56 protein-coding genes and 1 tRNA gene (1 of these 57 only partly in view) are annotated in these 57,671 nt (G+C 39.4%); 11 read left to right on the top strand and 46 right to left on the bottom strand.

The genetic code is table 11. The features are described from left to right. From PX700_RS08525 to PX700_RS08410, 24 genes are all read right to left on the bottom strand, one after another. Positions 1-1,741, bottom strand: the 5' portion of a protein-coding gene (locus PX700_RS08525; RefSeq protein WP_479520481.1) for a chemotaxis protein CheA. It extends 440 nt beyond the left edge of the window; 1,741 of the gene's 2,181 nt are visible here — the first part of the coding sequence; the start codon lies at positions 1,739-1,741; its stop codon lies beyond the left edge, outside the window. A 15-nt stretch (positions 1,742-1,756) separates the two neighbouring features. Next, entirely contained in the window at positions 1,757-2,524 is a 768-nt protein-coding gene (locus PX700_RS08520; protein WP_415638140.1) for a protein phosphatase CheZ, read from the bottom strand. Positions 2,525-2,542: 18 nt separating this feature from the next. Continuing rightward, a complete protein-coding gene (cheY, locus tag PX700_RS08515; protein WP_008132609.1) occupies positions 2,543-2,926 on the bottom strand; it encodes a chemotaxis response regulator CheY in 384 nt (127 codons plus the stop codon). Between the two features lie 40 nt (positions 2,927-2,966). Further along, the gene (locus tag PX700_RS08510) at positions 2,967-3,677 is read right to left on the bottom strand and encodes an RNA polymerase sigma factor FliA (protein ID WP_415638197.1); all 711 of its coding nucleotides are present in this window, start codon (positions 3,675-3,677) and stop codon (positions 2,967-2,969) included. A 26-nt stretch (positions 3,678-3,703) separates the two neighbouring features. Further along, a complete protein-coding gene (locus PX700_RS08505) occupies positions 3,704-4,564 on the bottom strand; it encodes a MinD/ParA family ATP-binding protein (RefSeq protein ID WP_415638138.1) in 861 nt (286 codons plus the stop codon). Further along, positions 4,557-6,038 carry a flagellar biosynthesis protein FlhF gene (flhF, locus tag PX700_RS08500; protein ID WP_479520480.1) on the bottom strand — a complete coding sequence of 494 codons (1,482 nt, stop codon included), beginning with the start codon at positions 6,036-6,038 and terminating at the stop codon, positions 4,557-4,559. Before flhF ends, PX700_RS08505 begins: the two co-directional genes overlap by 8 nt. 21 nt (positions 6,039-6,059) lie before the next feature. Continuing rightward, complete coding sequence (gene flhA, locus PX700_RS08495) at positions 6,060-8,171, bottom strand: flagellar biosynthesis protein FlhA (protein ID WP_415638136.1); 2,112 nt, start codon at positions 8,169-8,171, stop codon at positions 6,060-6,062. 73 nt (positions 8,172-8,244) lie between these two features. Continuing rightward, positions 8,245-9,375: a flagellar biosynthesis protein FlhB gene (gene flhB / locus PX700_RS08490; protein WP_415638135.1), complete on the bottom strand. Its 1,131-nt coding sequence runs from the start codon at positions 9,373-9,375 to the stop codon at positions 8,245-8,247. A 9-nt stretch (positions 9,376-9,384) separates the two neighbouring features. Then, complete coding sequence (gene fliR / locus PX700_RS08485) at positions 9,385-10,164, bottom strand: flagellar biosynthetic protein FliR (RefSeq protein ID WP_415638134.1); 780 nt, start codon at positions 10,162-10,164, stop codon at positions 9,385-9,387. Between the two features lie 2 nt (positions 10,165-10,166). After that, complete coding sequence (locus tag PX700_RS08480; protein WP_415638133.1) at positions 10,167-10,436, bottom strand: flagellar biosynthetic protein FliQ; 270 nt, start codon at positions 10,434-10,436, stop codon at positions 10,167-10,169. 40 nt (positions 10,437-10,476) lie between these two features. Next, the gene (gene fliP / locus PX700_RS08475) at positions 10,477-11,217 is read right to left on the bottom strand and encodes a flagellar type III secretion system pore protein FliP (protein WP_415638132.1); all 741 of its coding nucleotides are present in this window, start codon (positions 11,215-11,217) and stop codon (positions 10,477-10,479) included. 4 nt (positions 11,218-11,221) lie between these two features. Then, complete coding sequence (gene fliO, locus PX700_RS08470; RefSeq protein WP_415638131.1) at positions 11,222-11,605, bottom strand: flagellar biosynthetic protein FliO; 384 nt, start codon at positions 11,603-11,605, stop codon at positions 11,222-11,224. Next, positions 11,602-12,000, bottom strand: a complete 399-nt coding sequence (gene fliN / locus PX700_RS08465) for a flagellar motor switch protein FliN (RefSeq protein ID WP_166376917.1) — start codon at positions 11,998-12,000, stop codon at positions 11,602-11,604. The genes fliO and fliN overlap by 4 nt, the downstream gene beginning before the upstream one ends. A gap of 20 nt (positions 12,001-12,020) precedes the next feature. Next, on the bottom strand, positions 12,021-13,109 hold the full coding sequence (fliM, locus tag PX700_RS08460; protein ID WP_415638130.1) for a flagellar motor switch protein FliM: 1,089 nt from the start codon (positions 13,107-13,109) through the stop codon (positions 12,021-12,023). Between the two features lie 9 nt (positions 13,110-13,118). Next, a complete protein-coding gene (gene fliL, locus PX700_RS08455) occupies positions 13,119-13,640 on the bottom strand; it encodes a flagellar basal body-associated protein FliL (protein WP_415638129.1) in 522 nt (173 codons plus the stop codon). Between the two features lie 57 nt (positions 13,641-13,697). Next, positions 13,698-15,476 (bottom strand): flagellar hook-length control protein FliK, encoded by a 1,779-nt coding sequence (locus PX700_RS08450; protein WP_479520479.1) that lies wholly within the window; start codon positions 15,474-15,476, stop codon positions 13,698-13,700. A 90-nt stretch (positions 15,477-15,566) separates the two neighbouring features. Then, entirely contained in the window at positions 15,567-16,013 is a 447-nt protein-coding gene (gene fliJ / locus PX700_RS08445) for a flagellar export protein FliJ (RefSeq protein WP_415638127.1), read from the bottom strand. Further along, a complete protein-coding gene (gene fliI, locus PX700_RS08440; protein WP_415638126.1) occupies positions 16,013-17,347 on the bottom strand; it encodes a flagellar protein export ATPase FliI in 1,335 nt (444 codons plus the stop codon). Before fliI ends, fliJ begins: the two co-directional genes overlap by 1 nt. Positions 17,348-17,365: 18 nt before the next feature. Beyond that, positions 17,366-18,172, bottom strand: coding sequence for a flagellar assembly protein FliH (fliH, locus tag PX700_RS08435; protein ID WP_415638125.1), 807 nt, complete (start codon positions 18,170-18,172; stop codon positions 17,366-17,368). 3 nt (positions 18,173-18,175) lie between these two features. Further along, a complete protein-coding gene (gene fliG / locus PX700_RS08430) occupies positions 18,176-19,216 on the bottom strand; it encodes a flagellar motor switch protein FliG (RefSeq protein WP_415638124.1) in 1,041 nt (346 codons plus the stop codon). Next, positions 19,209-20,924 (bottom strand): flagellar basal-body MS-ring/collar protein FliF, encoded by a 1,716-nt coding sequence (gene fliF, locus PX700_RS08425; protein WP_415638123.1) that lies wholly within the window; start codon positions 20,922-20,924, stop codon positions 19,209-19,211. The genes fliG and fliF overlap by 8 nt, the downstream gene beginning before the upstream one ends. Before the next feature lie 20 nt (positions 20,925-20,944). Then, positions 20,945-21,277: a flagellar hook-basal body complex protein FliE gene (fliE, locus tag PX700_RS08420; RefSeq protein ID WP_415638122.1), complete on the bottom strand. Its 333-nt coding sequence runs from the start codon at positions 21,275-21,277 to the stop codon at positions 20,945-20,947. Between the two features lie 156 nt (positions 21,278-21,433). Further along, complete coding sequence (locus tag PX700_RS08415) at positions 21,434-22,900, bottom strand: sigma-54-dependent transcriptional regulator (protein WP_415638121.1); 1,467 nt, start codon at positions 22,898-22,900, stop codon at positions 21,434-21,436. Beyond that, positions 22,897-24,009 (bottom strand): sensor histidine kinase, encoded by a 1,113-nt coding sequence (locus PX700_RS08410; protein ID WP_415638120.1) that lies wholly within the window; start codon positions 24,007-24,009, stop codon positions 22,897-22,899. Before PX700_RS08410 ends, PX700_RS08415 begins: the two co-directional genes overlap by 4 nt. Positions 24,010-24,141: 132 nt before the next feature. Between PX700_RS08410 and PX700_RS08405 the strand changes: the two genes are divergently transcribed. Further along, entirely contained in the window at positions 24,142-24,735 is a 594-nt protein-coding gene (locus PX700_RS08405) for a DNA-3-methyladenine glycosylase I (protein ID WP_415638119.1), read from the top strand. Between the two features lie 1,079 nt (positions 24,736-25,814). On the opposite strand, the gene PX700_RS08400 is transcribed toward PX700_RS08405, so the two are convergent. Then, positions 25,815-27,251: a sigma-54 dependent transcriptional regulator gene (locus PX700_RS08400; RefSeq protein WP_415638118.1), complete on the bottom strand. Its 1,437-nt coding sequence runs from the start codon at positions 27,249-27,251 to the stop codon at positions 25,815-25,817. A gap of 441 nt (positions 27,252-27,692) precedes the next feature. Between PX700_RS08400 and fliS the strand changes: the two genes are divergently transcribed. Together fliS and PX700_RS08390 are read left to right on the top strand one after the other, a co-directional pair. After that, entirely contained in the window at positions 27,693-28,082 is a 390-nt protein-coding gene (gene fliS / locus PX700_RS08395) for a flagellar export chaperone FliS (RefSeq protein ID WP_415638117.1), read from the top strand. A 5-nt stretch (positions 28,083-28,087) separates the two neighbouring features. Beyond that, a complete protein-coding gene (locus tag PX700_RS08390; protein ID WP_415638116.1) occupies positions 28,088-28,399 on the top strand; it encodes a hypothetical protein in 312 nt (103 codons plus the stop codon). Positions 28,400-29,058: 659 nt separating this feature from the next. Here the strand turns inward: PX700_RS08390 and fliD are convergent. The 17 genes from fliD to PX700_RS08305 all read right to left on the bottom strand — a co-directional run bounded on the left by fliD (position 29,059) and on the right by PX700_RS08305 (position 47,395). Then, positions 29,059-30,483 (bottom strand): flagellar filament capping protein FliD, encoded by a 1,425-nt coding sequence (gene fliD, locus PX700_RS08385; RefSeq protein ID WP_479520478.1) that lies wholly within the window; start codon positions 30,481-30,483, stop codon positions 29,059-29,061. A gap of 25 nt (positions 30,484-30,508) precedes the next feature. Continuing rightward, positions 30,509-30,892 (bottom strand): flagellar protein FlaG, encoded by a 384-nt coding sequence (locus PX700_RS08380; protein ID WP_479520477.1) that lies wholly within the window; start codon positions 30,890-30,892, stop codon positions 30,509-30,511. A gap of 96 nt (positions 30,893-30,988) precedes the next feature. Further along, a complete protein-coding gene (locus PX700_RS08375; protein WP_479520476.1) occupies positions 30,989-32,389 on the bottom strand; it encodes a flagellin in 1,401 nt (466 codons plus the stop codon). A 237-nt stretch (positions 32,390-32,626) separates the two neighbouring features. Then, a complete protein-coding gene (locus PX700_RS08370; protein WP_479520475.1) occupies positions 32,627-34,033 on the bottom strand; it encodes a flagellin in 1,407 nt (468 codons plus the stop codon). 280 nt (positions 34,034-34,313) lie between these two features. After that, positions 34,314-35,573 (bottom strand): flagellar hook-associated protein FlgL, encoded by a 1,260-nt coding sequence (gene flgL / locus PX700_RS08365; protein WP_166376897.1) that lies wholly within the window; start codon positions 35,571-35,573, stop codon positions 34,314-34,316. Between the two features lie 2 nt (positions 35,574-35,575). After that, on the bottom strand, positions 35,576-37,582 hold the full coding sequence (flgK, locus tag PX700_RS08360) for a flagellar hook-associated protein FlgK (RefSeq protein WP_479520474.1): 2,007 nt from the start codon (positions 37,580-37,582) through the stop codon (positions 35,576-35,578). A gap of 1 nt (position 37,583) precedes the next feature. Beyond that, entirely contained in the window at positions 37,584-38,579 is a 996-nt protein-coding gene (flgJ, locus tag PX700_RS08355) for a flagellar assembly peptidoglycan hydrolase FlgJ (protein ID WP_479520473.1), read from the bottom strand. 169 nt (positions 38,580-38,748) lie between these two features. Further along, positions 38,749-39,843 carry a flagellar basal body P-ring protein FlgI gene (locus tag PX700_RS08350; protein ID WP_479520472.1) on the bottom strand — a complete coding sequence of 365 codons (1,095 nt, stop codon included), beginning with the start codon at positions 39,841-39,843 and terminating at the stop codon, positions 38,749-38,751. A gap of 11 nt (positions 39,844-39,854) precedes the next feature. After that, on the bottom strand, positions 39,855-40,538 hold the full coding sequence (gene flgH / locus PX700_RS08345; RefSeq protein WP_479520471.1) for a flagellar basal body L-ring protein FlgH: 684 nt from the start codon (positions 40,536-40,538) through the stop codon (positions 39,855-39,857). A gap of 16 nt (positions 40,539-40,554) precedes the next feature. Beyond that, the gene (flgG, locus tag PX700_RS08340) at positions 40,555-41,343 is read right to left on the bottom strand and encodes a flagellar basal-body rod protein FlgG (RefSeq protein WP_479520470.1); all 789 of its coding nucleotides are present in this window, start codon (positions 41,341-41,343) and stop codon (positions 40,555-40,557) included. Positions 41,344-41,364: 21 nt separating this feature from the next. Beyond that, entirely contained in the window at positions 41,365-42,108 is a 744-nt protein-coding gene (locus PX700_RS08335; protein ID WP_166376891.1) for a flagellar basal body rod protein FlgF, read from the bottom strand. 212 nt (positions 42,109-42,320) lie between these two features. Next, complete coding sequence (gene flgE, locus PX700_RS08330; RefSeq protein WP_479520469.1) at positions 42,321-43,685, bottom strand: flagellar hook protein FlgE; 1,365 nt, start codon at positions 43,683-43,685, stop codon at positions 42,321-42,323. 62 nt (positions 43,686-43,747) lie between these two features. Beyond that, a complete protein-coding gene (locus PX700_RS08325; protein ID WP_479520468.1) occupies positions 43,748-44,428 on the bottom strand; it encodes a flagellar hook assembly protein FlgD in 681 nt (226 codons plus the stop codon). Positions 44,429-44,441: 13 nt separating this feature from the next. Beyond that, positions 44,442-44,873 (bottom strand): flagellar basal body rod protein FlgC, encoded by a 432-nt coding sequence (flgC, locus tag PX700_RS08320; RefSeq protein WP_166376888.1) that lies wholly within the window; start codon positions 44,871-44,873, stop codon positions 44,442-44,444. A 5-nt stretch (positions 44,874-44,878) separates the two neighbouring features. Then, the gene (gene flgB / locus PX700_RS08315; protein ID WP_415638103.1) at positions 44,879-45,286 is read right to left on the bottom strand and encodes a flagellar basal body rod protein FlgB; all 408 of its coding nucleotides are present in this window, start codon (positions 45,284-45,286) and stop codon (positions 44,879-44,881) included. 325 nt (positions 45,287-45,611) lie between these two features. Then, positions 45,612-46,442 (bottom strand): CheR family methyltransferase, encoded by an 831-nt coding sequence (locus tag PX700_RS08310; RefSeq protein ID WP_479520467.1) that lies wholly within the window; start codon positions 46,440-46,442, stop codon positions 45,612-45,614. Positions 46,443-46,462: 20 nt separating this feature from the next. After that, on the bottom strand, positions 46,463-47,395 hold the full coding sequence (locus PX700_RS08305) for a chemotaxis protein CheV (protein WP_479520466.1): 933 nt from the start codon (positions 47,393-47,395) through the stop codon (positions 46,463-46,465). Positions 47,396-47,529: 134 nt separating this feature from the next. Here PX700_RS08305 and flgA point away from each other — a divergent pair, with 134 nt between their 5' ends. The 3 genes from flgA to flgN all read left to right on the top strand — a co-directional run bounded on the left by flgA (position 47,530) and on the right by flgN (position 49,058). Next, positions 47,530-48,237 carry a flagellar basal body P-ring formation chaperone FlgA gene (flgA, locus tag PX700_RS08300; RefSeq protein WP_479520465.1) on the top strand — a complete coding sequence of 236 codons (708 nt, stop codon included), beginning with the start codon at positions 47,530-47,532 and terminating at the stop codon, positions 48,235-48,237. A 76-nt stretch (positions 48,238-48,313) separates the two neighbouring features. Further along, positions 48,314-48,634: a flagellar biosynthesis anti-sigma factor FlgM gene (flgM, locus tag PX700_RS08295; protein ID WP_479520464.1), complete on the top strand. Its 321-nt coding sequence runs from the start codon at positions 48,314-48,316 to the stop codon at positions 48,632-48,634. Continuing rightward, positions 48,627-49,058, top strand: coding sequence for a flagellar export chaperone FlgN (flgN, locus tag PX700_RS08290; RefSeq protein ID WP_479520463.1), 432 nt, complete (start codon positions 48,627-48,629; stop codon positions 49,056-49,058). Before flgM ends, flgN begins: the two co-directional genes overlap by 8 nt. A gap of 125 nt (positions 49,059-49,183) precedes the next feature. On the opposite strand, the gene PX700_RS08285 is transcribed toward flgN, so the two are convergent. Together PX700_RS08285 and PX700_RS08280 are read right to left on the bottom strand one after the other, a co-directional pair. Further along, positions 49,184-50,392, bottom strand: coding sequence for an IS256 family transposase (locus tag PX700_RS08285; protein ID WP_479520462.1), 1,209 nt, complete (start codon positions 50,390-50,392; stop codon positions 49,184-49,186). Between the two features lie 222 nt (positions 50,393-50,614). After that, complete coding sequence (locus PX700_RS08280; RefSeq protein ID WP_008168853.1) at positions 50,615-51,073, bottom strand: LPP20 family lipoprotein; 459 nt, start codon at positions 51,071-51,073, stop codon at positions 50,615-50,617. A gap of 140 nt (positions 51,074-51,213) precedes the next feature. Here PX700_RS08280 and PX700_RS08275 point away from each other — a divergent pair, with 140 nt between their 5' ends. Beyond that, on the top strand, positions 51,214-52,407 hold the full coding sequence (locus tag PX700_RS08275) for a flagellar assembly protein FlgT (protein ID WP_479520461.1): 1,194 nt from the start codon (positions 51,214-51,216) through the stop codon (positions 52,405-52,407). Here PX700_RS08275 and PX700_RS08270 read toward each other — a convergent pair. Next, a complete protein-coding gene (locus tag PX700_RS08270) occupies positions 52,404-53,303 on the bottom strand; it encodes a LysR substrate-binding domain-containing protein (protein WP_010553232.1) in 900 nt (299 codons plus the stop codon). The genes PX700_RS08275 and PX700_RS08270 overlap by 4 nt on opposite strands. 112 nt (positions 53,304-53,415) lie before the next feature. Here PX700_RS08270 and PX700_RS08265 point away from each other — a divergent pair, with 112 nt between their 5' ends. The 4 genes from PX700_RS08265 (at position 53,416) to PX700_RS08250 (ending at position 57,465) form a co-directional block, all read left to right on the top strand. Further along, complete coding sequence (locus PX700_RS08265; RefSeq protein WP_479520460.1) at positions 53,416-54,144, top strand: glutathione peroxidase; 729 nt, start codon at positions 53,416-53,418, stop codon at positions 54,142-54,144. An 82-nt stretch (positions 54,145-54,226) separates the two neighbouring features. After that, entirely contained in the window at positions 54,227-55,675 is a 1,449-nt protein-coding gene (locus PX700_RS08260) for a dihydrolipoyl dehydrogenase (RefSeq protein ID WP_479520459.1), read from the top strand. 143 nt (positions 55,676-55,818) lie between these two features. Then, complete coding sequence (locus tag PX700_RS08255) at positions 55,819-56,751, top strand: DHH family phosphoesterase (protein WP_024609032.1); 933 nt, start codon at positions 55,819-55,821, stop codon at positions 56,749-56,751. 120 nt (positions 56,752-56,871) lie between these two features. Next, on the top strand, positions 56,872-57,465 hold the full coding sequence (locus PX700_RS08250; protein ID WP_479520458.1) for a DUF4303 domain-containing protein: 594 nt from the start codon (positions 56,872-56,874) through the stop codon (positions 57,463-57,465). A gap of 77 nt (positions 57,466-57,542) precedes the next feature. Here the strand turns inward: PX700_RS08250 and PX700_RS08245 are convergent. Further along, positions 57,543-57,617 (bottom strand) — tRNA-Arg (locus tag PX700_RS08245). Between the last annotated feature and the right edge of the window lie 54 nt (positions 57,618-57,671).

Here is a 57,671-nt window from a genome sequence, read left to right as displayed (position 1 = left end):
AAATAGTACCTACGCCTAACTCAGATTGAATACTTACTGAACCGTTCAGTTGGGTGATTTTAGTTTTCACCACGTCCATTCCTACACCACGACCTGAAATATCAGATATCTCTTCTTTTGTAGAAAAGCCGGGTGCAAAAATCAAGTTATACGCTTCGCTGTCAGAAAGTCGACTTGCTTGGTCGTGATCGAGCACGCCTTTACTAATTGCTATTTTTTTCAGCTTTTCAGCATCCATACCAGCGCCATCATCTTTAATGGTTAGCAAAATATGATCGCCTTCTTGGGACGCTGATAGAGTAACATTACCTGTTCTAGGCTTACCTGCGGCCTCACGAACAGCGGGCATTTCAATACCATGGTCAACAGAATTTCGAACTAAATGCACAAGTGGATCAGCAAGTGCTTCCACCAAATTTTTATCTAAATCAGTTTCTTCACCTACAAGCTTTAAGTCAATATCTTTGTTTAAGCTGCGCGCTAAATCACGTACCACGCGAGGGAAACGACCAAATACCTTCTTAATTGGTTGCATTCGCGTTTGCATAACTGCGCCTTGAATATCCGCAGTCACTACATCTAAGTTAGAGATTGCTTTACCCATCGCTTCACTGTCTGAGTTAGTCGCTAAACTAACCAAGCGGTTTCGCACAAGGACTAACTCACCAACCATATTCATAATTTGGTCAAGTCGTTTTGTATCTACACGAACGGTAGTTTCTGCTGCTGGCGGCGCTGATTTTTTTGCCGCTGCGGGTGCTGCTTTCACAACAGGCTTTTCTACCGGTTTAGAAACAGGTGCTTTCGCAGACTCTGGTTTTTTTACAGGCTCACTAGCTTTAGCAACTGGTGTTGCAGGAATATTGGGCTGATTCACAGCTGGCGTGCTTTCTATTGATTTAGGTGCAGTGCCTTTACCATGAAGTTCATCAAGGAGTGCTTCAAACTCGTCATCACTAATTTCATCATCTGATGAATTAACCGGGCTTGAGTCTGGTTTTGCTGGTTCTATAGGTGCTTTACTAGCAACATCACCAAAACTGCCGACTCCATGTAACTCATCTAATAAGCTGTCAAATTCATCATCCGTAATGTCACCATTAAAGTCATTACTGCTTGCTACTGGCTTCTCAATTACAGGACCTTGTCCTTTACCGTGTAGTTCATCCAGTAAGTTTTCAAATTCGTCTTCAGTTATTTCATCAATTTCAGCATCGCTAACCGAAGGCGTTCCGCTAAATAGTTCATCAAATGCAAACGGATCTTCGTCATCAACTATGGGCGTATCAACTACTTCGTTTTGAGGTTGTTCAACTTCATTGTTCGAAGATACACCGTTAAGCTCATCTTCTGTTGGAGGTAGACCTAAAATGTGAAGGGTATGAAGTAATTCAGGATCTGCAGGTTCTGGCTTATCCCTATTTTGGATAGTCGCGAACATTTCATTAATGGTGTCGAGCGCTTGTAAAATAACATCCATTAACTCTGAATTGACCGTCCGCACGCCTTGACGTAATAAATCAAATACGTTTTCAGCACCATGACAAGCATCAACAAGTTCTGTCATAGCTAAAAAGCCTGCCCCACCTTTTACAGTGTGAAAGCCTCTAAATATAGCGTTTAGTAACTCTGTATCTTCTGGATTATTTTCCAGTTCAACCAACTGTTCAGATAAAAGCTCTAGGATTTCTCCTGCCTCTACGAGAAAGTCTTGTAAAATATCTTCATCGACTTCAAACATGCAGTAACTCTCCTCTTAGAAGCCCAAACTTGATAAAAGATCATCGACTTCATCTTGATCAGATACAACATCATTACGCGACTCTTTATCAATAATAGGGCCTTCTGGACCTGCTAAAGTTTGTGTAACAACTGGTTCTTCTATTTTTTGTTGCTCTGTTATCTCTACTGGGCTGTCATCTTGAGCAGCAAATGCTGTTAAAAGATGAAGTAAGCTTTCTTCTACTTCTCTAACAAGATCAATAACCCGACGGATAACTTGCCCCGTTAAATCTTGATAGTCTTGAGCCATTAATACATTAGTCATTAAGCTCTGAAGCTCATCCGTTTTATGATGAGAGTTATTCATAAATTTATCAATACTATGGCACAACGATTTAAACTCACCCAACTGAATTTCGCGGCTCATTAAACGATCCCATGTCGGTTTGATATGGGATATTTCATCTGCTAATTGTTGGGCTATAGGAAGGCTCGCTTCCACTGCATCCATTGTTTTATTAGCGGCATTTTCTGTCATTTCTATAACATAATTAAGTCGCTTTTTAGCATCTGGAATGGCATCTGTAGTTAAATTAGCCAAACGAGTATCAAGCTCAAATCCTTTTAGTGAGTCATGCAATTGACGAGTCAATTTCCCAACTTCAGCAAATAATTCGGAGTGCTCTTTGGAAGCGCTCTCTAAAATTAACTGATTGGCTTTATCTTGTTCATTATTCTCTAAAAAAACAACGAGTTGACGAGCTTGTTCTAACGTTATTTGAGGCGCAGCAGGTGCTGGCATAAGCCTCTCCCTTATCATTTAGCCTAAACGTTCAAATACTTTTTCTAATTTAGTTTTTAATGTTCCAGCCGTAAATGGCTTAACAATATAACCATTAACACCAGCTTGCGCTGCTGCTATTATTTGTTCTTTTTTAGCTTCTGCTGTTACCATCAATACGGGAATGTGTTTTAACTTATCATCCGCACGAATTGCTCTTAGAAGATCAATGCCTTGCATTCCTGGCATATTCCAATCAGTAACCACAAAATCGAATACCTGATTTTGTAGCATAGGCAAAGCTGTAGAACCATCATCAGCTTCTTGAACGTTAGTGAAACCTAAATCACGTAACAAATTTTTTATAATTCTTCTCATTGTTGAAAAATCATCAACTACAAGAATTTTCATGTTTTTATCCAAAACATCCTCCAGTGAGGTCTTAACCTGTGTTTACTTACTACTAATTTATCCAGTCATTGATTTTAGCCTTGAGCTTAATCATCGCCTGACCATGTATCTGACTTACACGCGATTCACTTACATCGAGTATATGTCCTATTTCTTTTAAATTCATTTCATCGTTGTAGTACAAAGAGAGCACCATTGCATCACGCTCCGGTAGTGACTTAATTGCACTTAGTAAAGATGCATTAAACCGATCTTTTTTTACATTATTAAAAGGTCTATCTAGTGCAAAATCCTGGTCAATGGGAGTAATAACATCCTCATCTATCCCAAGGTCTTCAATACCTAATACTTTACTAGAATTTACATCACTTAAAATATGATGGTATTCATTAAGCGAAATTTCAAGTTTTTCAGCAACTTCTGTATTCGTTGGTTCACGATTGAGACTACTTTCAAGCTCAGTAATTGCCTCTGCAACTTGCCGGCTTTTGCGATGTACTGAACGAGGAGCCCAATCACCACGGCGCATTTCATCAAGCATAGCTCCGCGAATACGAATACCAGCAAAAGTTTCAAAGCTTGCGCCTTTTGTTGCATCAAAGTTTTTTGAAGCTTCTATTAAACCTATCATTCCTGATTGAATTAAATCATCAAGTTGAACGCTAGGGGGTAATCGAGCAATTAGATGACACGCCACCTTTTTGACAAGTGATGCATGCTTCTCAACAATCACATTTAAATTTTGTGTTGATTGATATCCCATAGCTCTATTCACCAATGTTGTCATAATTAGCCGTTTACTAGCTTCTCAATGAAAAACTCTAAATGACCAGATGGTTGGTTTGGTATTGGCCATTTAACTGCTTTGGTTGCCAACGCTTTAAAAGCAAGAGCGGCTGGCGAATTTGGAAAAAGTTCTACAATCACTTTTTGACGACGCGTTGCTTTGCGCATATTTTCGTCATAAGGAACCGTTGCTACTAGTTCCATCGACACATCTAAAAAGCGATCGGTTACTTTAGATAGCTTTGCAAACAATTCAGTGCCTTCACGCATACTACGGACCATATTGGCAACAATTTTGAACTTATAAACACCATGTTCACGGCTTAATACTTTAATAAGTGCATAAGCATCTGTGATTGATGTTGGTTCATCGCACACTACAACCATTACATCTTGTGCTGCGCGCGAAAAGCTCAGCACCATGTCTGAAATACCAGCGGCTGTATCTACTATCAAAATATCAAATTCGGTATTCAATTCGCTAAATGCACGAATTAGCCCTGCATGCTCAGGTGGCGATAGTTCAACCATACTTTGCGAACCTGAGGTAGCAGGTACAATTTTAATACCTGCTGGGCCTTCAACTAAAATTTCGTCAAGCTCGCATTCACCAGACAAAACGTGTGATAAATTGCGCTCAACACGCAAACCAAGCATAACATCACAGTTTGCTAAACCTAAGTCGGCATCCAGTACTAACACTCTATTACCTTGCTGCCCTAATGCTATAGCAGTATTTAGAGAAACATTTGTTTTCCCTACTCCGCCTTTACCACCGGTAACAGCAATAACTTTTACGCCATTGTTATTGTTCTGACTCATTTTTCGCAGGCCGCTTGCTTGATCTAATACTGTGTTAATCATACATCCCTACTGAACTTGACGCCACTGATTGATGCCTTGAATCTTGTGCTTTTATTCTTTTTAAATACAATTGTTCAGCCTTTTTCACTAGTTTCTCAGCATTTGCAACACGAATATCTTCTGGTACTCGTTGACCATTAGTAAGATACCCTATTGGAAGACGATTTTGAATCGCAATACTAATAATTTCACCTAAACTTAATGACTCATCTAACTTAGTGAAAATACAGCCACTTAACTGTACTTTTTTAAAGTGGCGTACAGTTTCTTGTAGTACATTAATTTGTGCTGTGGCACTAAGTACTAGGTAGTTGCGAATATCTACACGTTGGTTACGCATTAACGTGTTTAACTGCTCGGTTAAGCGCAAATCTCGTTGACTCATACCTGCGGTATCAATTAATACTAGTCGTTTATTACGCAGATGATATAAAACTTCAGCTAGTTCATTAGCATCTTTAACTTGTTTTACACCACAACCAATAATACGGCCGTAAGTTGCAAGCTGCTCATAAGCACCAATCCTGTACGTATCCGTGGTTATTAGAGCCACTTTATCAGCACCATACTTTTGTGCACCTAACGCTGCAAGCTTAGCAACTGTCGTGGTTTTGCCCACACCTGTTGGACCCACTAACGCATATACACCACCTTGGCGAAGTATTTCGTTATTGGTTGTTTGCATTTGATCTTCAACCATTGTTAGCAATGCTTTCCAACCTTGTTGACGAGATACGTCATCAGGTACGAAACATGCCATTTGTTGCGCGACTTCTTTATCAATACCCATGCCGACCAAACGGTCAACCATACAAGCACGAGTTGGGTCGCGACGTGCCATGTCTTGCTGCATTAAACCCGATACTTGATGTTCTAATAATTGACGAATTGCGTTCATTTCTTCACGCATATTTGTCATTTCTTCGCTTTCATTATTTTTATTTTGTGGGCGAGCAGTTACCGGGCTATCTAAATCATCAAAGTCACGGTCTAAATCATCAAAGCCTAAGCTATCTGCTTGAGTTTGTGGACGTGCCTGAGCTTCATCATCACGTGCAAACATATTTTTAGTACGCGGCTGCGCAGCAGGTTCTTGATAGTTATCAGTAGTATCAATACCCGATTGTGAAAACATAGATGCTAGTTCAGGAGAACGTGGACGCGGTGATTGACGCTCTAATAATGCTTGTAAGCTGTCAGCCACTTTTGCTTGAGGCTCAGGTTTGGCACGCTGAGGCTCTGGCTTTATAAAATTATGCATACTTTGCTGTGACGCTTGAGCACGAGGCTCAGCAGTACGTTGTGGTTGCGCTGCTACTTTAGGGGCTGCTTTGTCATAATCAACTGCCGCTACAATTTCTACACCGTTAGCCAGCTTCTTATTTGACATAATAACCGCATCAACACCTAACTCATCTTTAACTTCTTTAAGTGCTGTGCGCATATCTTTAGCAAAAAAACGTTTAATCTTCATGGTTTAACCCCTGTTAAAATCTTATTGTTGGCCTACAGAGCTAACAATCTTGATCTGTCTTTCATCTGGTACCTCTTGATAAGACATCACTCTCAATCCTGGAATGGTGTACTTAACAAAACGAGATAATACAGTGCGTAACATTCCTGACGTTAGTAATATAGAAGGTTCACCGGCCATTTCTTGATTTTGATGCGCTTGTGTCAATGACACTTGAAGCCGCTCTGCAAGTCCTGGCTCAATACCGGCACCTTCATCACCTGCATTTTGTAATGACTGATGCAACATCTGTTCCAACTCAGGCGCCAAGGTTATGACAGGGATTTCTGATGACATACCCACTGCATCTTGAACAATTAATCTACGCAGGGAAATACGCACCGCAGCCGTTAATACATCAGGGTCTTGGCTACGCGGACCATATTCAACAAGGGTTTGAACAATTGAGCGCATGTCGCGAATAGCCACCCCTTCATTCAATAAATTTTGCAGTACTTTTACAATTACAGTTAATGGCAATACATCGGGTACTAGTCCTTCCACTAAACGAGGATGGCTTTTAGCAAGCATATCAAGCAAGTTTTGAACTTCTTCATGGCCAAGTAATAACGCTGCACTGTTGGTTAATAACTGGCTAATATGGGTTGCAACTACCGTGGCAGAATCGACAACGGTATAACCGAGTGATTGCGCTTCATCTTTTTGATCTGGCTTAATCCATACTGCATCAAGACCAAAAGCAGGGTCTTTAGTGTCAACGCCTTTAATTGGACCAAATACTTGCCCTGGGTTAATAGCTAGCTCGTCGCCATGTTTAAGCTCGCTCTCACCCGTTGAAACACCCATTAGTGTTATTCTGTATGCATTAGGGTCAAGCTCTAAATTATCGCGAATATGTACAGGTGGCACCAAAAAGCCAAGTTCTTGAGAAAGCTTTTTACGTACACCTTTAATACGATTAAGTAACTCACCACCCTGTGATTGGTCAACTAAAGGAATTAATCTGTAACCTACCTCTAATCCAATTACATCAACCTGTTGAACGTCATCCCAACCAAGTTCTTTTTGTTCTTGTTTATTTGCAACACCCGTTGCAGCGCTTCCACCATTAGCTGCTTCCTCAGCCTCTGCAGCGGCGGCTTTTAATTTACTTTGCTGTGTGTAGTAAGCTAAATAGCCTAGTAACGCACCTAAACTTAAAAAAGCAAAATGCGGCATGCCAGGCACTAACCCCATGATGATCAAAATACCTGAAGCAATAAAGAGCGATTTTTCGTTACCAAGTTGTTTCTTGAATTGATCCCCCATATTGAGCGATTCATTTTGGCGTGTTACAACAATCGCTGTACCAATTGAAAGCAATAAAGAAGGGAGCTGAGCAACTAAGCCATCACCAATGGTAAGTAATGTATATACTTCCATAGCATCACCAAAGCTCAAATTATGCTGAATCATACCTACAAACAAACCACCAACAATATTGATGATCAATATAACAATACCTGCAATGGCATCGCCTTTAACAAATTTACTCGCACCATCCATTGAGCCATAAAAGTCGGCTTCTCGGGTTACTTCCTCGCGGCGGTCACGCGCTTGCTCAGCACTTATAAAACCAGCATTTAAATCGGCGTCAATTGCCATTTGTTTACCCGGCATTGCATCAAGGGTGAAACGTGCAGATACCTCAGATATACGCCCAGCACCTTTAGTAATTACTACAAAGTTAATAATGATCAGAATTAAAAATACAACCAAACCAACAGCGTAGTTACCACCAATAACAACTGAGCCAAACGCTTCAATTACTTTACCAGCAGAATCACCACCATTATGACCTTCAAGTAATACAACTCGAGTACTGGCAACATTGAGCGCTAAGCGCATAATCGTAGCGATTAGTAATACAGAGGGGAATATACCAAACTCAACCGGCTTCATCGTGTAAACAGTCACGAGTAAAACCACTAATGCGAGGGCAATATTAAACGAGAAAAGAATATCGAGTAAAAATGGCGGTAACGGTAAAATCACCATTCCTAAGGCAGCAAGCACCAGCAAAGGAGTACCTACCCCTTTGGCATAGTCTTTTTTATCTCTGTTAAGTTGTTGTAATACTGCTTTAAAACTCATAATTCTACAATTTCAAAAAATTGACACTGTATTGAATTAGCAATAACTATTCCAAGTTACTATGTTAACGGTTTTAATATTTATAGGCATCTGGGATGGGTAGCTTGTTATTAAGCTTCGTTGGCCGTTTTCCGCGCCCTTTATTAAAGCGCTTAAGCTGAAATACATAGGCTAAGACTTGCGCTACAGCAGTGAATAACTGATCCGGTATTTGTTCGCCAACTTCAGCGGTATGGTAAAGTGCTCGGGTCAACATGGGGGATTCTAAAATAGGTACTTCATTCCCTATTGCTACTTTACGAATTTGCATCGCCATTTCATCAATACCTTTCGCAATTACAATAGGCGCTCCTGCGCGCTCTGTATCGTATTTTAATGCCACTGAGTAATGAGTTGGATTGGTAACAATAACATCTGCATCTGGGACGTCTTGCATCATGCGGTTTTGCGACATTTGCCGTTGTGTTTGCCTAATACGCGCTTTTATTTGTGGATCACCTTCAGAGTTTTTATACTCATCTTTAACCTCTTGCATTGTCATTTTAAGTTGTTTGTTATGATTATAACTTTGAAATGGAGCATCAATTGCCGCAATAATAATTAAAGTGCACGAAAGGCCTAAGAACATCCAAGCTAAAATTTCTAATGCATGAATAATATTACCCGGTGCACTTTCTAAACTTAAGTGCAGTATTTCATCGAAAAAGGTATTAATTAGAAATATAGCGAAACTTGCAACTAAGCCAAACTTTAATAGTGACTTTATAAGCTCAACAGCAGCTTGCGGGCCAAACATGCGCTTAAAGCCTTTCATTGGCGACATTTTACTTGCTTTAGGGGCGGCGGCTTCCCAGCTAAAGTTAAAACCACCTAGCAAGGTATTACCGATAAATGCAGCCAAAACAATAATTAATACGAACATGGCCATAGGAAATATTAAAGCGTCTGCAACTTCTCCCCATACAGCAAACATTTTAGTCGTATCATAGGCTTCGTTACGATTTAAGCTAAGGGTACGGCCCATTACGTTGTACAACCCTTTGCCAATTTCGGGTCCATACATTAAAAGCGATATGGCCGAAAAAATAAGTACAAACATGGTACCAAGCTCTTTTGAACGCGCAATTTGGCCTTTCTTTTTAGATTCATCAAGCTTTTTGGATGTGGGTTCTTCTGTTTTTTCTTGTCCTGAGTCTTCAGACATACCTTTCTCCTAAGGTGAACAACCAACTAGAGTACACATTAGCTCGACCATTTTTAACCATTGAAACTCAAACTGAGTAACAAAGTTACCTAGCGTCGCCCAAATAATAATGAGCCCAGCTACCAAGGTAAATGGAAAACCGATAGAGAAAATATTTAATTGAGGAGCTGCACGCGTCATAATACCAAACGACATATTAATAACGAGCATGGCCGTAAGCGGGGCCAGTGATAGTACTAGTGCAGTAGTAAACATCCAGCCGCCCCATGTCACTATATCCCAATAATGGTCGACAGCCCACCAATTGCCATCAATGGGTAATACATCAAAACTATGCACTACCATTTGAATCATCATCAAATGACCATTGAACACAAAAAATAGCAACGTCGCTAAAATAAGGAAAAACTGACCAACTGCTGGGACGCTTGCTCCATTGGAGGGGTCAATAACAGAAGCAAAACCTAAACCGGTTTGCATAGCTAATATTTGTCCCGCTAAAACGAAAGTATTTAATAAAAGTAGCGATGCAAAACCAATGGCAGTACCAATTAGTATTTGTTGGATAACCACTAAAATCATCTCAAACGAAAACAAATTAGTAAATGTAGCAGGTGGTAAAACAGGCACAACAACAAAAGTTACAACAACCGACAAGCCCATTTTTATTCTTGCTGGAACATTTTTAGCGCCCAAGCCAGCCATAATCATAATCATTGAGCTTATCCGTACTAAGGGCAGCAAAAAGTCGCTCAACCATTGAATGATTACTGAAAATGGATACTCCACATTTAACCTGCAATTTCTGGTATAAGTAATACGAGTCCAGTAAAGAAGTCCATTAATTCTTGGGTAAGCCAATGCCCACCAACAATGAGCGCGCTAATGGTAATTAATAGACGAGGCAAGAAACTTAGTGTTTGTTCATTAATAGACGTTGCAGCCTGAAATACAGCAACCACTAAACCAATAATTAAACCAGGTATTACAATTGCAGACACTAACTTGATGACTAAAAATAAAGCGCCACTTAGAATATCAACAAATATTTCAGGTTCCATGTTGTCCCCTTATTGTTGATTCACATTGATGCTAAGCATATTAAGTCCCCAAACCAAAGCTTTTTGCTAAGGTACCCATCACCAAGCTCCAACCGTCTACAAGAACAAATAGCATAATTTTAAATGGCAAAGACACTATCATTGGAGAAAGCATCATCATACCCATCGCCATCAGCACCGAGGCGACAACTAAATCAACGATTAAGAATGGGATAAAAAACATAAAGCCAATTATGAACGCGGTTTGCAATTCGCTAGTTACAAATGCAGGGATCAATACTATTAATGGCGTGTCTTTTGGCGAGTCGAGCTGATCGTAACCAGCAATTTTAGCAAATGTTTCTAAATCTTTAAGGCGAACTTGGGAAAGCATAAATGCTTTCATCGGCTCTTTGGCGAGTTCTAAAGCTTGTATAGAAGTAACTTGTTCATTTAAATAAGGTTCTATAGCCCGCTCATTAATTTGCTCGTAAATAGGCGCCATTATAAAAATACTTAAAAAAAGTGACATACCTAGCAACACTTGATTCGACGGTGTTTGCTGTAAGCCAATTGCTTGGCGCAAAATAGCAAGGACTACAATGATTCGTGTAAAAGAAGTCATCATTATTATAGCAGCAGGTATAAAGCTCAGTGCTGTCATAATAGCGAGAACTTGTAACGTTACTGAATAATCCTGTGTGCCGTCTGTATTTGTTGTAATTGTTAGCGCATCAATTCCTTCTGCACTTACGCTTGGCACAAACACCATGGCAAAAATAATAAGTAGCCACTTTGTCATAGGTTTAATTCTTTTTATTTTGGTTTGATTGCGGGTTTAAAAGTTTCCCAAAACGCTTAGCTAGCTCTGGTAACTCTTTTTCAGTTAAAGGTGTCTCTAATTTATGTAAATAATTAATACTGTGCGGTGTTACTCCTAATAAGTGCTGGGCGTTATCTATTTCAATAACCAATAAACGCTCCCGAGAACCTAAAGGTAGGCTACGAACAACCTTAAACTCATCGCTATTAACTAAATTTGGGTTTAATTTTTTTACAAAATAAGCCAATACAAGTATGAGTACCAGTACAACAGCTAATGAAAGCACCATAGAGATTATATCACCTGATGGAGCTGCTGATTCTGCTACTGGAAAAACTGAATTTGCTAATACACTTAAACTACTCATCGTAACTTCTTAATCCGTTCAACTTGACTAACAACGTCCGTTAACCTGATCCCAAATTTATCATTAACCACTACTACTTCACCATGAGCAATCAACGTACCGTTGACAAGTACGTCGAGTGGTTCACCTGCAACTCTATCAAGCTCAACGACTGAACCTTGATTAAGTTGCAGTAAATTACGTATATTAATTTTAGAACGCCCTACTTCCATTGAAATAGTTACTGGGATATCTAAAATCGTATCTAATTTACGCTTTTCATCGCCACTCATTTCATGTCGTTCATCACTTAACTCATCAAGCTCTGCAACCTGTGCTTCGCTCCCCTCTTCCGGAGTTTCTGCCTCAGCTAATGCTGCAGCCCACTCATCCATAGTATCTTGGTCATCACTCATACTTTTCGCCTTTTAATCAATTACCAGTCTAAGTCTACACCGTTAGAGAGATGTAAATCATCTTCTAGCTCTGCTAATTCTGCATCTGAGTCAATCTTCTTGCCGCCTTTGGTAAATACATGCAGCTCAGATTTAACTGAATCAGGTCGTTTAATTTTTTCACTAATTTGAAGCGCAACATTGTCGCGTGAACGACCCATTTTAGCTCTAAATGTAGGTAATTCTTCAACAAATACGGTTATATGTTCAGGCATTTCAACCGGAATGATATCACCCGCTTTGAGTTCCATAATTTGTCTTAGGGTTAAATCAACTTCAAGCAATTGAGTCGACATATCAACCTCTACATCCATGATTTCGTCGCGAAGCGCTTTACTCCATCGGAAGTCAGTATCTTCAGTGTCAGACTGAACACCTGCATCTAACAGCTCCCGAATTGGCTCAAGCATAGAATAAGGTAAAGCAATGTGAAAATCACCACCGCCACCATCAAGTTCAATATGAAAAGAGCTAACAACAACGACTTCTGTTGGACTTACAATATTAGCCATGGCAGGATTCACTTCAGAATCGAGATATTCAAATGATACATCCATGACGGGAGCCCATGCTTCTTTATAATCTTCAAAGATTATCTTAAGAAGCATTTGCACAATTCGACGCTCTGTGGGTGTAAATTCTCGACCTTCTATTTTTGCATGATAACGTCCGTCACCACCAAAAAAGTTATCTACCAAAATAAACACAAGCCGTGCTTCCATGGTGATAAGACCCGTCCCTTTTAATGGCCTAAAACGAACCATATTTAAGCTGGTTGGGACAAAAAGAGTATGGACATACTCGCCGAACTTAATCATTTGTACGCCGTTAATTGACACTTCTGCAGTGCGGCGCATCATATTAAATAAGCTAATTCGCATATGGCGAGCAAAACGCTCATTAACAATTTCCAGTGTCGGCATGCGACCGCGCACGATGCGATCTTGCGAAGAAAAATCATACTGAAACGTATCTCCGCTGTCCTCACCTTCGTTTATATCCTCCTCATCAACGTCATCAATACCATGTAATAATGCATCAATTTCGTCTTGGGATAATAAATCGCTCACACTAGCCCCTTATTGCATCACAAAGCCGGTAAATAATACCCGCTCAATTACTTTACTGCCTTCAACATTCATTAAAGCGGCTTGCACTCTCTCAAGGGCAGAAAAACGCAGTGTCTCTTTGCCTGCACTCGTACCTAACTCATCTGCTGTTGTAGTAGAAAAAACGCTTAATAATGTGCCTTCAATAAGTGGAATATGCTTTTTGGTTATTTCTTCATTTATACTATCACGTACTAACAGCTGTACTTTAATTTGTACAATTCTATCGCGACTCGAACCCGGTACATTAAATATGAACGGTCGTGGCATAGCAACATATAAAGCATTCCCTATTTTAGCTAATGAACCTGACTCTCCTAAAGATGTATCTGCAGTTTCTTTATCTAAGTTATCAACCGACGCACCCGAGCCCGATATATAGAAATAACCAGCAATAACAACAATAATAAGCAGTACTGCCGCTATGATCATTATTAGTTTCTTTTTACTTTTATCGGTTTCTTCTATTTTTAAACTTTTGTCTTCGGCCATCATGATTCCTTTAATCGCAAAGGTACTTGCTTGTTTTAGTTATTATAATAGCAGTACTTAGGCATAGTAATCTATTGATGATGAAGTTTGTTTTCGAGAACTTTGCGCAGTATTAGCAGTCAGCTCCTGAACGCTATCATTAATTGCTTCTTTATTAACCAAGTTACCTTGAGTTCTATTCTCGCCTTGCTCAGACGACTCACCACCCGATTGCCCATACGAAATTGTACTTTCACCAAGCTCTAACCCTTGCTGCGCTAACATTTCACGCAAGCGTGGCATAGATTGTTCAAGTGCTTCTTTAGCTTGTTGATTTTGTACTACAAAGTTTATATGTGCTTGTTCTGCATCGCTTCTGATACGAATTTGCATGCTACCCATCTCTGGTGGATCAAGACGAATTTCAGCTTCTTTGTTACTAATACTCAACATAGAGCTAACACGTTCTTGCAGTAACTTAGCCGCATCACTTTTAACTATATTAATTGCCTGCATAACACCAGGGTCAATACCTACCTGCTTTACTTGCGATGTATTTTGTAGTTGTTGAGTTTGTATTATTTGAGTATCAAGTAAGCTCTGATCGAAGCCTAATGAGTCGTCTTGCCTTAATTTACTCGTTTGCTGAATATTGAAAGCAGCTGTAATTTGCGTAAATACTTGCGCTACACGAGCCGGTGCTTGCTCTGCGCTTATATTTTTCAATCCATCTTTTTGCATTTGCTCAGATAACTTTACTGCGCTTTCATCTTTTATAGAAGCGGTAGCAACCTTACTTGGTTCAGCATTTTCACTTATCGATATTTTTGAGCTGACTTTTTGCGAGTCATTTACAACGCTCTGAGTAACTGGCGCTACAAATATTTTTGAGTCTGATTTCGCTGTATCAGCCAAACCTATTTCAATTGAAGCTTTCAACTCAGTAACTGTTTGCTTGAGTGCTTCCAACCTCTCGCCTTTAGGCTGCTCAGCTTTAATATAATCATTTAATTGCGTTAATAAGCTTTGTTTTTCAGTCGTATTAAGCGTATCAATCTCAGAACTGAAAGACTGCTTAGTTACGCTACTCTGCGCTTCTTCATTATCAGTAATAAACTGTGCGAGCAGCTGCTTTAAAGCTGCTACGTTATTAACGTTACTAGGCTTATCTAATGCTTGAGTTTGCACACTTAGCTGTAACCTTTGCTCTGGCGTTAAACTGGCAAGTATTTTATCTGCTTTAATTAAATCAGTATCTTTAGTGATTAATGTATCTACAGCAGTACTTTTATCTCTTTCGGTTATTTGTGTAATTGCTGTTGTGGATGCAGCAACTGATGAATCAATGCTAGGTGAGTCAATATTGGGAATATTTTTGCTCTCAGAAACAAGTTTACTTATGGGCTTCTCAATAGCAATATCAGCTTTAGAACTATCTGTAGTTAATGCCTTCTTAGAATCAACTTCGCCAGTTACTCCATTAGTCTCGCCAGCTGGTCCGTCAACCTTTTCTGTTGGTTTTGAAACAGAGGTATTAATGGCCTGTGCCGAACTTATTTGAGCCAGCATACTATCACCAGAGACGGCTATGACTTCACCTATTGGGTTTCCATCCAAGGTTTTAGGTGTCTCTGTATCCTCACTAGACTCACCATTATTGAGACTGGCAATCGAATTTTCGGCATCGGGACTTTTGTTGCCTTTTTGCAGAGGTTCAATAAAGCTGTGCGCTGCGTTTAGTTGACTTAAAAAATTCGCACCTAAGTCTTCTTCATTATTTTCTAAGCTGTTGTCTTTAAAAGCTAATAATGCATCTTTTTCTGAAGAAGCTAAAATAGAAATGTTATTTATCGCCATAAATCACCTAATACCAATACGGCAATGTGCCACCGCATATCGCCAAAAAGTTAAATTCCACAAAGTAACACAGCAATTAACGTGCCTGAATTATAAAACTTTACGGCGCTGAAAAAATTGGTTAGCAGAAAACTCATCCAACATTTTCTGCTCATTTTTAGCCATTAATGCATTTGCTTTGAGCTTTTGGTTTTCGATTAACTTAGCGACTGCTTTAGCTTTAATTTGCTGCTTGAGCCATAACGCCTTACGTTGCGTAACAACCTGTTTTGCGGTATTTACGGTACTTGCTTGTTGGCGAATCGCTTCTTCAATTTTAGCTATAAAAGTATGGTATTGCCCAAACCCTGCACTGGATAAACCCGACTTACCTTTGAGGTGTAATTGCTGAGAATATTCAAGTCTAAAGTCATTTAGGCCCTGTAACTTTTGTTGATTAGCTTGCAAGTTTTGATTTGCTTGTAAGTAATTCATACGCAAGTTTTCTTCTTTATCATTTTCAATTTTAAGCAATAAATCGAGTTTATTTTTAGCCATTATGCCTGTCCTAGCAATTGGGCAAGGCCTTGCAGGCCATCATCGTAACTAATGACATCTCGCATACCTTGTTGTAAAAATGCATTTACTCTTGGCATCATGTTTATGGCTTGGTCAAGCATTTGATCCGTACCCTTTTGATAAGCACCTAAAGTGATCATATCTTTGTTTTGTTGATACATTGAGTACACTTGCTTTAGCACTCGGGCTTGCTGCATATGTGGCTCAGAAACAACTTGAGGCATAACGCGCGAAATCGACTTTTCGATATCTATTGCAGGATAATGTCCGCTATCGGCTAAATCACGCGACAGTACAATATGTCCATCTAAAATAGCTCGCGCTGCATCGGCAATAGGGTCTTGCATATCATCGCCTTCACTCAATACCGTAAAAAAGGCAGTAATTGAACCTTGCCCTTCACCGCCATTACCAGCACGCTCCACCAGCGCAGGTAACTTAGCAAACACCGAAGGCGGATAACCCTTTGTAGCCGGCGGCTCGCCTACAGCAAGTGCAATTTCACGTTGTGCCATTGCGTAACGCGTTACCGAGTCGAGTAACAATAATACGTTTAAACCTTGATCTCTAAAGTACTCAGCAATGGTAACTGCGCTCTCACAACCTTTTAAACGCATAAGCGGGGATGAATCAGCGGGCGCTGCGACAACAACTGAGCGTTTGCGCCCTTCTACACCGAGTATTTCTTCAATAAATTCTTTTACTTCCCTGCCACGCTCCCCCACCAAGCCGACAACAATGACATCAGCTTCGCTACCACGGGTCATCATACCTAGTAATACAGATTTACCCACACCAGAGCCTGCAAACAAGCCCATACGCTGGCCTTGCCCTACTGTGATTACAGAATTAATAGCGCGCACACCTACATCCATAGGCTTAGTGATTGGTCTTCTTGAAAGCGGGTTTATCGTATTTTGTGCAAATTTTAAATGATGCTCAGCATTAATTTTACCAAGGCCATCTAGTGGCCGACCTAAGCCATCAACCACACGCCCTAATAAACTCATACCTACAGGTAAACCTAAATTATTAACCTGAGGAATAACACGTGCACCAGGTAATACACCAGAGATATGATCGTTAGGCATTAAGTATAAAGTTTGATCGTTAAAACCGACTATTTCGGCGTCTACAAAGCCGTTCATGGTTTCTATTTTACATTGACTCCCAACAGGCGCACGTAGGCCTCTAGCCTCAAGAGTAAGGCCAACAACACGGGTTAAAATACCAGCTACAGCGGGTGCTGGGGTTTTAATATGTTGTTCATATTGAGATAAGCGTTCGCTTAATGATGCACGTTGAGTAGACATAACACGCCAATAAAATAGTTAGATACCACTATTATGCAAAAAACTATCCAACGTTTCTTTGACACGTGTTTTAAGAGTCATATCGAGTGACGACTGCGTTGTTTTAACTTCGCAGCCACCGCGCTCAAGAGTGGGCTCTGCCATCAACTGCCAGTTATTATCAATAATGGTTTGTTCGCCGTAGCTCTCTTTTATGAGCTCTAAATCTTCTGGATTTAAATGAATTCGTACTTTTTCTTGTTCAGCATTAAGCGAATCAATACTTTGCTTTAAAGTGTGTAAAATTACATCAGGCGATGTTTTTACTTCTTGATAAATAACAGCTTCCGCTAGCATGCTAGCAAGTTGTACTAATTGCTTTTCAGCTTGTTCGTCCACTTTATTTAGTGGCACAGTTAACCCTTCTAAAATACTTTTTAAACTTGTTAACTGCTCTTCAATTAATGGCTTTACATCATCATGGCCTTGCGCTTTACCTTGATCTAATCCTTCTTTGTAGCCTGCTTCTTTACCTTCACCCACGCCTTTTTCAAAACCGTCTATGTAGCCTTGCTCATGACCTTGTTTAAGACCTTCCTCGTAAGCATCTTGCCTAATACGTTCAAGTTCCGCCATGGTAAGTGCAGGCAATTCTGGTTCTTGCGGCTCGTCAACTGGCATTTCTTCGGCTAATTCTTTTTTATAAAGATCACTAAGTGGAGTGCCATAAGCTGTAGAGCGATTGCCAAAGCTATTTTCATCTGGTGCTATATCTGGAATAGCCCAATTTTTTAATAATTCATCAGCTTCGTCAGCACGAAGTGTGCGTCCTTTGAATTTGCTCATGGTTTACAAGAACTCCTCACCACCACTGCCGCCCAACTGAATTTCACCAGAGTCAGACAAGCGACGTGCTGTTGACAAAATCTCTTTTTGTGCTGCTTCTACTTCGCTTATACGTACCGGTGCCATAGCTTCTAAATCATCAGCAAGCATTTCGGCTGCACGCTTAGACATATTGCCCAGTATTTTATCTTTAAGTGCATCATCGGTACCCTTAATTGCTTTCATCAACACGTCTTGCTGTACTTCGCGCAAGATTGCTTGAATACCACGGTCATCAACATCCATTAAGTTTTCAAATACAAACATAAGGTCTTGTATTTGTTGAGACATCTCTTCGTCATGCTCACGAATAGAGTCCATTAACTGCCCTTCTACGTTGGTATCTAGGTAGTTTAGAATATCTGCGGCAGCCTTCAAACCACCCATTTTAGCTGCTTGTGCACCGGCCTGGCCGGCAAATTGTTTTTCCATTATTTCATTTAGTTCTTGCAGTGCTGCAGGCTGAACTTCTTCAAGGTTTGCAATACGCATAGTCAAATCTAGGCGTACTTTTTCAGGAAATTGAGAAATAATCTCAGCTGATTGCTCTGGCTCTAGATACGATAATACAATTGTTTGAATCTGAGGGTGCTCATTACGAATAATACTAGCCACCTGCTTAGAGTCCATCCATTTTAAAGAATCTAGGCCTTTAGCGCCTGAGCCCATAACAATTTGGTCAATAAGGCTCGCTGCTTTATCTTCCCCAAGGGCTGCTGTAAGGGCTTTTCTAATAAAGTCTTCTGATTGAAAACCAATTGTACTAAAGCTTTGAATTTGTTCTATAAATAAATGATGCACAGCGCTTATTTTAGCTTGCGAAAGATCTTCTAATCCAGCCATAGCCATACCCACTTTTTGTACCTGTTTAGGTTCTAAGTGTTTAAGTATTTGAGCTGCATCTTCTTCCGTTAAACTCAATAATAATATAGCTGCTTTATCGACTCCATCTAGCTTATCAACATCAAAAGCCTGCGGGAGTTTTTTTTGTTCTTGATCAGTCATCTTCTGTTAACCACGCTTTTACTACTTGTGATGAGAGCTCTGGCTCATTAGCTACTAAGGCACGAATTGCTTTAAGTAAATCTTCATCGCCATGTAAATCAGGCAACTGCAGTGTACCATCACTTGAGAAACCAACCGAAGCAGAATCAAAATCTTTATTTAGCATATCAAGTGTACTATCGCCGATATCTACGCCTGAGTTTAATGCATCTTCGTCGTATTCTTCTAAAGTATCATCTGGGTAAATCAGGCGTTTCAGCATTGGTTTTACTACTGCCATTATTAACACAATAATCACCAAGGCACCTAATACAAGACGGACCATTTTCATGAACCAATCTTGTTCCCACAATGGCACTTCAATATCTAAACCTGTTGCTTCACGTACAAATGGGACAGTAACAACTTCAAGTGCATCACCACGTTGCATATCAAACCCAACACCACCTTGCAATAAGCGACGAATATTTGACAATGCCTCTACTGATCGCGGAGCCATGGTTGTTTCACCGTTTTCTCCCACTTTAGGAATATAGTCTACGGCAACTGATACACTTATTCTGCGTATTACACCACTTTGCTGACGTTTGTGTGAAATAGTTGTATCGAGTTCATAATTACGCGTTGCTTCTTTATGGGTACGGCTTGGTGAAGTAGCAGTACCAGCGCCACCCTCAGTAACTGATTCAGGAATATCTGAATTAACCGGAGGCTGATTTGTCAGCGCACCAGGGATCCCAACTGCTAAACCACCAATATTATTTTCTTCGAATGTGGTTTCACTTCTAACAGCTGGTAAGTCTGGGTTATAGCGTTTTTGAGTTTCTTCAATTGAGCTAAAATCCATACTCAAATCTACCTGGGCTGTATAGTTTGAGAGCCCTACAACCGGTATTAAAATACTGTCTATTTTTTCAAGATACTCTTGTTCGCGTTTACGCTCTAAGTCGTACTCTTTACGAGAGCGGGCCGCTAATAAGCTTTGCGAACCTGAATTTAATAATCGACCATTTTGATCGGTAACCGTCACTCGTGTAGGCTCTAAACCTTGCACTGCTGAGGAAATCATATCAACAACAGAGTCGACTTCTTCACGGTTAAGTGAGCGGCCGCGTTTAAGTGTTAAAACAACGGTCGCTGATGGCTTTTTCTCTCTGCGGGCAAATACATTTTCTTTGGGAATGGCTAACAATACTTTAGCGCGAGTTATATTATTGAGTTCTTCGATAGTGCGGGCTAATTGTTGTTCACGGCCATGCTTTAAGCGTTCACGCTCTAAACGCTGGCTAACGCCAAAACCCATATCTTGCATAATAATATCAGAGCCCGAATCTGGCCCTTGGTCTAGTCCTTCGCGAGTCATTAACAACTTAATGTTTTGATACTCACTTTCATCAACTGATACCACATTACCGTCAAGTTGATATTCAATTTTTTGCGCATCTAAAAAATCTAGGGTTTGAATCAGTTCTTCAGTTTGCATTTTACCTAATGGGCGCATATCTGGCTGACGAGCCCAGATAATTATAAAAATTGCGATTGCTAAACAAATGGCTAATGCAATAACCAATGTTACTTGGCGCAATACATCAACACCATTCAAAGCACTTAAATAGCCTGACTTTTGCTCTTGTTGATCATTGTCGTCTGTTTGCTCAATGCCATCACCGGCAAGTGCAAGGTCTGTAGATTGGTTAGATTGCGCCACAATAATTCTCCACTACCTAGTTAAACAGGCATGTTCATGATTTCTTTATACGCGTCAACAAGTTTATTGCGAACTTGTACTGTAGCTTCAAAAGCAACTGATGATTTTTGAGAAGCAATCATCGCCTCTGCGAGCGATACACTTCGATCGCCCATCTCAACCGCTTTTACTTTTTGACCCGTATCTTGTTGTAATTCATGTACTGTATTCAATGCACTACTTAGCATGTCACCAAATTGTGATGTAGAAGTAGATTGTACTTGAGTTGGCAATTTATTAATTTGATTACTACGGCCAGCTTCTAAAGCCATTGATTGCATTTCTTGAAATACCGCACTATTTTGAATTTTCATACTTTGTCTCTAACGATACAGTTGACTATTATAGCTAATAAAGCATAAACCATGCCAACTAGAATATCATTTAAATACAAGATGTTATGGAGTTATTTTTGAGTCAGAGTTTTGACAGCCCTAAGTTAAAGATGTCCAATTTAGGGCTGTTGGAGGTTATGCTGGAAGTGAAATACCTAAGTCACGCATTTGCGCTAATTTATAACGTAGAGTTCGTGGGCTTATACCCAGAGTTTCAGCAACGTCTTTGCGCTTACCTTGACAGCGGGCTAGCGTTTCTAAAATAATCCGGTGCTCTTTATCTTTAAGCTCATCTTTATAGCTACCGGTATCTGCCGATAGTAAACCTTGCTTAGGTTCAACCTCAACAGGTGATTTTTCATCGTAGTATGCAGAGCTTAACGTGCTTTTCTCAATACCTTGAGCTTCTTGAGTTACCTCGGCTGCCGACACTGTTTGCACCGCAGCCAATGAAGGTTCCATAACAAAGTTATTAGATGCTAAGTTTTCGATAAAAATAGCATGCTCGTTTATTGTGTTGCCCGTACGCAGTATAAGTGCACGTTGTATAACGTTATCAAGCTCACGCACGTTACCAGGCCATGTATGAGCCAATAGCTTTTGCTCAGCCGCTTTATCTAGATACGCCATCGGCTCTTTACTTTTACTAATATGGCGCTCAATTAAATGCTTAGCCAATACAATAATATCACCGGGGCGTTGGCACAATGGTCGCCACATCAATGGAAAAACATTAAGCCTGTAATATAAATCTTCTCTAAACTGGTTTTTAGCAACCGCTTCTTTTAAGTCACGATTACTGGTAGCCAAAATACGCACATCAAGTTGAATTGTTTTACGGCCACCTAAACGCTCTACTTCACGCTCTTGCAGTACGCGCAAAAGCTTAGCTTGCAACCCTAAGTCCATCTCAGTAATTTCATCAAGTAAAATAGTACCGCCCTGCGCTTGCTCAAACTTACCCGGGCATGCTTGAATCGCGCCCGTAAAAGCCCCTTTTTCGTAACCGAATAAAGTGGCTTCGAGCATATTTTCAGGAATAGCCGCGCAGTTAATCGCCACAAATGGTTCATTACAACGGCTCGACTTATCGTGAATATAACGAGCAAGTACTTCCTTACCAGAACCACTTGGGCCAAGTACCATAACACTAGCATCAGAGCGTGCCACTTTACTTGCAAGCCCTAACAATTGAATACTCGTTGGATCGGCAACAATAGGGCCGTCAGTTTCTTTAGCTTTTTCAGGCAAATAACGGCTCACCATATTTAACAGCACTTCAGGTGCAAATGGTTTAGCCATGTAGTCAATTGCACCTAGGCGCATGGCCTCTACAGCATCGTCAATTGTGGCGTACGCCGTCATCATCAATACCGGTAAATCAGGATGGTTTAATTTAATACTACGTAATAGATCAAGCCCACTCATTGCGCCCATTTGCACGTCACTTACTACAAGAGAAAACGACTCTTTTTTTAGTAATAGCATTGCTTGCTCAGCACTGTTGGCTGCAACACATTCAATACCCGACATTTCAAGGGTATCAATTAAAGCCTCACGTAAACCTGCATCATCTTCGACAACTAAAATAGTATTACTCATAATGATTCCTCTAATTTAGATGTTGCCTTAATAGGCAGTAACAAGCTAAAACAAGCACCACCCTGCGCATTATTAGTCACATCAACACGACCTTGATGCGCATTAGCCACCGAACTGACTACAGCAAGCCCTAAACCTGTACCTTGGCTTTTTGTAGTAAAAAATGGTTCGAAAATTTTATCGCTTTGGCTTAAATCTACACCTGGGCCATTGTCGATCACGCTAATGCGAACCATATCTAAGTCTTTTAAATCTCTCTGCGCGCTTATTTTTACTTTTGCGCCACTGCCAATAACTTGAATACTGTTATGTACAAGGTTTTGAATAGCGCTGGCCAGAGCAGTTTTATTACCGACAATTTGTATATCGGGCTCAGGTAAGCTTACATCCAGCTCACTTTCATTAAGTGCGACCATAGCATCAGCGCCCGCTTTAACTTCTGTTAAAAGCTGCTGCATTGAGACTTTCTCTACAACTTGCTGCTCGCCACTTTTGGCAAATAACAGCATGTCGTTTACTTGAGTTTCTAAATCTTTTAAACGCGACATTAGTTTTGTTTGAAAGTTATCGCGAGATGCTTCGGGTAAACGCTTTGACCCTAAGTTAGCAGCATAAAGCATAGCGGCTGAGAGCGGCGTACGTACTTGATGCGCTAATGATGCCACCATTTTACCCAGCGCACTTAATCGCTGCATATGTGCAACCCGCTTTTGTAAGCGGCGAGTTTCGGTCAAATCAGTCATTAAAATAAGTTGCCCAGGCTCTGGTGCTAAAGCAGTAATATCTAGCTTTATTAAGCGTCCGTCTTTTAAAGACACTTCGTGACCATCATCTTGATGCGGCCTAAAAGAGCGCTGAATAACATTAAACCAGCGTTCGCCTTCAAGTGGCTCACCGAGCATGTCAATCGCTATTTGATTCGCTTTTGCAATCAACCCTTTGCCATCAAGTACAACCACACCTGTTGGCATGGTATCAACCAAATGCGAAAGCCAACTTGCTTGCTTGCGCAGATCGCTTAATTCACCAATGTACTCCTCTTGAAGTAAACATGGGTTATACTGATTTGCAGAAAAAAACTGTGGTTTTAGCACGCTAGCAAGGGCCATAATCAAATCTCGAATTGATGTAGATACATGTCTAAATGCACGATTTATACCATAATTTATTTACATACTTATCATTAAGTTACGTCAATAATTTGAGCGACATAAAAATGACGCACACGAAAAGGAATAATAATGAGTGAGCAAATACAGTGCCGTTGTCCATGGCTCGATACGACTAAACCCGACTACGTTATTTACCATGATGAAGAATGGGGCATCCCCCTATATGATGATACAAAGCTGTTTGAATTTATCACGCTTGAATCAGCGCAAGCCGGTTTAAGCTGGTACACAATTTTAAAAAAACGCAGCGGTTATAAAAAAGCATTTGCTAATTTTGATGTAAAAAAAGTGGCACAATTCACACACGATGACATTGAAAAATTAATGCTTGATGAGGGTATTGTGCGCAACCGCTTAAAAATTGCAGCAACCGTCAACAACGCTAAGCGCTTCATTGAAATACAAAAAGAATTTGGAAGTTTTAGTAACTACCAATGGCAATTTGTCGGCAATAAACCGATTATAAGTAATTTAAATAGCATTGAGGACTACCCAGCAATTACAGAGGCATCAACCGCATTTGCTAAAGATTTAAAAAAGCGTGGTTTTAAATTTTTAGGCCCAACCACCGTTTACGCTCACATGCAGGCCTGCGGTATGGTTAACGATCACAGTAATGATTGTTTTAGAAAAGAAGAAATTATTAAGGCTTTTAATGAGTAAGTGATTTATATCCATAAAAGTGATTTGTTCACAAAGAGGTTAAGAGACGTTGCGCTTTAGATAAGTGACGCGTAAGTTGACTATGGTTTCTCATTTACCTTCGTTTTTCTCTTTTTGAAACAGCGTTTTGTTTAAATGATTAAAAGTCTCGTTTTTCACGCGAGCAAGCTCAGCGTCTACCGCCAAGGTTTAAGTTTGCGTTTACCTTGTAAACGCGCTGCTTGCAGGCGTTCAAAAACGTAGTTTTTGGGATAGGTGTTTAAATAATTAAAAGCTCACGCCTTTCACGCGAGCAAGCTCAGCGTCTACCGCCAAGGTTTAAGTTTGCGTTTACCTTGTAAACGCGCTGCTTGCTTGCGTTCAAAAACGTAGTTTTTGGGATAGGTGTTTAAATAATTAAAAGCTTCGCTTTTCACGCGAGCAAGCTCTACGTCTACCGCCAAGGTTTAAGTTTGCGTTTACCTTGTAGACGCGAAGCTTGCTTGCGTTCAAAAACATAGTTTTTGGGATAGGTGTTTAAATAATTAAAAGCTTCGCTTTTCACGCGAGCAAGCTCAGCGTCTACCGCCAAGGTTTAAGTTTGCGTTTACCTTGTAGACGCGAAGCTTGCTTGCGTTCAAAAACGTAGTTTTTGGGATAGGTGTTTAAATAATTAAAAGCTTCGCTTTTCACGCGAGCAAGCTCTACGTCTACCGCCAAGGTTTAAGTTTGCGTTTACCTTGTAAACGCGCTGCTTGCAGGCGTTCAAAAACATAGTTTTTGGGATAGGTGTTTAAATAATTAAAAGCTTCGCTTTTCACGCGAGCAAGCTCTACGTCTACCGCCAAGGTTTAAGTTTGCGTTTACCTTGTAAACGCGCTGCTTGCTTACGTTCAAAAACGTAGTTTTTGGGATAGGTGTTTAAATAATTAAAAGCTTCGCTTTTCACGCGAGCAAGCTCTACGTCTACCGCCAAGGTTTAAGTTTGCGTTTACCTTGTAGACGCGAAGCTTGCTTGCGTGACGGACAAAGTCCGTAAAGTAGTTGCTCATTAATGAGTAATCGACAACCTAAATTAAAGTATTTCAGCTTTTATATTGCTAATCTCGTGAAAGATTATACTTTTTCATTTTTTCGACTAACGTAGTTCTGCGTACACCTAATATTTCGGCTGCCCGAGCCACAACATAGTCGTATCGCTCTAACGCTTGAGTTATTAAGCTTATTTCAAGTTCGGCTAAGTAATCTTTAAGTTCAATACCATCATCCGGCAGGACTCCGCCATCTACTTGGCTAAAATCTGCTTCAGGTTCACTCTCATAATCACTAAAGCCCGAGCTAAAAATATCGTTAAAGGCGTCTCTTTCCATTAACTCTTCAGGGTATTGAGGCTCGTACGCCTCAACCTCAATATAACGATATTTATCAGGTAAATCGGGGATATCAACCACTTTCTCGGGAAACATAATAACCATACGTTCCACTAGATTTGCAAGCTCGCGAATATTACCTGGCCAACTATGCTCTTTTAAGCTTTCAACAGCACGCTCAGTAAACTTAGCAGTTGAGCCACTTTGCTCATTTACGCGGCGCATTAATTCTTTTAATAATAATGGTATGTCATCAGCACGCTGAGAAAGAGATGGGCTTTCAATAGGAAATACATTTAAACGATAGTATAAATCTTCACGAAACGTGCCTTGCTCTATCATAGATTCGAGATTGCGATGAGTTGCTGCAATTATGCGTACATCGGCTTGAATTGCCTTAGTACCTCCCACGCGTTCATAACTGCGCTCTTGCAATACCCGAAGCAGTTTAACTTGCATTTGCAGTGGCATATCGCCTATTTCGTCCAAAAATAGCGTACCACCTTGAGCCAGTTCAAAGCGCCCTTTACGAGCAGAAATAGCACCGGTAAATGCACCTTTTTCATGGCCAAATAATTCACTTTCGAGCAATTCCCCAGGAATAGCACCACAGTTTACGGGTACAAAAGGCCCTTTAAGACGTTTTGACAATAAGTGTACGTTACGTGCGACTACCTCTTTCCCGGTGCCCGACTCACCTAAAATGAGCACATTAGCATCAGTTTTAGCTACTTGCTCAATTAAAAAACGTAGATCTTTAACTGCGGTTGTTTCACCCACAAGGCCATCAAAAGTATTATGTGGTTTATTATGTTTATGCTCATTGGGAAGCATTCGCTGGTATTGCTGGCAATCATGTAGCAACTGGGTTGTTATATCGTGGCTAAATGGTTCGCACACTAGCCCAACGACATTAGCAATACTTAGTAAGGGTTTGAGTGTTTCACCTATTAACAAAAAGGGAAACGTAGGGTAGCGTTTTATCAAACTTTCATGATCAAGCGATTGCAAAGCACCTAAAATTATAATGCATTCTTTATTTTGGTACTTGCTAAATGCTTGTTCAAAATCAGCTTCGGTATGTAGTTGCACCGCTTCACCAATAAAAGTAAGTGAGGCATATAATCCTATCGAGCGATTATTATTATTATCTAAAATTAAGATCATTCTTAGCGGCCATTTATTTCACTAATTTATTCTGTTAACTAAATTGTAAGCCAGTTGAAATTGTATGCAAGCACTAGTGGCGACTTTTTGACATTAACGCCAAAAAACAGACACTGTAAAATAAAATCCAATACTTTAAGATTAACTCTACAACATAAAATTTATTCTTCACCATTAAATAGTAGTAACTAATGAGCGTATAAACTTTTATGCCGTTAACATATTGAGCAACATATGTTCACTTTTTACGATAGGGTTTAACTCCTGAAAGATACATAGGTATTTTGTGATTTAGGTTAAGCCTGTAATGTGTAAGACTATAGAAATAGTAAATATACTTAAAGATATAACTACTTTTGCCGATATATAGTAGTTAGTTTATATTTTGGAACTAAACTTGCTTAAATTGCTAGATATATTATTAAACTTTTAGGATTAGACATGGCCCATGCATCAATAAATAAATACCGCCAAATAACCGTTAGTAGCGTAAAGGAAATGACACCATATGAACAAGTCAAACTTGTTTTTGTAAATATCATCGGTAAATTATCTGCTGCAAAAGGATTTGTTGAACGAAAAGAGTTAGCAAAAAAAGGAATCGCTATCTCTGATTGCATTACTTTACTCGGTGCCCTACAACAGGTATTAAACTTTGAGAATGATAACGAGATTTCATCTAATCTTGATGCATTGTACGATTACTGCCAACGTAATTTATTAGTCGCTAATTTAGAAAATGATATACAAAAGATCGATGAGGTAATTCTCTTAATTAAAGAAATTAAATCAGGTTGGGAAGAAATTCCTTTCGATCAAAGAGCTCTGTAACTACTATGTCTTTTACCACAATAAGCGCCGAACAGGTTTCCGATAATGAAACACGCAGGCAATGTAATGAGCTTATACTTTTAGTTGATTCTGATGTAGAGCTAGCGCTAAACGCACATCACACATTAAACAGTTACTTAAAAAAAACACTTACTGAAGATAAAAGCTTTTACTCAGCTGACGAACTTAAATTTTTGATTGCTCTTATCCAGCAACTTTCTAGTAAGATAGAAAATGAAAAGAAGCTTGTCGCGACTAAAATAATCAGTAAGCAAAAAAGTAAAAATGCAGTAAAAAAGTATAAATCTCATTTTTAAAAATGCTTTTAGTTAACTTACATATCCATTTTATTTTAGTAATACAGCACTTTTACCATGCTCCCATTACGTAAATTTGCTTAGCGCATAGCAAATCAGTCAAATATAAACTTTGGCTGATTTGTATCGCTTTAAATTAAAACTTCATCGCCATACCAACTGACCCTATTACTACGATATGAAATAAGCTATTTACACCAATCTGCTTATATATCGATATATCAGGTCTACTTAACGATAATAAAATCACATTAGAACTAGCTAATAACTTTTTATCTAGTTGTTCTAAATAAAGTTTTTAACGATATTATAGAGTGATTTAGTTCGTTAAACTCCTCAAAGATTTATTCAGGCTGGTATTAGATAACGTTTCATTTTAACTAGCCTTCTCTGTTGGATAGATTCGCTCAGTTCTCATACTCGTGGATATAATAATTTTCAGCAAGTAGGTGGTTTTTTTATCTTGGAGTAGTCATGCATATAATAGGACGCATTGAGGCTAACACTTGGTATTGTTTTAATTAGAATTAGCATTCGTTTTTTGGGCTAATAGCTTTTAGTTAGCTATGCAGGAAGGTTTTTCTAGTGATAAGGTCAAAGTAACAAGCTGAGGGAGAACCTGTTACTTTATTTAACCTCTAACTTAAAGTTTATTGGGCTTAACTTGATTGTTTAACTACACCAGGGAGATTAGCTAATTGTTGTGTTAAATAACTACCTGTTGAGTTCATATTTGCAACAAGTAAATCCATCGCATTATATTGGCTTAATAAGCGTTTTTCGTAAGCAGCCATGCGTAAATTAAAGTCTTCAGCATCGTCGCTTAGCTTATCTATTTGCGCTTCACGCCCATCTATACGTGTCTCAATAATTCCACCTGAGGCTGTGTAACCTTTAATAACCGTATCTAGCTTGGCAACAAAACCATCATCTTCATTTTCACCAACAAAAAAGGTCTTTATTGCTGCTGGGTCATCTTCAACGGCCTTCTTTAACACATCGTCATCAATACTTAATTTGCCTGAGCGCTCCGTTCTAATACCATAATTTGATAAAAAGTCAGTATTACCATCTCCTGTACTAAACTCAGAGGTAAGTAATGCTCTAACTTGGTTCACTGAACCTCGCAGCAATGAGTCGCCTGCCAATGCACCCACTCCATTTTCAGCAGATGAACTGCCTAATTGTGCAGATAAATCAATAAATGCGTTAAACTTCTCTACAAACGATTTTAACCCTGCCGCAATGTTATTATTATTTTCGGTTATTTTTGCTTTACTTAAATCATCATCTGCATCATGAGCTTTTTTGGCATTAATAGTTACGCCATCAATAACATCAACAAATTCATTGGTACTACTGGTTGCAACTAAAGTCCCATCAATTGTTATTGATGCATCAGTGGCTTTAATTGTTTCATTTAAATTTTCGGCATACGTAGCTGATGCCGGATCGCTATCAAATGCTAAGCGCGATAAACCGTTATTATCGGTATTATTAGCGTCGCTTACATCATCTACAACAATTTTAATGGCATTTGCTTCGCCGGTTTCCTTACTTGATAGCACTAAATGCTGGCCTGAGTTATCAGTAATAATAGTTGCATTCACTGAGTCATTGTCATTAGAGTCATTAATAGCATCGCGAATATCAGCCAGAGTCGCTGTATCAGAAACATCGATGTTAAAATTATTGCTACCCGAACTAATAGTGAGTTTACCTTCACCAACAGCAGCATCTGCGCCAATAGCTTCTGACACTAATTTATGGTTTTCTGCTAAGTTGTTAACTTTTATAGAGTAGTTATTAGTTTGTGCATTTTTTTCAGAACTAAGAGAAACAAAATCGTCACTTCCGCTAATGGTGCGTTTTTGAAAATTATCAACATCCCCCAACGACTCTAATGAAGTGTTAAGTTCTTCTAATGACGATTTAAGCGCACCAACAGCTGATATATCAGTGGTATGAGTTGCTTGCTGGCGAGTAATTCGTGCTTGGTAAGGCGCTTTTTCGGCATTAACTAAAGCATCTACAATTTCGCTAACCTGTAAACCCGAACCGATACCTGTAAATGAAATAGCCATAATACACTTCCTCTTTAATTGCTAACTAAACCTTAAAATCAACCAACACACCAGTAGCTTCGGCTAGCTTAGACACAATGCCTAACACCTCTTCAGACGGGTACTGCTTGACTAAATCACCACTTTCTTTGTCAATTACTTTAATAACATTTCTACCTGAATCTTCATCAACTTTAAATTGAATACTACGATTCATTTCACCCATAAAGTTTTGCAATTGTTGCGCCACTTTTTCTAGCTTGTCGGGTGATAATTCGGCATTACTTGAGCTTTCGTTTACTTTTAACTCTGAGGAGTATGTATTTGCATTGGCTAACTGAGCTTGATTTTGTAGTGCAGGAGAAGACGTGTTGGTTTTCTCGCCTTGTAAAGCAAGCGTGTTGTTTAACTGTAAGCTTTGAGTTTCCATAATTCGCTCCTAGTTTAAAGCGATAATTTATTAACTAATACAACAAAGGAAGGGAGACCCTTCCTTGTTATATTTAGTATAGAGCTTATTTAAAAATTAACCTAATAAGCTTAACGCTGCTTGTGGCAACTGGTTAGACTGAGCTAAAATTGTTGTACCAGCTTGTTGCATGATTTGGTTTTTAGTTAGTTTAGCTGTTTCTGCCGCGTAGTCAGTATCTTCGATACGACTTTTAGATGCTGATACGTTTTCAGAAACGTTTGCTAAGTTACTAATTGTATGGCCAAAACGGTTTTGTACCGCACCCAAATCTGCTCGTTGCGCATCAATTTGTGCTAATGCCGCATCAATAGTTTGAATTGCGCTTTGAGCACCCTCACTTGTCGTACCTGAGATATCAATTTCTTCAACTGATGTTAATGTACTGGTAGCGCCACTGAATAACTCACCTTCATCTGCAGTACCATCATTTGAAATACCAATTTTATTTGCTGAAGATAAGTTTATTTCTGATGTTTTTGAAGTTGCCGCTGTACCTGCAGCTACCCCGTCAAATTCTAAGCCGCCAGCTGGAGTACCAGCATCCATTACTGATTCAATACCACCAACACCAGTTGCGTTTAGCGTAATTTTTTTAGCATCAGCATCATAAACAGCATCGTACCCATCAGCAACCATTTCATCGGTCAGACGGGCCATATCTCCGCCAAACTCACCCAAATCATAACTATCATCACCAATATTTATAGTCGCATTATCTGTATTATCTATACCTGAAATAACAACATTTAAGCGAGCTTCTGCAACAACACCTGTAGCAGCAGCATTGATTTTAGCTGCTGCACCATCAGCGCCATCTGTAGCAGCTAAATCAACATCAACACCGTTGATATTTAATGAACCTGCAGTTATAGCTTCGTTTGCAACTAAAGTCCCTGCAGCCGCATCTGCACCAAATACAGTACCTTTACCATCAATTTCATTTGCACCAATCGCATCAGCTGAAACATCACGTAAGCTTACATTAATTGTTTCATTCGCGTTTGAACCCACTTGGAACTGTTTAGTACCAAACGAGCCATCTAATAAGCTAGTGCCACCAAATTTAGTGGTTTCTGCAATACGGGTAAGTTCTTGTTGTAGTGCGCCTACTTCTTTTTGTAGCGCTGCACGCGCATCGGCATCGTTTGAACCATTCGCCGACTGTAGTGACAAGTCACGCATACGTTGTAAAATATTTGCTGATTCGGTCATTGCGCCTTCAGCTGTTTGCGCCATTGAAATACCATCGTTTGCATTACGCTGTGCAACACCTAAACCATTTACCTGTGATGTTAAGCGGTTAGCAATTTGCAGACCAGCCGCATCATCTTTTGCGCTATTGATACGCATACCCGACGAAAGACGTTGCATTGATGTACCTAATGCTTCGCTTGATTTTGATAAGTTTCTTTGTGCGTTGATAGACGCAACGTTTGTATTTACTGATAAAGCCATGTTATAACTCCTGATTACTTTCGTAATGTAACTAATTGATTTTAACCAAGAGCCTTCACATATTTAATTTGTTCAAGCTCCGTTCTGATTAAGTTAACGGCCGTTATAAAATTACCTTTAGCTTTTTTTTTAAATAAATAACAATAAAAACAATAAAAAACTTAAAACCATGAAATAAAACAAAAAAAGCCAAGCATATTTGCTTGGCTTTTTTTGGTAGCTGGTTTGCTTTGGGCGTTAACCGCCTAATAAACTTAACGCGGCTTGTGGTAATTGATTTGCCTGCGACAATATAGTGGTACCGGCTTGCTGCATTATTTGGTTTTTTGTTAGTGTTGCAGTCTCAAGTGCGTAGTCAGTATCTTGAATACGGCTTCTCGACCCTGCCACGTTTTCAGCAACGTTCGCTAAGTTACTTATAGTATGGCCAAAGCGGTTTTGCACCGCACCTAAATCAGCGCGCTGTGCATCAATTTGTGACAATGCCGCATCAATAGTATTAATAGCTGCTTGCGCACCTACACTGGTTGTGCCAGAAATATCAATATCTTCAACTGTTGTTAGTGTACTGCTTGATGCACCTAAAAACTCTGCTTCATCTGCCGTACCATCATTAGAAATACCAATAGTATTTGGTGATGACAACTCCACTCGCGATGTTTTAGCTGTATCAGCAGTGGCTGCGGCCACACCATCAAACGTTAAAGTACCCGCTGCGGTACCCACTGTTTCAGCAATGGCTTCAATACCATCTGTTCCAGTTGCTTTGAGGGCAATAGAATTAGTGTCTGGATCAAACACTGCATCGTAACCATCAGCCGTCATGTCTTGTGCTAAGCGGATCATGTCACCGCCATAACCCCCTAAGTCATATTCGTCATCACCAATCTTAATCGTTGCGTTATCAGCGCTGGTAATGCCTGCAATAGTCACATCCAGCTTAGCGGTTGCAGTAACCCCCGATGCTGAATTATTGACTTTGTCTGCTATTTTAGTAGCCCCTTCTGCTGCAATAGTAATGTCTTTACCATTAATATTTACATTACCCGCAGTAACAGTAGCTGCAACACTCGCTAAAGTACCAGCAGCTGCTGCCGCACCTAACGCAGTGCCTCCGCCTTTAACTTCATTTGCACCAATTGCGTCAGCCGACATATTGCCCAAGCTTACGTTAATTGTTTCATTGGCATTAGCACCAACCTGAAACTGCTTAGTACCAAATGAGCCATCTAGTAGGCTGGTGTTACCAAATTTAGTTGTATCTGCAATACGTGTTAGCTCTTGCTGAAGCGCACTCATTTCTTTTTGTAATGATGCACGGTCTACCGCACTATTTGAACCATTGGCTGATTGCAGAGATAAATCACGCATACGTTGCAGAATATTTGCCGACTCTTGCATTGCGCCCTCAGCCGTTTGCGCCATTGAAATACCATCGTTCGCATTTCGTTGAGCAACGGTTAAACCATTTACCTGAGACGTTAAGCGGTTAGCAATTTGTAAGCCTGCCGCATCATCCTTTGCACTGTTAATACGCAAACCTGATGAAAGTCTCTGCATTGAGGTTTCCAGAGCCATGCTAGATTTAGTTAGATTGCGTTGCCCATTGAGTGATGCAACATTTGTGTTTACACTTAAAGCCATTTTACCATCTCCTAGTTTAATCAGAGTGTGGTTCAAATTACTTAGCAGGAACCACGCTTTCTATGACTATAGAAATGCACATGTTGTGCCAACTCGAATTAAACAATCTAACTACTTGTTTATTAACAAATTAACAGTACTAACTTTAGGTAGTATGAGAGGTTTTTAACTTTTTTAGGCTTTATACTTGAAGAGGGGGTTTGCGATGACAATTTTTTGCCGCTTTGAAAAGGCAAGTTATTACCTTTATAAAGTAAAGGTAATAACTGTTGACTGTATCTTATATATAATCAAATAGTGATAGTTTAGCTAAGCGACCAAATGTAGCTTGTGATGCTTGTAGTGCGGTTTCTTGTTTGGTTAGCTCACTAATAGCAGCAGCTGTATCTATCTCGACTAAATCTGACTTGTTTGATTTATTATTTATATCCAAAGCACTATTTGAATCAGTTACTCGCTCCACTACATTCATACGTCCACCAAGGCTCGCTTGAGTAAAAACAACCTGCTCGCTGGCATTTTTCAACTGAATAAGGCCATCTGACAGTGCTTGCTGTAGTCCCTCGCCCTCAAGCTCTTCATCATTTAAGCTAGTAATTAAGTCTTGTAAGGTGTTTAGTACATTTTCTTTATGTGGTTTTTCAAGGCTAAAGTCTAATTGGCCGGGCGCGGTGCCTTCTAAACTAATCTGCATACCTGCAAACTCAATTGGCTCATCTGTTACTTCGCCAATAACAGGTGGAGTTAAAGATGCGCCATCCCGAAGAATCTCATACTGAGCGGGATCAGCTGGTGTTGCACCAGGAACAACCACTACGTTATAAGTATTGATTGTTGCTGAAACAGCAGGGTCGGGATCTGAGTTATAGCTATCTTTATGAAACTTATCAAATTCACCTTGGTTTTCTACGTACACAGTGCCAGAAGTAATAGTACCTGTTGCAACTCCCTGGTTTGAAGTGACATCTAACCGTGCATCTACTTTTTCAAAGGCATTAAAACCATTATCGCTGGATTTAATATCAACCCCTTTTGCAATAGTAATTTCATGTTGTCCTTGATCTCCTTGATATTCATATTTCCCATCGACACTATTAAAGGTATACGTCTGAATATCATCTTGGTAACCAGAAAAAATGTACTCTCCACCTTCTGACTGAGTATTCATTAAGTTAAGTAATGATTTTTGTAACTCTTGTAGCTCTCCTGCAATTGACGCTAGCGCATCTTTGCTGAGTGACCCATTACCTGCTTGAATAGTTAGCATCTGCGCTTCTAAAATAGCGTCATTCATTCCCGATAAAATACTTTCTTCGGTTTCTAATCGACCTTTTAGCTGATTAATATTTTTAGTATGCTGCTCATTCGTTTGAATTTTATTTGAATACAACATTCCTTGAGATATTGCTGCTGGGCCTTCTGAAACAGTTAAATACTTTTGCCCTGTATTTACACGTTCTTGCGCACCGGCCACACCTTGTTGGTTATCGAGTATTTTATTAATATTATTTTGATACATTAAGTTATTTGATAAGCGCATAATTACCTCGCAGCACTGAGTAAAGTCTCAAAAATAGAACGAGCGGCAGAAAGCACCTGAGCTGAGGCCGCATAAGATTGCTGAAAACGTAGTAAATTGGCTGCTTCTTCATCAAGGTTCACACCAGATAAAGACTCATACCATGCCTCTGATTGCTCAGCGAGTGCATCAAATGCGGCTCCATTCGTTCTAGCCTGACTAGTTACCACACCAATTTCAGTAACCAATCCTGCATATGCTTGGTTAAACGTTTTATGATTATCGGCACTAGTACTAGTGACTACATTTTGACGCACTAGGTCGCCATTTTGCAATTCAGCGAGTTTTAAACCGTTACGATTATCATCAAAGCCACCTTCATTAAATTCTAGAGTAAAACTATCGCCAGCCGCCGGTGTACCTTCAATATTAAAGTCAAACCCATAAGTTGCAAATGCGCCGCCAGCTTGATTAAGCAGATTATTAGCCGGAGGAATTATTGTAACCGTCGTGGTATTTATGTTGTCTGAAATTATATACTCATCTGGATTCGCTGTTTTTACTATATTAATAGGTCCATTCGCTAATGCTAATGGGGAAGTAGTAAAGCTACCCGTTGTAACATCGCTAACTTCTCCTGCAGAAATTGAAGCCGTGCCTGTGTTATCAACATCTGCGGCGGTTCTCACTGGTGAGGCAAGTGCTAAGTCTTCACCGCGCCCAGTAAGCAAAGATATGTTACCAGCCGCACCTGAGTTTAACTTTACTTGAAATTGATCTCCTGCATTTGCAGCACCCACTACACTTATTTGCAAACCAAAAGACTCTCCGCTCACAACTGTTGACGAGTCAATAACACCGGCCACTACATTAGCTAGTGAAGGATTTCCAAGCGGCTCACCTTTATTGTCAATTGGTTGAATACTGACTTCATTAGGATTTGCTGTATAAGTAATAATAAAATCACTTGCTGGTAACTCACTACCCATACCAGGCTCTACAGTGGCAGTAATACTGGCCGTACCTGTATTGTTTTGATAAGGAAAGCCTCCAACACTAGGAATTTCAAATATATCACCGCCAAGCTGACCACTTGCATCCATACCTAAATGATTTTGTTGATTGAAAGAATCAGCTATTGCCAGCCCCATTTGACCTAGTTGATTTTGTGTAGGGATTAAAATATCATCTCGAAAAGCAAGCAATCCACCAATTTTCCCTTTTAATTTACTAGCATCAACATCTAACGGCACCGCTTTTCCACCATTGACATCTAAGCGAAGCTCTTGAAAGTTAGGATCTGGGTCTGCACTCATAGAAAATAGATTAAAAGTACCATTTTGCATAACGACAGCTTCGCCGGTTCCCATAAATACAAGCTTTTCACCATTTGGCCCATCAAGCGTTTCAATATCTATTAATTCAGATAAGTTACGTATCGCTTTATCACGCTCGTTGTAAGCAGAGCTAGCATCTGAGGCACTATTAGTACCGTTAATTCCGACAATTTCTTGATTTAAAGAGCTAATATTTTCGATTAAAGTATTAGCTTCAGTAGAGAATATTTGTAATTGCTCATCGACTACTCGTTTTTGTTCAACTACAATTCCCGAAAGCCTATCCATCTGATCAAGTAGGTTTTCTGCATCACTCATAACTAAAGAGCGAGCAACAGATGATGATGGTTGATTGAGTGCTTCTTGAACATTATTAAAAAATGAATTTATGCTCGTTGACACACTATTTGACTCTTGTGAAAATAACGTATCAATTCGGTTTGCTTCACTTTCAAACTGATCAAAAAATGTTTTATTTGATGTATCTCTGTTTAATTGTTTTTGTGCAAATTCATTAAGTAAACGGTACGTCTCGCCTACTCCCACTTGATTATCAATCATCGTGGTATGTTCGGTCCGTTCACGTACGTAACCTTCCGTGTTTACATTGGTAATATTTTTACTTGTCGTTTGCAGTAAATCAGAACTTGCTCTTATCCCAGAATTTGCAATGTTTAATAAATTAAACGACATATTACTTTACTCCTTGGCGGATAATGTTTGTTGCAATATTTTTAAGCTCAGTACTATTAAGTACTTGTTTAATTTTATCCGCATAATTTGGGTCTGTTGCATAACCAGCTTTTTGAAGAGAGTCTAAAAAGTCATTTGGTTTTGCTGTATTTTGTAATGCTTCTTTATAGCGTGGGTTTTGCGTTAAAAAATCTACAAAATCATTAACGCTGTCTTTAATTGAATCATATGCCCTAAAGCTTGCTTGTTTTTTAACGGGTGTACCTTGCTCAAATTCAAGCGTTACTTTGCTTGCTTTATCGCCTTCCCAGCTTTTATCTGACTTAATATTAAATAAGTTATTTGAACTGCCGCCATCACTTTTATTAATGATATGCTTGCCCCAACCTGTTTCAAGTGCTGCTTGTGCAACCATAACGGCTGGGTTTAAACCAATTTTTTTAGCCGCTGTTTTTGCATGCTCCCACACTGAACTTACAAACTCTTCGGCAGTGTCGAAGTTTGCCTTATTGTCATTCGACTTAGCCTCTTCTGTAACTTTGTTATCAGTTAATGGAATGATTTCTTTTTTATGCTGTTGATGCGGCAACTCTGTGCCTGCACGCTGCTCACTTAAAAAATCATTGCTCGTTCTGAGTACTGAGCTTGGCGTGTAGTTTTTAGCATCAGGGGAGAGTTGTTGAACGATTAAATCAGCCAGCCCTAATGAGCCATTAGATGACAATTCAGATGAAAGTTGTTGGTCGTGCATTTCTTCAAAAAACTTTACGCTACTTGAATTAAATGGGCTTTCTTTGTCCTCAAATGCTTCATTTGCTTTGCGCATACCTTTGAGCAACATTTGCGTAAATATTGCTTCAAATTGTGCAGCCGCTTTTTTAAGCGCAGCTTTAGAAGCATCTGTCGATGCGTCGCCACTTGTTAAGGCTTCTTGTCGAAGTGAGTTTAAGTTGCCTAAATCAAAAAAGTTTTGCTTATCGAGGTGGTTCGTTTCCATCGGCTTTTTGACACAAAATGAATAATGCAGTTAAAAATGCAAAAATTGAGCCACTACCGAATAAAATGATAAATATAATAATTTTGAGTTACTGTAAATAAAAAAGCCCTATATCTTGTTTGAAAGATATAGGGCTTTAAGTAATACGTAATCTGTGTGCCTATAATATTTAAATAACAACTAACTGGCCATTAATTGCGCCCGCTTCTTTTAATGCCTCTAAAATAGCCATTAAGTCACCAGGTGCTGCACCTACTTCATTAATTGCACGCACTAAATCATCTAAGCTCACACCTGGATTAAATACAAATGCGCGCGAGTCATCTTGGTTTACATCAATAATACTCTGCTGCGTGACAACAGTATCCCCTGCACCTAGCGGGTTGGGTTGCGTCACATTTTGTTGCTCTGCAATTGTTACGGTTAAGCCGCCGTGAGTAATAGCTGCAGGTTGAAGCTTAACGTTTTTACCTATAACAATAGTGCCAGTACGCGAATTAACTATTATTTTAGCTGCCATATCAGCTGGCTTAAATTCTAAATTTTCGAGTGTTGATAAATACGACACACGTTGCGAGGCATCTCTTGGTGCAACAACACGAACGGAAACAGAGTCAATTGCTTGCGCGCTATTTGGACCAACCAAATCGTTAATTGTTTTTTCTAAACGTTTAGCCGTTGTAAAATCAGGACGGTTTAGATTAAAGGTAATAAAGTCACCTTGCATGAATGGGCTTTCTACGGTGCGCTCAACAGTTGCGCCATTGGGTATACGACCAACAGTGGGAGTGTTCATAACAACTTTACTACCATCTAAGCCTTCAGCTCCAAAACCACCTACAATTAAGCTACCTTGCGCAATTGCGTACACGTTACCATCTACACCTTTTAAAAAAGTTTGTAATAAAGTACCACCACGTAAGCTGCCTGCACTGCCAATAGAAGAAACAGTTATATCTATTGTTTGCCCAGGCTTTCTAAATGCAGGTAGTTCAGCATGCACTGCGACAGCCGCAACATTTTTAATTTTAGGACTTTGAGTTGAAGGTAATGTAATACCAAAGTTATTCAACATGCCTCTAAAACTTTGTTGAGTATATGAATTTTGCTCGCCAGTACCAGGTAAGCCTACTACTAAACCATAGCCTACCAACTGGTTTGAACGTACACCTTCAACCATAGATACATCTTTTATGCGCTCGGCACTGGCAGTAAACTGCCAGCCTAATAATACAATTAGACATAAAGTTTTAAAGCTGTTCATGTTACTACCCTCTAAAATGGAAACAGCGAACTACTAAAGAAACGTGTAAGCCAACCAGGACTTTGTGCTTCTTGCGTCTGCCCTTTACCTGAGTATTGAATACGTGCGTTAGCAATACGGTTCGATTCAACCGTATTATCGGCGCTTACGTCTTGAGGACGAACTAGCCCTTCTAACCGAATAAACTCTTCGCCTGTATTAAGCGTTAGCCATTTCTCGCCACGGATCACCAGGTTTCCGTTTGGTAAAACGCGCATTACGTTAACCGAAATATCACCGACTAAACTGTTTGATTGATTTGATTTTGAGTCGCCTGTAAACGACGAATCACTACCTATACCAAACTGAATGCTATCGCCACCTATATTTACAGGTAGGCCACCAAATCCAATAACAGGGTCTAAGCTTGCTTCGGTTTCTTTATCTGTTTCTGTTTTAGCTGCTTTTGTTGCTTGAGTTGACTCTTGCAATTTAACTGTAATTATATCGCCAGTACGCAATGCTTTCTTATCAGAGTATAAATCATTTGATGTATGTGTATTAAATAGTGAGCCTGTTGCTACCATCGGCTCTAAAACAGGCTCAGGGTACATAGGTGCGTAGTAAGGATCGTCCTGTACTATTTCACTATTTTGCGTAGACATACAACCACTTAAAAATAATGTGCCTGCTACAAATAAAATAATATTACGCATAATTTTCCCTACACTATTAAAGCTGTTGATTGATGTAACTCATCATTTCGTCAACGGCCGAAATTACTTTTGAGTTCATCTCATAAATGCGCTGAGTTTCAATTAGGTTTACCAGCTCTTCAGTTACATTTACGTTTGATGTCTCAAGTGAGCCCTGAATAATGCTACCTAACCCTTCAACGCCTGGGTTACCTTGTACTGGGGCGCCACTTACAGCCGTTTCGGTATATAGGTTTTGACCAATTGGCTCAAGACCCGACGGATTAATAAAATCACTAATAGTGAGCTGACCAATGACAACGTTATCGGCTTGGCCTGCAATACGTACAGATACTTCGCCATCTTGCGAAATAGTGATTGACTGAGCATCTTCAGGAACGTTCATTTCAGGCTGAATAACATAACCTGCTCCCGATGTCACAATTTGTCCATCGCCATCAGTAGTAAATTGACCATTGCGAGAATAGGCAATATTGCCGTCAGGTTGAAGTACTTCAAAAAAACCTTCGCCAGAAATCATCCAATCTAACGAGTTTTCAGTGGTCAACATATTACCTTGTGTAAATTCTTTTTGGTTGGCTACGACTTTAGCACCCGCGCCTAACATTAAACCTGAGGGCATTTGGGTATCTTGCGATGAACGGCCGCCAGGTTGGTTGATATTTTGATAAAGTAAATCTTCAAAAATGGCACGACTTTTCTTGTATCCAACCGTACTGGCGTTAGCTAAGTTATTTGAAATAACCGAGATATCTGTTTGTTGGGCATCAAGCCCAGTTTTGCTGATCCATAATGCTGGGTTCATAATAGAGTCCTCATTTTAAAGTTAAACTATTCTCAACAGCTGATCTTGACGCTCGTCAATTTCTTCGGCTGTTTTCATAAGCTTTACTTGTAATTCAAATTGTCGTTGATGGCTGATCATATCGACCATTTCGTGAACTGGGTTAACATTAGACATCTCCAATGAACCACTTAATACTTTTACATTGGCTGAGGTTTCAACCGTTTGATTTGGCTTTGGCCTAAATAAACCATCGTTACCTTTTTCAAGTGTGGAATTATTAGCTTCAACTATTTTTAAGCGATCAACTTCTTCTAAAAAGTTAGCTGGCGCGCCTTGTGGTCGTACTTGAATTGCACCATCTTCACTAAATCCTATTTTTTCAATCGGCACAGGTAAGATTATAGGACCACCTTCGCCAATTACTTGGCGCCCTCCACTGGTAACCAACATACCTTGGGCAGTTATATTAAGCGTACCCACTTTAGTGTAAGCTTCGTTACCTGAGGCGTCTTGCACGCTTAGCCAGGCGTTGTCGCTCATTGCTATGTCTAAATCACGGCCGGTTTGAACAATACCGCCCGATGTCATATCTGAACCAGGGCGTTCTTCCATAGAAAACACCCTTGTTGGTAGACCTTCACCAAATGCTTGCATCGATCGTGCTTGAGCAAAATCAGATTTAAAGCCTGTGGTATTGGCGTTCGCCAAATTATTGGCTTTAAGAGCCATACCCAGCATGCTTTGCTTAGCGCCAGACGCGGCAATGTAGACCATTTTATCCATAACATCGACTCACATAAAAATCTATGTGATAGTAAATGCAATATAGATGCCAGATTAAATTATGAGTTGGAACTATTCTGATAAACAATTACTCTATTTGATTTACCGAGTCGTACTTTTTGACACCTAACTTATCGCAGCTAAGAGTTGAATCAGCCAATAAAAAAGGCTGCGATTAAGCAGCCTTTAAGGATAAATTAATGAGTTTTAATTTATCGTATTTGTAAAATACTTTGCTGAATTGTTGAGTTAACTTCAAGCGCTCGCGAGTTTGCTTGATAATTACGCTGTGCAGTAATCAGATCAACTAATTCGTTAGTTAAATTCACGTTTGATTGCTCAAGAGCCGATGAATTTATTTTACCCAATGAACCAGAACCAGGCTCGCCTGCAATTGGCTCCCCTGATGTTATACTTTCTTTCCAGCTCGTGTTACCAACCTGCTCCAAGCCCTGTGAGTTCGCAAAGCGAACCATAGCAACTTGGCCTAAGAAGGTAGAATCGCCATTACTGTATGAAGCAACTAGCTTACCATCCGTACCGATATCAATACCTGCTAAACGGCCAACTGTTGCGCCATCTTGGTTAAGCGTTTTTACTTCAAAATTACTCGCATATTGAGTTGGTATTTTAGTAGCCCCATTAGCTTCATCACGCCAATTGATAGTGATATCATTTGGAAACGTAGCACCATTGCTTAACAGGTCAGAAAGACCTGGTGTGGCTGATGTGACAGTAAGAGGGTTAAAAGTACTTCCTGTATTTGCAACACCGTTTGTTCTAAGTGGCTGACCACTTGCATCAAAGCGAAATGTAGAGATCGGAGCATAAGGTGCGGCAGTTTGCTCTAGACCATTTTCGTCAAACGACTTACCATCTAGTGTTGTATGTACTTCCCACATATTTTCATCACCTACAACTGGTGGTGTTGCTGGCGCAGGCTTAACAAAGAAAAACTGTAACACATGCGGCTCACCTAGTGAGTCATATACGGTGGTTGAAGTAGATGAGTTATAACTAGCACCATCAATTGGATCAAATGCAATTGTGGTTGCTTGTTCACGTGAATCTAAGTTAAATGAGTTATATATAGTAGACGTCGCACGCGGTGAACCTGAAGAGTCTGGTATTTGTAAAGCAGACGAGGTACTTAAACTAACCGATGTAGTATCACCCGTTGTTGGGTTAACAGGAAAGCCTTGCAAAAAATTACCTTGCGAGTCAACCACATAATTGTTTTGATCAAGTTTGAAAGCACCTGCACGCGTATAACTAAAATCTTGCTCTCCAATTACAGGGCTGGTAGCAAAGTATCCTTCACCAGTAATAGCTAAATCTAATGAATTCTGAGTAAACTGTAGTGAACCTTGATGAAATTGCTGAGCAACCATAGTGGTTCGAACACCATCACCGTTTTTTGTTTTACTTGTACTAAATACTGATGATGCGTACACGTCTGCAAATTCAGCACGTGACTCTTTAAAGCCCGTACTATTTACGTTGGCAATATTATTTGCGGTAACGTCTAAATCTTTTTGTGCGGCAGCAAGGCCGGATAATGCAATGTTAAAGCTCATAATTAACCTCTAATCTATTAAACTTTAGCCTAAAGGCCAACGTGAGAAATATTAAGTATCTATTACGCGATTTCTGCGACATCTGTCAGCCTAACCGCACCTTCTCTGGTATTAATAATGATGCCGCTTGCACCATTAATATTAACACTTTCAATATTTTTAAAAGTAGCAATAGGCAGACTTGAAAACTCACCGTTAGTACTACCTTCAGCTTTGATTTTATAATCGCCTGGAGGCAGTCGCTCGCCACCTTCATTTTTTCCATCCCATGAGAAACGGATAGCACCAGCTGATTGTGCGCCTAATTCAATGGATCTCACTAACTGTCCAGATTCATCTTCAATCCGAAGTGTTAAACTCTCAACTGGATTTTCTGCAACAACAGAACCACGCGCTTCTTCAGATTCTTTTAGCTCTAAAGTATCAGATTCTAAAAGCGCTTTTTTCCCTACTAATGTAGATGCTTGTAACGCTGAGTTTGAAGTCATTGATGCAGCTAATGTTTCAAAATTAGAATTTAAATTTGAAATACCTTCAGCCATCGTAAAGTTCGTCATTTGCGCAATCATCTGATCGTTATCAGCCGGGTTACTCGGATCTTGAAACGATAATTGTTGCGTTAACAAAGAGAAGAAGTCTTCCTGAGTCAATGCATCACTTTTCTCTTCAGTGTCGACTTGCTTATCTTGCCACCGTAAAGAGTCTAAATAGGATGTGGTGGATGTACTGATATCGTTGCTCATAACCTACCCTCTATTACCTCTGCCCTAACAGCAGTGTTTTACTCAACATTTGTTTAGCTGCATCGGCAACTTGTACATTTGTTTGATACGAACGAGAGGCAGATATCATATTTGCCATCTCTTCAACAACATTTACGTTAGGCTTGTAAATATAACCATTTTCATCAGCACTAGGATGATTCGGGTTATATTCAATTTGTAATGGTTTATTACTTTCAACAATGCCTAACACCTTAACGCCTACAGAAGAACCTTGTGGGTTACTTGCTGAGGCAGAAGCTTTAGTAAGTTCGGCAGCAAACACTGGTTGCCGCGATCGGTATGTTTTATCCTGAGAAGAACTAACCGTATTCGCATTAGATATATTACTGGCCGTCGTATTTAAGCGCACATTTTGTGCACTCATAGCTGAACCAGCAATATCGAAAACATTATATAAACTCATAATTATTATCCTTGGCTACCGAGTGCTTTGTTCAGACCTTTAAATTTACCAGTTAAAAACTGTAAACTCGCCTGATACTCCATAGCATTCTGTGTATACAAGTTTCGTTCCACTTGTATATCAACAGAGTTACCATCACCTGTATCTGTTTGATTTGGCGTACGAAAAAGTTCAGAACCACCTACACTTCGAGTTCCTCCGGCAATGTGTTTATCGTTTGTTCTTACCATAGTATTGCCGCCTAACTGGTGAGATTTTGCCGTTTTTAATGCAGTGGCAAAATCAATATCTTTTGCCTTATAGCCAGGCGTATCAGCATTAGCTATATTAGCAGCGAGCACCTCGGCTCTTTGCGAACGGATCAACATAGCATGCGGATGCACACCAAGCGCTTTATCAAAACTGATAGCCATAGCCACCTCCAAAAAATTGACTTAGCTTAGACAAAGCAAGAAATAAGCCATTAAATTTATTTCTGTTTAAAGCTATTTATCTAAATAATTAAACACAGTGCTCAAAAACTAAATTTAAAGAGTTGAGAGGGTTTAGGTGTGAGACTTAAAGATATTATAGAATGCTTAAATATGGACATGTGTAAGATAAAAACATTTAGATTAAATGAACTGCTGATAGATAACTTGTCTACATCTGAATTCTATCTGTTCGCTGAAAACAAAAAACGACGCTAAGTGCGTCGTTTAAATATAAAAAATTAGGAGAGTAATAAGCTATCTTGCATTACTTTTTTTGATAAACAATACCAGGGTTACACCTAACCATATCAAACTCATCACTTAACCCGCTCATAGATTCCGACGCCCCTAAAAGTAAATAACCTTTAGGGTTTAGTGCTTGAGAGAATTGCGCGATAATTTTAGCTTTTACTTCTGGTGCAAAGTAAATCAGCACATTACGGCAAAATATAATATCGAACTTGCCCATAAGTGCGTATGAGTCGAGCAAGTTAAGGTGTCTAAAACTTACTTGTTTTTTTATTGAATCGTTTATCTGAGCCATACCGTTGCCGCTGTCTTTGAAAAACTTTTTACGGCGTTCTGCTGATAAACCTCTTGCCAGTGCCAGAGAGTCATATTCTGCGTGTTTACACATATCAAGCATAGTGTTGGATATATCTGTAGCGACTATTTGTGCCCCCATGCGTAACACACCCGGCGAACTTGCCTGAAATTCAGCAACCGACATGGCAATTGAATATGGCTCTTGCCCTGAGGAACTTGCTGCAGACCATATTTTTAATGGTCTGTTAAGTCCTTTAAACTCAGGAAAAAATTTAGTTTTTAATAATTCAAACGGATATTGATCTCTAAACCATAATGTTTCATTAGTTGTCATCGCATCAACGACTGCTGCTCTTAATTGACGCTCATGCAGGCCTAATGTTTTATTTACTAGCTGTGACAAAGATTCAACATTAAATCGTTTCATTAATGGCGCCAAACGACTTTTGACTAAGTATTGCTTATTTTCGCCTAATACAATACCGCATTGCTGTTCTAAAAATAATCGAAATTGATCGTATTCACTTTGCTGTAAATCTTTATTATTCAAATCAATAACACCTATGTTTATTAATCACAATTAACCCATTTTTTTACTGCTGTTGCGAGTTCATCAGGGTTAAATTTTGCAATAAAATCATCTGCACCTACTTTTTCAATCATTGCTTGATTGAAAACCCCGCTCAAAGAAGTATGTAAAATAACATGTAACGGAGCTAATTTAGGGTCTGCTTTTATTTCAGCTGTTAATGTATAACCATCCATTTCTGGCATCTCTACATCTGAAATTAATAATCCTACACGCTCGGTTATATCTTTTTCACAATCTTCAGCGATTTCTTTCAATCGTTTTAAAGCTTCTTTACCATTTTTGGCAAGTTCAGTATGAATACCTAAAGGCTCTAATGCTCGTTTAATCTGATTTCGTGCCACAGAAGAATCATCGGCGATAAAAATAATCCGCTCACCCAAATCTTTTTGAATGTCACTTTGTGTAGCTGCAACATCATCACTTACTGAGGTATTAACTGGGCAGATTTCGTTCAATATTTTTTCTACGTCTAAAATTTCGACTAATTCGTCTTCAATTTCAGTCACGGCAGTTAAATAAGAATAACGTCCCGCACCTGCAGGTGGTGGCATTATTTTTTCCCAATTCATATTTACGATCCGCTCAACTCCACCGACAAGAAACCCTTGTACAGTTCGGTTGTATTCAGCAATAATTATAAAACTGTCTTTAATATTTTCAATTGGTCGCCCACCAACAGCCATAGAAAGGTCGATAACTGAAATAGTTTGTCCACGGATATGGGCAACACCACGAATATAAGCATTTGATTTAGGCATATTAGTTAGCGGGGGACATTGCAGCACTTCTCTGACTTTAAATACGTTAATCCCAAAACGTTGACGCCCTCTGAGTTTAAACAGTAATAATTCTAAGCGGTTTTGCCCAACCAACTGAGTACGTTGATTCACTGAATCTAAAACACCTGCCATTCAAATCTCCAAAAAAAATATACGGAACAATAATTGCTTCTATTTTATAAAGCCACACAGTACAACGAGAGCGTTTATAATTTGACGCTAAATATTTATACCCTGTTTTAAACTATAAGCATAGCCGAAACATTATGAGTTTGTTAAAAAAAATCAGAAGATACAGTGTTTTTTATATTCTTGCTAGCATCTGCTTTGTATTACCTTTGCAAGCTAAAGTTTTTAGTAAGGATTTATTACAAGAGATGGCCGTTACTTATGTATCTGAGCAAATAGATACCACAACCGACACTAAAACACATTTAAGCACGCTGCCACTGGATAGCCGGATCCCTGACCGTATCTGTAATACTTCTCTTGAGTTAATGTCTGCAGGTGAGCCTCCATACAATCGCCAAGTTACTATTCAAGCAAAATGCAATGATGAACAAGCTTGGGCTCAATATATTCATGTAAGAATTGTTGAAATGGAACCTGTTGTCGTAGCCACTGTAAACCTAGCCCGTGATGAAATAATTACTAAATCACACCTAACTATAGAAATGAAACCGTCTCATTTTATCAGAGTTCAATATTTAAATGATCCCACTATATTAATCGGCAGCAGAAGTAAGCGAAACATTAGAAGTGGCACGCCTGTATTACTTAATCAAATTTGTATGGTTTGTAAGGGGGATTCTGTTAATATTTACGCAAACCTTAGAGGGCTTCGAATTAAAACAACAGGTATTGCTTTAGAAGACGGTACTTTGGGTGAACAAATACAAATTAAAAACAAAAAGTCGGGTAAAATTTTAAATGCGCGAGTAGATGGTGTAGAGTCTGTTCAAGTAAATATTTAATTTAAATTTATACTAAAGTATCCTAAGTATAAGCCGATAACTAGGCATCAGTTGGGTAATATACAGGTTTATTATTATGGTTAGTCAAGTTAATGGTAGTAATCGACAAGCTAACGCGCTAACAAACGCAAAGCAGCAACACGTTGATTTAAAAAAAGATAATGCAAACACGCAAACTGCACAGACTCCTTCGCCGAAAGCTGTAAGTGATTCTGTAAGTTTAACGCCGCAAGCACAGCAATTAAAAACACTTCAAGATAAAGCACAGCAGTCGCCTGGTTTTGACAGTGAAAAAGTTGCTGAACTAAAAAAAGCAATCACTGAAGGTAAATACCAGGTGGACAGCGAAAAGCTTGCTAAAAATTTAGCTGATTTTGAGTTTGATATATATGGCTGATCATAACAGTTTAATTAGCGTGAAATTAAATCAACAAGTAAGTTGCTTAGATTCTTTACATACGCTATTAAATGACGAACTTAATACGATAGCCTCTCGAAGAGGTGCTGGTTTAAAAGAAATTGCCCAACAAAAAATGTCTTTCTTAACCAGATTAAGTACTCTTGACAAAGACCTAAGTAAATTAATTGCTAGTAATGACTTTCAAAATTCGGAAGTCTCTGAGTTAATCACTCAAGTCAAAACCCAACTTGTAGAATGCCAGAAGCAAAATAATGTTAATGCTCATGCAGCTCGCCAGGCGCAACTAAGTGTTAAACAATTAAAAGAGATATTAATTGGCGCACCAACGTCAATGACTTACGACCAAGATGGTAAGTCAGTAAATACCGAAAGCAAACTGGTTCGAAATTTAAAAGCTTAGCCTACAAATTTACATTAAAAAAGCCTTATTAATTAATCAATAAGGCTTTTTTTAATGGCTTCATTCTTAAATATCAATATAAACGAGCCTGTAACGGATTCTGTGTAACTGCCCGTTGTTAGATTTTAAATATGCTTACTGAGGCGTTCCTCAAATTCAATGATAAAACGACTCATTGCATTTCGCCAGTCTCGAATTGGCATCGTCCATTTTTTCGATGCTTCTTTTATTGCCAAATAAATCATTTTTCTCGCAGAGTCGTCATTTGGAAATATCTTACGCTTTTTAATCGCTCGGCGAATAACGCTGTTGAGCGACTCAATGGCATTCGTTGTATAAATGGCTTTTCGTATTGCCTCCGGATAATTAAATAACGTGTTTAAATTGTCCCAATTCGCACGCCATGACTTTGCTATTTGAGGATATTGATTGTCCCATTTCTCTGCAAATCGCTCCAACTCCAGCAACGCCTCTTCTTCTGTCGACGAGCGGTAAATCAGCTTCAAATCGGCCGTCACGGCTTTATAATCTTTCCATGAGACATATTTCAATGAGTTTCGAACCATATGCACTATACACAATTGAACATGAGTTTGCGGGTAAGCAGTATTAATTGCATCAGGAAATCCCTTCAGCCCATCTACGCACGCGATTAAGATATCTTCAACGCCCCGTTGGCTTAATTCGGTGAGCACGCTCAACCAAAACTTAGCCCCTTCATTTTCTGAAATCCACATGCCAAGCAATTCTTTATGGCCGTCAATATTAATACCTAAAGCAAGGTAAATAGACTTTTTGATAACGCGCTTATCTTGGCGTATTTTTACAACCAAGCAATCCAAATAAACAATAGGATAAATCGCATCCAGGGGGCGAGATTGCCATTCAGTGACTTGCTCCATAACAGCGCTGGTAACACGTGACACCAATGTGGGAGAGATATCAGCGCCATACCACTCATGAAAGGCATTCACGATATCGCGTGTGCTCATTCCTTGGGCATACAGCCATAAAATTTTATCATCCATTGAGGTGAATCGAGATTGATGCTTTTTAACAAGCTGTGGCTCAAAAGAGCCTTCACGGTCGCGGGGCGTATCAAGCTCAAACTCACCATCTTCCGTTTTGATGCGCTTGCTTGTTTTACCATTTCGGCTATTGGTGTTCGTGGATTTACTGTGTTTTTGATAGCCTAAATGCTCATCCATTTCTGCATTAAGCGCCGCTTCAACCGTTATTTTTTTTAACATTTGGCTAAATTGATTTAAATCGTCAGGTGTTTTAATACTTTTAGCAGCTTCTTTAGCAAACGCTTCGAGTTCTTCTTTATTCATGTTCATCGCCTAATCCTTAAACTCTTGATAGAGTAAATTATGATAGGCAGTTACACAAAATTAGTTACACCCTCATATAAGAGCCATTGTTAATATAAGTGGCAATAAAATACATCTGTTGAGCACTACGCAATCTGCTTAAAAATTAATCCTAACAACAGCATAGCACTCAATATAAGAGGATGAGATATTTTGAATAACTTTTTTAATCAACTGAGTTATTTAGTAATAAGTTACTTTTTTAACCTCGCGTGGTTTTACTTCACCTATGTATAAATCGTGCACACGTTTCATATTAAGCTCAAGCTCGGTCACGTAAGTATCATCTACCGCGTAAGTTTTAATTATTTGTGCACCTTTAATAAGCCCCTGCACTTTACTTTCTAGGTAATCGTCTTGAGCAATTGAACCTTCCACCGTTGTTCCGGCGGTAATTTTTTGCCCATATACTTGTTCAGTAAGCTCGCGGTAAGCCTCAAGCTTAGAAGCTTTAATTGCCATAAGTTGCTTTTGCGACGCGTTAGCGCCTTTTTGTAAGCTAATAGGTGCATACCCTATCGCTTTTAAAACGGGGTAATTATTTGGCTCTACATATTTATATTCAACATGCTTATCAAAAACGCTGCTACAACCACCTAAGGTTAAACACCCAAGTGTAATAAGTAATGAAATTGCTCGCATAGCATTTAGCCCTTGTATAGTAATTAGCAGTACATATGCACGTTTAATGCCATTTATAGCATTACTAATAATTACCAAATAACATTGGTACAGTCCTTGCTCTACCTAGTTAATAGCTAACGTTTAATTGGAGTAAAAGTATGAAGTCGTTTTTATCATTGGCATTTGCAGGGTTAAGTGCAACGGCATTATTAACGTTCTCCCTTTTTACTAAAGCGCAGTGGTATGAATCAACTGGCCATGCGAACGTTCAAAATGGTGATACGAGCGCAGCTAAATCTGCCGCTATAAAAGACGCGATTACACAAGCGTTAGTGTTCTCTGGCGCACGGGTTAGCTCTGTACAAACCCTGGTAGATGGCGTGTTAATGCAAGATCAGCTAAAAATTAGCAGCCACGGCGAAATTCAAAAAATTGAACTGGTCAGCGAAAATAAATACGACAATAAATTTGCCGTTACATTACGACTCGATATTTTTTCTCAAACAGAGCAATGCCCACAAAATAGTTTTAATAAGTTTGTGGCCGTTACACAAAGCCAACTTGTTCATCGTGAACACGCCAAAATGGGTCAAATATTTGACGTAAGCAAAGCGATTAGCAAAAATATTTTTACTTCCCTGCAAAAATCAAAAATGAGCGCAGTACCTATTGCTTACTATAATAATGCAATAAGCGTTGATAAATACTTTTCGCAGCAGCACGACTATTCAAATGCCCAATTAGAAGAAATATCTTCGCGCAGTAACGCTCAATATGTTCTGCTTAGCCAAATAACCAGCCTTTCGACTAGCGACAAACTCAATAACGATTATGCATTTTGGCAAGACGAGGCGTATAAGCGCAGTTACAACATTGAGTTTGCACTGTTTGATGGCACTACCTATGAGCAACTTTGGCAAAATAGTTACCATACTCAAGCAATTTGGCCATTTGAAAAAACAACCATAGTTGATGTTAATAGTGATAGGTTTTGGCAATCACCTTATGGGCAAAGCATAACCGATATCAACCAAGCAGTAAGTTATGACATTCAAGCAGCCATGGCGTGTTTACCTACTCAAGGTAAAATAATGCATATGGAAAATAGCAAAATCGTTATTAACTTAGGTAAAGCTCATGGGTTAAAAAAAGGCCAAATGCTAAGCATTGCGCACCATAACTATTTAACCGACGCGGCAGGTAATGTTATGCCGCACACCATCACCACGCTTAATAAAATTCGTGTAGAGCAGCTTTATCAGCAAACCGCAGTAGCAGTCAGTATTGATGACAAACCGCTACCTGGCGTGCAAATTAACGATGTAGTAGAAATAATCAGCCAAGATCTTTAGAGTTTTTTACTCAATTTAGCTTTTAAATTAGGGTGAGCCGATAACCACTCGCCCAATTGTTCTACACCAGATAAATGCGGATAATGCTTTCTGCATGCAAACACCACATTACGCTGCTGATTAGGGAATATAGGCAAGTAATCAATCCCTACACGGTCGGTACATGCCAACTTTGGTACAAATGTAATACCGTCATCCATAGCCACTAACGCTAATAATGTTTCTAAACTATTACCTTTATACTGGTTAGATACATCGACTCCTGCAGAAAAACAAAACTTTTGGGCTTGATCTTTAAAGCAATGGCCATCACTTAACATTAATAGGCTGCATCCTTGAAGATCGCTCAGCGCTACTTTTTTATGCTTAGACAGCGCGTTATCGTGTGATACCGCCACTAAAAAATCTTCTTTGTATAAAGCAACCGTATGGTAATTAATAAGCTCTGGCACATCGGCTAAAATAGCAAAGTCGAGTTCACCCTTGTTTAAAGCTTCTAAAATTGTTGCTGTTTGCATCTCAATAAACGAAAACTGGCTATCAATAAATGCCGCTTTCATCGATGTTAATAACGCAGGCAACAAGTAAGGCGCAATGGTAGGAATAATACCAATAGTTAATTTACCTTGTAGAGGCTCGTTAGAAGTAGCAGCAAGTTCTTTGAGTATTTGCGTTTGTTCTAAAATAATCTCTATTTGCGTCAACAAACGTTCACCTTTAGCTGTTAAGGTAACTTGCTTGGTTGAGCGATCAAACAAAGTAACGCCAAGCTCATTTTCGAGTTTTTTTACTTGACCACTTAATGTAGGCTGACTAACAAAACATGCATCGGCAGCTTTGCGAAAATGTTTATATTGCGCTATTGCTTTTACATATTCAAAATCTTTTAAGTTCATATTCAGCTCTACATGATAGTTTATAACTATCAGTTTAATACAAACAAACGATTGGAACTATATTTAATTATTCACCATAATGGCTATCAACAAATCAAGAGGAACAAAAATTATGTTAAACAATATCGAAGGTCAAACAATCCCAAGTGTTACATTTGCAACTCGTCAAAATAACGATTGGAAATCAGTAACAACAGATGACATTTTTAAAGGTAAAACTGTTGTCGTGTTTTCACTACCAGGTGCATTCACACCAACATGTTCATCAACTCACTTACCACGTTACAACGAATTAGCTGGCGTACTTAAGCAAAATGGCGTTGACGAAATTGTATGTTTATCAGTAAACGATACCTTTGTAATGAACGCATGGGCTGAACATCAAGAAGCGCAAAACATTACTTTATTACCAGACGGCAACGGCGAATTTACTGACGGCATGGGCATGTTAGTAGACAAAAACGACCTAGGCTTTGGTAAGCGCAGCTGGAGATACTCTATGCTTGTTAAAGATGGCGTGATTGACAAAATGTTCATCGAACCAGATTTACCAGGTGACCCGTTTGAGGTATCAGACGCAGACACAATGCTTGATTACATCAACCCTAAGCAAGCTAAACCAGAACCAGTAAGCATCTTTACTAAACTTGGCTGTCCTTTCTGTAAAAAAGCAAAAGAGCTTCTTGCAGAAAAAGGCTTCGCATATGAAGAAATTGTTATGGGTGCAGGCGCATCACTAACAAGTCTAAAAGCTGTATCTGGTCGTGACACTGTTCCACAAATATTCATTGGTGGTAAACACATCGGTGGTTCAGACGACTTAGAAAAATACTTTGCTTAATTAATAAGTAAATTAAATACCTAACGTTAGTAGGTAAAAAATAGGGGCTTTTATGCCCCTATTTATTAGAGGAAAAAATACTATGAAAGAATTGCAAACCGATGTTGTTGTTATAGGCGCAGGCACTGCTGGTTTAAGTGCTTATCGTAATGCTAAACAGTTCACACAAAATGTATTAATGATCGAATCAGGCCCATACGGCACCACATGTGCACGTGTTGGTTGTATGCCAAGCAAGTTATTGATTGCAGCCGCAGAAGCTGCACACGCAATTGAAATGGCTCCTGCATTTGGTGTTCATAGCTCAAAGCCAGTCATTGATGGCAAAGCAGTTATGGCACGCGTTAAAAGTGAACGAGATCGTTTTGCAGGATTCGTAGTAGAAGCCGTAGATGAATTACCAGATGGTGATAAAATTCGTGGTTACGCTAAATTTTTAGACACAAACCGCATACAAATAGACGACCACACAATTATCACAGCAAAACGCTTTGTAATTGCCACCGGTTCACGCCCTTCGTACCCTGGCGTATTTAATAACTTTGGCGACAAACTTATTATAAACGACGACGTATTTGATTGGGATGACCTACCAGAATCAGTCGCTGTATTTGGCCCTGGTGTAATAGGTCTTGAAATTGGCCAAGCACTTAGCCGACTAGGCGTAAATGTAAAACTATTTGGTGTAGGCGGCGCAATTGGCCCACTTACAGATCCAGTAGTAAAAGACTATGCAAATACTGTTTTTGCTGAAGAATTTTTTGTAGATACCGACTCAAACGTATCTGACATGATGCAAGTTGGCGACAAAGCACAGCTAACTTACACCGACAAACAAGGTGAAAAACACACCGAACAGTTTGACTACGTACTTGCAGCCACAGGCCGAGTACCTAACGTAGATCAACTAGGCCTTGAAAACACCGGCATTGAACTTGATGAACGCGGCGTACCGCACGCAGACACGCACACAATGCAGTGTGGTGAATCGAACATATTTATAGCAGGCGATGCGAGTAACATGCTCCCATTGTTACACGAAGCATCAGACCAAGGTGCTATTGCAGGTCAAAATGCCGGGCGCTTCCCAGATGTGCGTATAGGTCTGCGCAGAGCTAAAATTGCAGCTGTATTTAGCGACCCACAAATAGCAATGGTAGGCGAAAGCTACAAGCAAATTACCGACCGTTTAGGCCCATGTGGTTGTTTTGAAGTAGGCGAAGTCAGCTTTGAAAACCAAGGCCGTAGCCGAGTAATACTTAAAAACAAAGGTCATATGCGTGTATATGCGGAGCAAGGCACAGGCTTATTTTTAGGTGCTGAGTTTATTGGCCCACAAGCCGAACACATCGCTCACTTACTAGCATGGGCTGTACAAAACAAAATGACCGTACCAGAAATGCTTGATATGCCATTTTACCACCCAGTAATTGAAGAAGGGTTACGTACCGCCCTTCGCGACTTAAATGCCAAACTTAAATTTGGCCCAGACATTGTAAATTCATGTATGGAATGTGGTCCAGGCGCATAACCTATTTACTACACATACAAACTTGCTAAGTAAAAGCCAAAACTAACGTTTTGGCTTTTTTTTATAATTTTTTTAAGCTGACCTCTCAAAAAAATTTAGCTGTTACACTTAATTGATAATTCAATTAAAAAGATGGAATAGCTATGCCCAATAATAAATTTAGACTAGTCACTCGCAGCGATTTTGATGGCTTAGTTTGTGCCGTATTGCTTAAAGACTTAGACCTAATTGACGATATTTTGTTTGTTCATCCAAAAGACATGCAAGATGGCAAAATAGACATTACCGAAAACGACATCACGACCAACCTCCCCTACGTTGCAGGTTGCCACATCGCATTCGATCATCACCTTAGCGAAACCGTTCGTAACTCAAGCGACATAAAAAATCATATTATTGATCCAGAAGCCCCATCAGCAGCTCGCGTAGTTTATGACTATTATGGCGGCGCTGAAAAACTTCCAAATATTTCTGTTGAAATGATGGACGCGGTAGATAAAGGCGATGCTGCTCAGTTTTCAAAAGACGAAATATTAAACCCAACCGATTGGGTCTTAATGAACTTTATTATGGATGCGCGAACTGGCCTTGGTCGTTTTCGCGAGTTTAAAATTTCAAATTACCAATTAATGATGAAACTGATTGATGCGTGTAAAGATCAAAGCATCGAAGAAATCCTACAAATGGAAGACGTAGCCGAGCGTGTTGCTTTATATAACGAGCATAACGAAAAAGCTAAAGAGCAAATTTCTCAATGCGCTACCGTCCATAAAAACTTAGTGGTTCTTGATTTAACCCAAGAAGAAACAATTTACGCCACAAACCGATTTGTTATTTATGCAATGTACCCCGACTGCAATATCTCGATTCATAAAATGTGGGGCCTTAAAAAACAAAACGTAGTGTATGCCGTTGGCAAATCAATCACTAACCGCAGCTCAAACACGAATGTTGGCGAACTGTGCCTTAAATACGGCGGTGGTGGTCATTTAAATGCAGGTACTTGCCAAGTAGAAACAAGTAAATCTGAAGCCGTGCTTAGTGAGTTAATCGATACGATTACAAGTGATGGCTAATATTAACTTACAATAACCAGAGTCATATAATAGCTCTGGTTATTTTATTTTAGTAGAGTGAGCTTTAATCGTTCTCTTTTTCATATAAATTTCTGTAATAATAAAAGAAATAATGACCTCATGTTAGATACTAAAAACTTCGAAAAAACACTTTATCAAGATACCAAAAAAGCGTTTAAAAACATTATACAAAAATACGGTAACGATCTTTATGTAATGGGCTTTTACCACACAGGTAGCTACTCACTACTTCCAATGTTTAATACCTTATCGGATTTAAAAAAAGTATTTAAAGAAGAGTACGACAATGATGTAAGTAGTTTTTACATGGCTAAATGGAATCCAGAAGACTACCCTACGCTTGAGGATTATTCCGAATACTTTGATGAAACAACTCTAGAGTGTCAAAAACTAGAAAACAGCATTGATTTGTTTCAATCAGATATAGAAGCAATGGATAATTGGCATCAATGGCTTACAACCATGGAGAAAGTGCTCATACAATTAGATACCGAAGGAATATTTTCAAATGGTATCGAACGCGAAAAAATTACTTTAGCAATACTCGCCTATGATGAAGAAGAAAGTATTCAATTTAAAAGAATCAAACGACTTAACCCACCAACTGTTCTAGCACAAATTCAAACTGACTTTGAAGCCATGATTACAGAGCGTGGAAAATGCGAGCAAGAAGCTTTAAACGCCTTCAATTAAAAAGTGCAACACTACTACATATACGCTATACACAAAGTATAAGGGAGGGAGGTTAAAATATAACTTATTGATTTAACTGGTAGCCCCTGCAAGAATCGAACTTGCAACTGCCCCTTAGGAGGGGGCCGTTATATCCATTTAACTAAGAGGCCACAAATAAGCTGTGTGCTTAGAAGTGTGAATTATAACGGTATCTGGTTTTTTAT

Source organism: Pseudoalteromonas sp. TP27, from assembly GCF_056470645.1.
Note: the sequence above shows the minus strand (reverse complement) of the source record. Positions and strands in the feature narration are given on the sequence as shown.

Bases quoted from the DNA above. Each gene is read 5' to 3' on its own strand.
- PX700_RS08380 (WP_479520477.1), bottom strand. From the start codon at position 30,892: ATGGAAACTCAAAGCTTACAGTTAAACAACACGCTTGCTTTACAAGGC.
- PX700_RS08480 (WP_415638133.1), bottom strand. From the start codon at position 10,436: ATGGAACCTGAAATATTTGTTGATATTCTAAGTGGCGCTTTATTTTTA.
- PX700_RS08390 (WP_415638116.1), top strand. From the start codon at position 28,088: ATGTCTTTTACCACAATAAGCGCCGAACAGGTTTCCGATAATGAAACA.
- flgE (WP_479520469.1), bottom strand. From the start codon at position 43,685: ATGAGCTTTAACATTGCATTATCCGGCCTTGCTGCCGCACAAAAAGAT.
- PX700_RS08250 (WP_479520458.1), top strand. From the start codon at position 56,872: ATGTTAGATACTAAAAACTTCGAAAAAACACTTTATCAAGATACCAAA.
- fliP (WP_415638132.1), bottom strand. From the start codon at position 11,217: ATGACAAAGTGGCTACTTATTATTTTTGCCATGGTGTTTGTGCCAAGC.
- fliH (WP_415638125.1), bottom strand. From the start codon at position 18,172: ATGAGCAAATTCAAAGGACGCACACTTCGTGCTGACGAAGCTGATGAA.
- fliE (WP_415638122.1), bottom strand. From the start codon at position 21,277: ATGAAAATTCAAAATAGTGCGGTATTTCAAGAAATGCAATCAATGGCT.
- flgN (WP_479520463.1), top strand. From the start codon at position 48,627: ATGGCTGATCATAACAGTTTAATTAGCGTGAAATTAAATCAACAAGTA.
- flhF (WP_479520480.1), bottom strand. From the start codon at position 6,038: ATGAAGATTAAACGTTTTTTTGCTAAAGATATGCGCACAGCACTTAAA.
- PX700_RS08400 (WP_415638118.1), bottom strand. From the start codon at position 27,251: ATGATCTTAATTTTAGATAATAATAATAATCGCTCGATAGGATTATAT.
- PX700_RS08370 (WP_479520475.1), bottom strand. From the start codon at position 34,033: ATGGCTTTAAGTGTAAACACAAATGTTGCATCACTCAATGGGCAACGC.
- flgA (WP_479520465.1), top strand. From the start codon at position 47,530: ATGAGTTTGTTAAAAAAAATCAGAAGATACAGTGTTTTTTATATTCTT.
- PX700_RS08520 (WP_415638140.1), bottom strand. From the start codon at position 2,524: ATGCCAGCACCTGCTGCGCCTCAAATAACGTTAGAACAAGCTCGTCAA.
- flgL (WP_166376897.1), bottom strand. From the start codon at position 35,573: ATGCGCTTATCAAATAACTTAATGTATCAAAATAATATTAATAAAATA.
- flgB (WP_415638103.1), bottom strand. From the start codon at position 45,286: ATGGCTATCAGTTTTGATAAAGCGCTTGGTGTGCATCCGCATGCTATG.
- flgC (WP_166376888.1), bottom strand. From the start codon at position 44,873: ATGAGTTTATATAATGTTTTCGATATTGCTGGTTCAGCTATGAGTGCA.
- fliD (WP_479520478.1), bottom strand. From the start codon at position 30,483: ATGGCTATTTCATTTACAGGTATCGGTTCGGGTTTACAGGTTAGCGAA.
- PX700_RS08450 (WP_479520479.1), bottom strand. From the start codon at position 15,476: ATGGCGATAAATAACATTTCTATTTTAGCTTCTTCAGAAAAAGATGCA.
- PX700_RS08275 (WP_479520461.1), top strand. From the start codon at position 51,214: ATGAAGTCGTTTTTATCATTGGCATTTGCAGGGTTAAGTGCAACGGCA.
- PX700_RS08375 (WP_479520476.1), bottom strand. From the start codon at position 32,389: ATGGCTTTATCAGTAAATACAAACGTTGCGTCTATCAACGCACAAAGA.
- flgM (WP_479520464.1), top strand. From the start codon at position 48,314: ATGGTTAGTCAAGTTAATGGTAGTAATCGACAAGCTAACGCGCTAACA.
- PX700_RS08415 (WP_415638121.1), bottom strand. From the start codon at position 22,900: ATGAGTAATACTATTTTAGTTGTCGAAGATGATGCAGGTTTACGTGAG.
- PX700_RS08350 (WP_479520472.1), bottom strand. From the start codon at position 39,843: ATGAACAGCTTTAAAACTTTATGTCTAATTGTATTATTAGGCTGGCAG.
- fliL (WP_415638129.1), bottom strand. From the start codon at position 13,640: ATGGCCGAAGACAAAAGTTTAAAAATAGAAGAAACCGATAAAAGTAAA.
- PX700_RS08405 (WP_415638119.1), top strand. From the start codon at position 24,142: ATGAGTGAGCAAATACAGTGCCGTTGTCCATGGCTCGATACGACTAAA.
- flgJ (WP_479520473.1), bottom strand. From the start codon at position 38,579: ATGGAAACGAACCACCTCGATAAGCAAAACTTTTTTGATTTAGGCAAC.
- PX700_RS08505 (WP_415638138.1), bottom strand. From the start codon at position 4,564: ATGATTAACACAGTATTAGATCAAGCAAGCGGCCTGCGAAAAATGAGT.
- flgK (WP_479520474.1), bottom strand. From the start codon at position 37,582: ATGTCGTTTAATTTATTAAACATTGCAAATTCTGGGATAAGAGCAAGT.
- fliN (WP_166376917.1), bottom strand. From the start codon at position 12,000: ATGAGTGATGACCAAGATACTATGGATGAGTGGGCTGCAGCATTAGCT.
- fliJ (WP_415638127.1), bottom strand. From the start codon at position 16,013: ATGGCTAAAAATAAACTCGATTTATTGCTTAAAATTGAAAATGATAAA.
- PX700_RS08305 (WP_479520466.1), bottom strand. From the start codon at position 47,395: ATGGCAGGTGTTTTAGATTCAGTGAATCAACGTACTCAGTTGGTTGGG.
- flgG (WP_479520470.1), bottom strand. From the start codon at position 41,343: ATGAACCCAGCATTATGGATCAGCAAAACTGGGCTTGATGCCCAACAA.
- fliG (WP_415638124.1), bottom strand. From the start codon at position 19,216: ATGACTGATCAAGAACAAAAAAAACTCCCGCAGGCTTTTGATGTTGAT.
- PX700_RS08510 (WP_415638197.1), bottom strand. From the start codon at position 3,677: ATGGGATATCAATCAACACAAAATTTAAATGTGATTGTTGAGAAGCAT.
- PX700_RS08255 (WP_024609032.1), top strand. From the start codon at position 55,819: ATGCCCAATAATAAATTTAGACTAGTCACTCGCAGCGATTTTGATGGC.
- PX700_RS08335 (WP_166376891.1), bottom strand. From the start codon at position 42,108: ATGGATAAAATGGTCTACATTGCCGCGTCTGGCGCTAAGCAAAGCATG.
- flhB (WP_415638135.1), bottom strand. From the start codon at position 9,375: ATGTCTGAAGACTCAGGACAAGAAAAAACAGAAGAACCCACATCCAAA.
- PX700_RS08270 (WP_010553232.1), bottom strand. From the start codon at position 53,303: ATGAACTTAAAAGATTTTGAATATGTAAAAGCAATAGCGCAATATAAA.
- fliO (WP_415638131.1), bottom strand. From the start codon at position 11,605: ATGAGTAGTTTAAGTGTATTAGCAAATTCAGTTTTTCCAGTAGCAGAA.
- PX700_RS08260 (WP_479520459.1), top strand. From the start codon at position 54,227: ATGAAAGAATTGCAAACCGATGTTGTTGTTATAGGCGCAGGCACTGCT.
- PX700_RS08265 (WP_479520460.1), top strand. From the start codon at position 53,416: ATGTTAAACAATATCGAAGGTCAAACAATCCCAAGTGTTACATTTGCA.
- PX700_RS08285 (WP_479520462.1), bottom strand. From the start codon at position 50,392: ATGAATAAAGAAGAACTCGAAGCGTTTGCTAAAGAAGCTGCTAAAAGT.
- fliS (WP_415638117.1), top strand. From the start codon at position 27,693: ATGGCCCATGCATCAATAAATAAATACCGCCAAATAACCGTTAGTAGC.
- fliI (WP_415638126.1), bottom strand. From the start codon at position 17,347: ATGTCTACTCAACGTGCATCATTAAGCGAACGCTTATCTCAATATGAA.
- PX700_RS08280 (WP_008168853.1), bottom strand. From the start codon at position 51,073: ATGCGAGCAATTTCATTACTTATTACACTTGGGTGTTTAACCTTAGGT.
- PX700_RS08325 (WP_479520468.1), bottom strand. From the start codon at position 44,428: ATGAGCAACGATATCAGTACATCCACCACATCCTATTTAGACTCTTTA.
- flgH (WP_479520471.1), bottom strand. From the start codon at position 40,538: ATGCGTAATATTATTTTATTTGTAGCAGGCACATTATTTTTAAGTGGT.
- flhA (WP_415638136.1), bottom strand. From the start codon at position 8,171: ATGAGTTTTAAAGCAGTATTACAACAACTTAACAGAGATAAAAAAGAC.
- PX700_RS08410 (WP_415638120.1), bottom strand. From the start codon at position 24,009: ATGGCCCTTGCTAGCGTGCTAAAACCACAGTTTTTTTCTGCAAATCAG.